Raw genomic sequence first — 49,082 nt, 5'->3', positions numbered from 1 at the left:
GTGGGATGCGACTGGCGTAACCTTGTCGAATTCGCCGTGATGGGTGAAGCCTTCGCCAAGGCTGTGCTTGGTCTGCCCGCTCCCACGATCGGTCTGCTGAATGTCGGGGCAGAAGAGCTGAAGGGCGACGAAAAGCTGCGTCAGGCTGCTGACGTGCTGAGAGACAGTCCGCTTGCCGGTCAGTTTCATGGTTTTGTCGAAGGGCATGACATCACGGCTGGCACGACGGACATTGTCGTGACGGACGGCTTCACGGGAAATGTGGCGCTGAAAACAGGTGAGGGCACCATGAAAATGGCGTCCGGTCTGTTCCGGCAGGTGTTTACCAGCAGTCTTGCCGGTCGTCTGGCCTATCTTCTTGTCCGCCCGGCTCTGGAGCGCATGAAGGACTGGCTTGATCCGCGCCGGTATAACGGGGCGGTCTTTGTCGGGCTGAACGGTGTGGTTGTGAAGTCACATGGCGGCACAGATGCGGAAGGCTTCGCATCTGCTGTTGATGTGGCGATGGATATGGTCACGCATCATTTCAATGAAGGCATTCGTGCCCGTCTGGGGAACATGTCCTCGCTGACGGCCAGTCGGTCTGTTGCTGATGCGGAACGTCAGCCTGTGGCATGACAGCAGGCTCAGTGGTCTGTGCTGATAGTTTTTCAGTAATTTTAACGTGGTTTCTGTGACTGAAGACAGCGGGCGAGGGTTGTTATTGCCCCCCGTGTCCTGAAGGTGTGCCGGATGACGATACGTTCCATGCTGGTTGGCGTTGGCAGTTATCTCCCTGAGAAAATTGTTACTAATGATGAGCTCTCCGAGCGCCTCGATACGTCGGATGAATGGATTCGCGGTCGCACTGGCATTGGTCAGCGACATATCGTCAACGGTCAGGAAAACGCGGTTTACATGGCGTCCCGTGCTGCCCAGCGGGCGCTGGATTTTGCCGGAATCGATCCGATTGATGTGGGCGCTGTCATTGTGGCGACATCCACACCCGATCAGGTTTTTCCGGCGACAGCCGTGCGTGTCCTCGCTGATCTTGGTGTGACCAACGGATTCGGATTCGATATTGCCGCTGCATGCAGCGGCTTCATCTATGCGCTGTCCACGGCCGATGCGTTCATCCGCGCCGGTAACGCGAAGTGCGTCGTCGTGATCGGCAGCGAAGTTTATTCCCGTATTCTCGACTGGTCTGATCGGGGGACGGCTGTGCTGTTCGGCGATGGTGCCGGAGCCGTTGTGCTTCAGGCGAGCGACGATCCCGGCGAGCGTGGCGTTCTCTCCACGCATCTGCACGCCGATGGCTCGACTGGCGACATTCTGTATGTTGACGGTGCTGTCGGACGGCCTGATCACACCGGTCATCTGCGCATGAACGGACGGGAAGTGTTCCGTCACGCCGTGGCGAAGCTGGCGTCGTCGGTGGATGAAGCGCTCGAAAGTGTGGGTCTTGATGCGTCTGATGTGTCCTGGCTGGTGCCGCATCAGGCCAATATCCGGATCATCGAAGGCGTTGCCCGCAAGCTGAAGATGCCGATGGAAAGGGTGGTGGTCACAGTGGATCGTCACGCCAATACCTCGGCGGCGTCCATTCCGCTGGCGCTGGATGAAGCGATGCGTGACGGACGGATCAAACGCGGCGATCTGGTGCTCATGGAAGCGCTGGGTGGTGGACTGACCTGGGGATCGGCGCTGGTCCGGATCTGAGGAAGATCGTCCTGTCCGTCAATTCAGTTGGCGGACGATTTTTCTCCTGCACGATATAATTGACGGCCCGTATCAGCATGTTACCCTGCAATCATGAGCACGGTAACGCGCGCCAGTCTGGCGGAACACATCTATACGGAAGTCGGCCTGTCCCGGAGTGAGTCCGTGGCGTTGCTGGAAGCCGTCCTTGAAACAATGGCGACTGCGCTTGAATCCGGGGAGTCGGTGAAGATCAGCGGCTTCGGCACTTTCATGGTGCGCCGGAAAGGTCAGCGCAGTGGTCGGAATCCAAAGACCGGAGTCGAGATTCCCATTCTCCCCCGGTCGGTGATTTCCTTCCGGCCCAGCCATATCCTGCGGGCAGCCGTTAACGGTGCATCTGAATGAATATTGAAGAAAGCCCGGAAACCGCGCCAGACCCGCAGGAAGCAGATGACGAGATTCGTGGACGCAAGGGGCCGCTGGCTTTCCGGACCATCAGCGAAGTCGCTGATGAGCTGAAGGTGCCGCAGCATGTGCTGCGCTTCTGGGAAACGCGATTTGAGCAGGTCCGTCCCCTGAAGCGGGGCGGCGGTCGTCGTTATTACCGACCGGAAGATGTCGATCTGCTTCGGCGGATTGCGACATTGCTCTACGTCAAGGGTTACACCATCAAAGGCGTCCAGCGCGTTCTCCGTGAAAAGGGACCGGAAGGGCTGGAAGAGGAAGTCAGCGGCAAGGCTGCTGAGGCCTCTGTGTCCGATACGGTTTCTGCGCCGGAAGTGTCCCAGCTGCAGGATGAGGTGCCACCAGTCACGCCCGTCGTGCAGCCGGAACCACAGATTGTTACGGTGACCGTGCGCGACGAGCAGCTCGAGAGTGAGCATGACCGGATGCGGAAAAGTCTTGAAGATATTCTGCATCGGCTGGCTGAGGTAAAGGCCAGTCTGACGGTCGATTAAAGCGGCAGAGTGCATTTGCCGGTCGGATGCTGTCGAACCTCTCTTGTGGAGGGTCGGCAAGCCTGCTAGAGAGTGGCCGTTCATTACTGACGGGCAGTAGCGCAGCCTGGTAGCGCATCAGTCTGGGGGACTGGGGGTCGTGGGTTCGAATCCCGCCTGCCCGATATTTACCTGCATCAGGTAAATCGTCAGTAAGAAAAACTGCCATACAATATAGATGAGATCTGATCATCAGTCATGGCCGCCGGATATCGGCGTGCCAGGCCGTCACTCCGCCTGTTCTAGTGGCGATGTTGGTCTGCTGTAATGAATTGTTTGACTGAAATCTGTGGAACCAACCCGATTTGCGGGGCGCATCCATCAGGGATTGCAGCTCTCTGGCTTCTTTTTTCGGATCGCAGGATTTCAAACGACAGGCCTTTGAGGAACGCAGGATGTGTTCCGGCAATTCCTTTCGGCAAAGCTGTCCGGCGGTAATACCGCTGGTCTGACCTTGCTCTTCAGCCGTCTGAAGGGTAGAAGCCCGCCTTTGATCCCCAGTGTTTCCTTCTTCAGGGATAAATTATGAAACAGCAGGCAAACCTGATCCGCGCGGGCCAGGTCATTGAGCATGACGGCCGTCGCTGGACGGTTCTCAAGCAGCAGATCATCACGCCAGGCAAGGGCGGCGCGTTCATTCAGGTTGAAATGCGTGACCTGAAGACGGGCAACAAGACCAATGAGCGCTGGCGTACGGCTGATACGGTCGAGCGTCTGATCACCGAGGACAAGGAATACAACTATTCCTACACCGACGGTGAAACGCTGGTTCTGATGGACCCGGAAACATTCGAACAGTTCATGATTCCGGTCGAACTGCTGGGTGATCAGGCGCCGTTCCTGCAGGACAACATGGTGCTGAACCTGAATCTCGTCGAAGGCGACCCGGTTGCCGTGACGCTGCCGCCGCAGGTGACGCTCGAGATCATCGAGGCTGATCCGGTTGTGAAAGGCCAGACGGCCAGCTCGTCCTACAAGCCTGCCAAGCTGTCCAATGGTGTAAAGACCATGGTGCCACCGTTCATTGAGGCGGGAGAGCGCATCGTGGTCCGCACGGATGACGCCAGCTATGTGGAGCGTGCGAAATCCTGAGGGATTTCGTCCGACACTGACCATCGCCGGGTGCGTTTTCCAATCCCGGCGGTTCCAATTTCCGCTTTCCTACAGGATCAAATGTCGTGGCGATGCGTCTTTCTCCCGTAATGACCGTGATGCAGGCCGCCGCCGAAAAGGCAGCGAAGCGTCTTCTGCGTGACTTCAACGAGGTCGAGCAGCTTCAGGTCAGCATCAAGGGACCGGGTGACTTCGTGTCGCAGGCCGATCTGCGCGCCGAGCGCACTCTCAAGGAAGAGCTGGAGCGGACACGTCCCGGCTACGCCTTCCTGATGGAAGAGAGTGGCGAATCGGGTGGTGACAACTGGACATGGCGCTGGGTGGTTGATCCGCTCGATGGCACGACCAACTTCCTGCACGGCATTCCGCACTGGGCGATCTCTATCGGCCTGCAGCGTCGCCTTCCGGACGGCTCCATCGAGCTGGTCGCGGCTGTAGTCTACAACCCTGCGGCAGGTGAGATGTTCTGGGCGGAGAAGGGCGTAGGCGCTTATCTGAATGACCGACGCATCCGTGTCTCGGCGCGTCGCGAGATGCTGGAATCGCTGTTTGCGACCGGCATTCCTTTCGCCAAGGTGTCTCCGAAGCGTCGCCTTCCTTTTGCCCGCGTCATGGGCACGCTGATGCCGCAGGTGGCAGGCATCCGTCGTTTCGGTGCGGCGGCGTTGGATCTGGCATGGGTTGCTGCTGGCCGTTACGAAGGATACTGGGAATTCGGCATCAAGCCGTGGGATTGCGCCGCCGGTGCCCTGCTTGTGCGCGAGGCAGGTGGTCACTGCACCGATCCGGATGGCAACGACCTGAATGATCTGCCCGATGACGTGCTGATTGTGGCTGGCAACGGTCATATGCACGGCAAGCTGCGGGAAATTGTGGCGGATGGTCTGACCGCCGCCTGATCTTTCGTTTGCCACTTTTCGAGTCAATCCTCGAAGGCGGTTTTCCGTGATCCCGGGCTATGCAGTGTTTGCCGCAGGATCATCCGGTCCACGTTGTCCCGAGGCCTTTTTGCATGAGCGGTTTGAGAAAGTCTTTTCATAAGCCCGAAGGTCGTCGCCTGCTGGCGATGACCGGCGTGCTGGTGATTGCGGGACTGGCAGCGGCTGGCGGGGCTGATACGGCGCGCGCACAGATCACCACGGACACATCGGTGCTCGGTGCGCTGGGTGGGGCTGCGCCGGAAAAGTCGAAAGCCGAGACTGGACCAGCGAAAAAACCTGTCCACAGGCAGGCGACTCCCGCTCCGAAAGCCGGAAAATCTCCTGCTCCAACGAAACCGGAGGCGCAGAACGCGGCTCCCACTGCCTCAACGACCGGGGCCGCGCCTTCCGCAGCGAAACCCTCCAAACCACCACCGGCAGCAACGATTCCGGCGGCTCCGCCACCACCACCCGTGCTGACACCTATTGTGATCCCGGTTGAACTGCATCCTTTCCCGATTCCGCCTGATCCTCAGCCGTCAAAAGACGCCAAGGGTGATGTGCTGCCAATCAGCGGCGGGTTGCGGGTGACGTTCGGAGCGGATTCGGCCCAGCTCAATCCGGAAACGAAAAACGGCATTCTGGCGTTCGCCAAGATGCTGAAAGAGCATCCGGATGTGAGGGCGCTCGTCGATGTCACGGCCAGCGGTGTGCCCAACGATCTGTCGCGCCCGCGTCGTATGTCGCTGAGTCGTGGGCTGGTGATTCGTGCTGTTCTGATGAACGCAGGCATTCCGTCAACGCGGATTTATGTCCGTGTGATCGGTCTGCCAAACAAGACCGGGATCGAGACGCCTGCGGATCGGGCGGATATCCGCCGTTCCGATGAGGCTCCGGCAGAAAAATAGGAACATCTAGAGGTAGAAAGGCTCTCTGTTCTCTGAAAACAGCGAGCCTTTCTGCAAATGAGCTGAAGACCGGAGTTTTATTTATCCGTCTTCAGTCCTCTTCTGGTTCCCGCGTGCCATTTCCGCCCATCGCGGCCACCAGACTGGAAAGATGTCCGAGTTCCTGTAACTCCAGACCGGCGGGCGGTTTTGTGCGGGCGGCCCCTCGCGCCACACGCCGTGGCGAAACGGCGGTGGTGAAACCGAGTTTCTGGGCTTCTCGCAGACGCAGATCAGATTGCGGCACCTGTCTGATCTCGCCGGAAAGACCGATCTCGCCAAAAAAGACCGATCCCGCGCTGGTGGGCTGGCCTGTGGCGGCGGAGATGATGGCGGCGGCGGCGGCCAGATCGGCAGCCGGTTCCGTGACGCGCAGACCTCCGGCAAAATTCAGATAGACATCCATGCCCGCCAGTTTGAGCCCGCATCGGGCCTCAAGCACCGCCAGCAGCATCGACAGCCGACCGGTATCCCACCCAACCACGGCGCGGCGTGGACTGCCATCACCGGCCTTGGGAGACAGCAGCGCCTGCACTTCCAGCAGGACGGGGCGCGTGCCTTCCAGCCCGGCAAACACGGCAGAGCCTGCAATGTTGCCGTGCCGCTCGGCAAGAAACAGCGCGGAAGGATTCGGCACTTCCACAAGACCACGGTCAGTCATGGCGAAGACACCGATTTCATCGGTAGCGCCGAAACGGTTTTTCGCGGCGCGAAGGATACGGAACTGGTGTCCGCGATCGCCTTCGAAATACATCACGGCATCAACCATGTGCTCCATCACACGCGGGCCCGCCAGACCACCCTCTTTCGTCACATGGCCGACGAGAATCAGCGCAAACCCACGTTTTTTCGCCAGACGGATTAGCTCAAAGGCGCAGGCCCTGACCTGTGCGACGGAGCCGGGCGCGCTTTCGATCGTGTCGAGCCACATGGTCTGGATCGAATCGATGATGACCAGACCCGGCGGCGTGTCGGTTTCGAGGGTGGCCGCGATGTCGGAAACATTGATGGAAGCAGCCAGTTCCAGTGTCGGTGCGTGCAGTTCAAGCCGTCTGGCCCGCATTCTGATCTGCTCGACAGCCTCTTCGCCTGAAATATAGATCACTTTTTGCCCTGTGGCCGAAAGCCGACAGGCCGTCTGGAGCAGCAATGTTGATTTGCCGATACCAGGGTCACCCCCCACCAGAACCACCGATGCGGGGACGAGACCGCCTCCCAGTACGCGGTCGAGTTCGGCAATGCTGGTTCCGATCCGCGCCGGCGGCTCGGCGCTGCCTTCCAGACCTGAAAAGGTCAGGCGTCGCTTGGATTTGCTGGCTCGCGAGGCGGTCGGTTCGACCGTTTCCTCAACAATGGTGTTCCATTCATGACAGGCTTCGCACTTTCCGGACCATTTGGGATAGACAGCGCCACAGGACTGGCAGACGAAACGGTGGAGAGGTTGCTTGGCCAAGGAGCGTTACATTCCGAAATAAAGAAGAAGAGGTATAAAAAGTCACAGACCTATTTTTAACGCAATTCTCGTGTTCTGTTGCATTGTCATTCCTGACCAGATTGTTAAATTCCCGTCTTATTAGGCCGATTTACAGGCTTCGGTGAACCAAGGAGAAGAGTTCGTGGCACGAGCCAGTGTGATGAAGGCAGCGAAAGCAGGAAAAACACGGTCATCAGCAACGAAGTCCGCCACGACTTCGGGTAGAACGGCTGCACCGCGGAAAAGTCGGGCCCGTAAGGAAGATCTTCTTTCAGAGGTTGAAGTCGAAGAAGTGGAAGCGCCGGTAGAGGTCGTTGTTCCGGTCAAGGTTCCGCCCGTGCCGGAAGCCCTGTATTTCGACGCCCAGTGGTATCTTGAAACCTATCCGGATGTGGCTGGCGCAGGCATTGACCCGGCGACACACTATCAGACGAATGGTTTCCGTGAAGGTCGTAACCCGAACGCGGCGTTTGACGGCAAGGCCTATCTGGCCGCCAATCCCGACCTTGAAGGCTATTCCGAAGATCTCTTCGCGCATTACGTCTTTTTCGGTGCGTCCGAAGGACGTCGCATCAAACCCTGAGCAAACGAAGTGTGCTGACGGTGGAGTAGCACTGTCCGTCGGCATCTCTTGGCGACCAGCGTAAAAGCCTGCACATAGCGTGCGGGCTTTTTGTTTTTCAGGAGTAGCGAGCCGGTGAAGGGCGCACTGACCCGCTTGCAGACTCTGCTTCTCACGGAACGTCACAGACTGCCGTTGTGGCTGCCTGTTTTTATTGCCCTTGGTGTTCTCGCCTATTTTCAGCCTCTCACGGAGCCTATGGTCTGGTGGGCTCTGGGTAGCTGCCTTCTTGCCGTTCCTCTTCTCATAATGGGCTGGCATCGGTTGGAGGGACGTGTCTCCGGTTGCGTGCTGCTGTGCCTGAGTCTCGGCTTTCTGGCGGCGTGGAGCGAAAATCATCGCGCGCCGCCTATGCCCGAACTGCCCCGACGCGCCGTCATGCTGACTGGTCATGTTCAGGCGGTGGATATGCTGCCTGCTCGTGTTGAGGGTGCGCCGGGGGGACGACGTGTCACCCTGTCTCATGTGCGCTTCGAGACATGGCTTGATGAAGGCATGGCGCCGCTGAAACGGACGCTGCGTATCCGGCTGCGCGATGACGATTCGCTGGTTTTTGGACCGGGAAATGATCTGCGCATCCGTGCCTTGCTGGAAGCACCGCCTTTTCCTGTCATGCCCGGAGCGAGGGATCTGCAACGGGAGGCATGGTTCGCGAGAGAAGCGGGAACCGGTCGGGCTCTAGGGGCCGCGACACTGGTCGAGGATGGTGGAAAGGTCACGGCCACGACAACCCTCGAACGTCTGCGCGAGACGATTGCCGCCCGGATCGCTGTTGTGCTGCCCGGATCGGACGGCGCGATCGCCTCCACACTTCTAGTCGGCCTGTCGGGAGGTATTGCGCCGAAAGATCGGGAGGCGTTTTCGGTATCCGGCCTGTCGCATCTGCTGGCGGTTGCGGGGCTGCATCTGGGTATCGTGATGGGGGTGGTGGTCACGACTGTCCGCTACGGCCTTGCCTCCATTGAATGGACCGCGCTCCGCTGGCCGTGCAAGGAAATCGCGGTGATCTGCGGGCTGCTCGGCGGCATGGTCTATGTGTTGATGACCGGCATGCATCTGCCGGCCCTGCGCAGTCTGATCATGGCCTGTCTGGTCGTGCTGGCGCTTGTCACGGGACGAAATGCCGCCTCCATGCGCGGGCTGGCTGTTGCTGCGACGGTCCTGCTGCTGACCGGTCCGGCGGTGATTCTGGGCGTTCCATTCCAGATGTCCTTCGCGGCGGTGATGGCGCTGATTGCAGGCTATGAAGTGCTCAGGGTTCCGCTTCGGCGGCTACACGGTGAGGGAACGGTCAGTCGCCGTTTTCTCGTGCATGTCACGACGCTTGCTTTGACCAGTCTGTTGGCGGGCACGGCGACGCTTCCGGTCTCCATGGCGCATTTTGGCGAGATCCAGCCGTTCTTTGTGGTGGCGAACCTGCTCGCCGTCCCGATGACGGCGCTCTGGGTGATGCCGGCGGGACTACTCGCTGTTCTGCTGATGCCGGTCCACCTTGAACGCTGGGCGCTGGATGTCATGGGGTGGGGCGTGGATGGCATCATCTGGCTCGCCGATATGGTGGCTCATTGGCCCGCAGCCCGGATCGCCGTGCCGATGACGCCCGGCTGGGGACTGGCGCTGTTTCTTTTCGGCCTCTGCTGGCTGTGCCTGTGGAGCCGGACATGGCGACTGCTTGGCATTGCACCGATGCTTGTCGGGTTTCTCACACCGTTTTTCCATTCCCTGCCGGACGTGGTCATCACGCCTGATGGTGGACTCATTGCGGTGCGTGAGGGCGATCAGTTGCTGATGAGCGGTCAGTCCCGTGACGCCTGGTTTGAGCGAAGAGCGCTGGAGCAAGCGTTTGCTCGTCCGGTTGTCAGCCTGCCGCTGCATGGCGAGACGGCCAGTGGAGACCTCACCTGTGGTGAGGACGGAGCTGCGGGGGTGTGCGTTCTCACGCGTGGTAAACATTCCGTTCTGCTTCGCGTGGAAGATACGACGGATGGTCAGAGCATTCTGTCCTCAGAGGTCTGTCAGGGAATGGATCTCTTTGTGGCGGTGTCTCCGGCGCGCTCCTCTTGCCGGGATGTGCCGACCATCGACCGGTTTGCGGTCTGGCGGGAAGGGGCTGTGGCCGTTTGGATGACGGATTCGGGTGTAAAGACGTTGTCTGACCGGCAATGGAGCGGTGATCGTCTCTGGGTCATGCGGCCGGGACGCCACGGGGTGCCGAATCTGCCTCTGGCCAAAGAGGATGAGCGGTAAGCGTCCAGCTTTATGAGCCTCTCCTCTACCCGGATGATGCCCTATCACACCGTTTCAGCAGGGTTTTTCCTGAAAACAGAAATTTCCGTTGAGATCCGGCTGGGTTTTCAGAATGTCTGGCTGGACATTCGTATGCAGATTTTACCGGAAACCATGCGGTTTTTAATTGCAATTAAGAATGGTTCTCAATTAAAGAAGGTTCAGCAAGACAGGAGGCGGACCTTCCGGGTCCGAAGATGCCATGAACGCGACTTCCGATACTCTGACTGAACTTTCCGGTGACGAACGGGTAGCTGTGTGGATGCTGCGGTATCTCGCAGGCCCCGGTCGTCCGTGTTGCCGCCTTGGAACTGGCGGTTGGGGCGACATGTTCTTCCGACAGGATCTGGAGGCGCTGGGATCGGCGTTTCGGCATGCTTTGGACCGATGCTCCGGGTTCGGCATGAACCCGCTGGATGTGCGTATGCGGGAATGCGGGTCGGTCAGTCTGACAGAAATGAATCTCCTTGATGCAACAGCTCTCGCCCAGAAGGGAGATGAGCGCGGCATGAAGGCTGTGCTGAGGAAGGTATTTCCCCAGCATCATGTTGTGACATCCTTCGCAACGGCGATGGTGCAGCTTGGGGCCTGTCTGGCGTCGGCGGGCTTCTGGCTGTTGAGCAGGGTCTGCGTGCGGGATGATGTGACGTCGGACGGACAGGCGCGGCCCGGAAAAGCAAGGGTTGTGCAGAAGGCGCAGCCAGTCGCAGAAGCGGCCAGACCGGTCGCGGCGGCCTCTCTGGTGACGCTGTCCCGTTGGCGGAACAATGACATGGCGGTGGGGCAGGTGCTCTGGCCGGTCATGGAACGTCAGCCCGGTCTTCCGGCGGGTGCCTGAAAAGACGACAGGCCGGGAAGAAAGCTCTCCCCGGCCTGTCGGCGTATCGTCCCGCTCCTGCGAACAGGATGGCGTGAGTCTGTGTGCTACGCTCAGCCCTCGTTGGCGGGGCCGGAGTTGAGCTGGATGTAGTTCTCGATGCCAACCTGCTTGATCAGGTCGAACTGGCGGTCGATGAAGTCTTCATGCTCTTCCTCGTTGTCGAGGATCTTGAGCAGCAGGTCACGGGAAACGTAGTCGCGGACGCTCTCGCAGTAAGCGATGCCTTCACGCAGATCGCCGAGGGCCTTCTCTTCCAGCTTCAGATCGCATTCAAGGATTTCCTTGACGCTCTGGCCGATGAGAATGGTGTTGTAACGCTGCACATTCGGCAGGCCGCCGAGATACAGGATGCGCTCGATCAGCCAGTCGGCGTGGCGCATTTCCTCGATGGATTCGTCGTATTCCTTCTTGCCCAGCAGGGTCACGCCCCAGTGGTTCAGCGTGCGTGCGTGCAGGAAATACTGGTTGATGGCTGTCAGCTCGTTGGTGAGCTGAATGTTCAGGTGTTCGATAACCTTCGGGTCTTTAATGGCCATGAGTGCCTCATATCTGTGGGGATGTTGAATATGAGATGGCTTTACACCTGATTTTCATGCGCTGGCAAGAAAAAACCTTTATTTTTCAAGGTAATATAAGAAGTGACTTGCATTCTCATCTGACGTTTTGAGCTGTTTCTGACGGAAATGTCCATGTTTTCAAGGAAGTGGCTGCAAGAGAAAGCCACTTCATTCACTTGTTTTGTGGATATATGGCTTTCAGGAATCCGAGAGCTGAAAAAGAGCGGGACGCTTCTGCCGACCATGAATCGTGGGGGCTGCGTCCCTGTGTTCTACTCTCCTGTGCCTTTCCGGGGATGCACAGGAGAGTCTCTATCGCCTCAGCGGGGTAACGTAACCAGTCGGTCCAGCCCGCTCGCATCGCCCAGAGCCGCGGCCTTTTCCTTGGGGGTCAGCGCCGTTTCCGCATCGGTCAGCGACCGTGCTTCCTGAAGCTTCAGCAGTCCGACAAGCCGGTCGGCGTCGATTGGATCACCCGGTTTGCGTGGTGGTGGCAGCATGGCGCGATGAGCTGCCAGCAGTGTCGGATCAGAATACAGCGCTTCCAGAGCGTCTTCGGGACAGTTCGGAGCTGGCATCTGCATGGCGTCCGCAGCTTTCAGCAGCACATCCGGCGTCTGCGTTTCTTCCGGAACCAGAAGCAGTCCCGCCCGACGCAGGGCCTGTCCGGCGTCACGGCTGGCGGTGAGCGCTGCGAGTGGAATGGCCAGAACCAGGCCAAGCAGCACCGGCGTCATCCAGAGGAACAGGGAAATGGAGACAGCCCACGCCGCCGTGCCAAGGATCAGACCAAATAGGGTGTAGCGCCAGTAGCCTTTGACGATGACGCTGAACGGCACGCCGCCATCGTCACGACGCTGTGCGTTCCAGCCGGAATCCTGTCCGCTGAGAATGGAGATCACGCCGCCTGTCTGGATCAGCATGGCGATCGGGGCGATCAGGCCGCCGATCAGCGTCTCCACCACAATGGAGCACGCCGTCCGGATCGCGCCGCCACAACCTTTCAACGTGGTCCTGTTGAAGAACAGAGCGATATAGGCGAACAGTTTCGGCGCGAGCAGAATGGCCATCGTGGCGATGAACACATATTTCGCGCGGACCGGATCGACCTGCGGCCAGTGCGGGTAAAGCGTTTTGGTGTCGCCGAAATATTCCGGACGCACAAAGCGCGCCTGAAGTGAAATCAGGATACCGACGAGCAGGAAGACCAGCCACAGCGGAGACGTCACGTAGGCTCCGATGCCGATCATCATGTGCATCCGGCTCAGCCAGTGCAGCCCCTTGGTCGGGATGACCTTGTAGTGCTGGAGATTGCCCTGACACCAGCGACGGTCGCGGATAGCGACATCTGTCAGCGACGGCGGGCTTTCCTCGTAGGAGCCGAGCAGGGCCGGAACCATGTGAATGGCCCAGCCGCCGCGTCGCATCAGGGCGGCTTCCACGAAGTCATGGCTGAGGATGTGTCCACCGAAGGGCTTGCGGCCCGGTAGATGCGGCAGTCCGGCCTGTTCGGCGAAGGCCTGCGTGCGAATGATGGCGTTGTGGCCCCAGTAGTTGCTGGCCGCGCCATGCCACCAGGCAATGCCGTGGGCGATTAGCGGGCCATAGACGCGTCCGGCGAACTGCTGCATCCGGGCGAAGAGGGTCGTGCCGCCTGCGATGATCGGCAGTGTCTGGATCAGGCCGACCTGCGGGTTGCGTTCCATCGCGGCGGCGATTTGCACCAGTGTACGACCGTCCATGACGGAGTCCGCGTCCAGCGTGACCATGAGCGGATAAGCGCCACCGAAGCGACGCACCCATTCGCCGACATTGCCCGCCTTGCGTTCGATGTTCTTGGCGCGGCGACGGTAGAAAATGTGTCTGTCGTCCCCCGTATCCCGACGCAGGGCGAGGAAGGCGGCTTCCTCAGTCACCCACACATCCGGGTTGGTGGTGTCGGAGAGAATGAAGATGTCGAACGCATCCGCACGTCCGGTTTCCTGAAGACTGGCGTAAATGGCACGGAGACCGGCCATCACGCGGTGCGGGTCTTCATTGTAGGTCGGCATCAACAGCGCGACGCGGGTGTTCAGCGCAGGAAGCGGGCCATCCGCGTGGATGCCGAGCCCCAGACCGCCTTTCGTCAGCAGGGACCAAAAGCCCGCGACAGAAGAGGTGAAGGCCAGCGCAATCCATGTGAAGAGCAGGATGAACAGCACTTCCATGATGACGCCGAGCACCGAGAACCCATTGGCGTCGAGCACGAGATGGGTCTGGTAAGCACCGTAAAGCGTCAGCGCGAGGGCCGAACCAATGACGGCCAGTCGCCGCAGCCAGACAAGCGGAGGCTCGGTCGGGGAGACCGGCTCACGCCCATGCAGATCGGGTGCGGCATGGAGATCCTGTGTCTCCATGGGCATGGGCGCTTCGGGAGGAAGTGCATGGAACCCGGCGGCGGAGATAACGCCGGGAGCGTCGGTCATGGCGTCCAACGATATACCCACTGTTCTGAGACAGGCCCCTGATCATTGGCGAGAACGACATTCATTTCAGCGAGCTTTGCATCGCCGGGATAGAATTCGAACGTGGTGCGCCAGCCATTGGTGTTGGGATTGGGCTCGACGACCACGTTCTTGATCGTTCCCGCGGATGTTTGCGGAATGAGATGGAATTTCGCGTCCGGGGCAGTGTTCGCAACGGGGCCGCCGGTAAAGTCGATGGCGAAGAACCGGGCTTCCTTGTGGTCGGTCACAGCACCGACACGGGTCGCGCCGATCCGCGCAAGCTCCGTCGGGAACGGCTCATCCCAGCCCCAGTACATGCGATAGGTGTAGGCATATTCATGCCCCGCCTGCATCGGTTCCTTGGGACGCCAGAAGGAGACGATGTTGTCATTGACCTCGTTAGGGGTCGGAATTTCAACCAGATCGATAAAACCCGCGCCCCAGTCACCGATCGGTTCGATCCACAAAGACGGGCGCTTCTCGTAGTTGAGCGCAAGGTCCTCGAAATCATGGAAGGAGCGACGGCGCTGCATCAGCCCGAAGCCGCGCGGGGAGATGTCGCTGAACGCCGAGAACTGGAGGTCCAGCGGATTGCGCAGCGGTCGATAAAGCTGCTGGTCCGATCCGGTCCAGATCTGCAACGCCTCGCTGTCATGCGCGGCGGGACGCCAGTCATCGACATGGGTGCGATCATTGGTGTCGAAATAGAACATGCCGGTAAAGGCGGCGATGCCGGACTGCTCGATCTTCACACGCGGGAAGAAGGTGGACTGCACATCAAAGATGGTGGTCTCACCGGGGCGGATGGTGAAGCGGAAGGCGCCGGTCACGGACGGGCTGTCGAGCAGCGCGTGAATGACGACCGAGTCCACACCTGCCTGCGGTTTTTCCAGCCAGAAGGCGCGGAAGAGGGCGAATTCCTCACCCTTCGGGTCGCCGGTGCCGTCTGCGAAACCACGGGCGGAAAGACCGTAATTCTGGCCTTTGGCGACGGCGCGGAAATAGGAGGCTCCGAGGAACACGGCGCACTCTTCCATTACGCCGGGCGTGTTGATGGCGTAGCGCAGACGCAGACCGGCAAAGCCGAGATTATCGGTCACCCGCAGCATCGGGTCACCATAACGGAACATGTCAGGGCTATACGGAACCGGGGCGGACTTTCCGTCTACGACCTCATGCATCTCGATACGCTGGGGATAGAGAAAGCCACGCGGGAAGAATTCAACGTCGAAGGCCAGATTGTCGTTGTGCCAGAGCGCCTGATCAGGCTGGAACTCGATAGAACGGAACTGGTCGAACGTCAGGTTCGTCAGAGGCTTCGGAAGAGACTGTTCCGGCGCGCTGTAAGGCTTGGCGGCCAGACGACGGGCGATCTGTGTAACAGTGCTGTTGTCAAACGGCGTGGGAGCCGGGGGTGCGGGAGGGGCATCAGCGGCGTGGGCCGGTCTGCCGAGGAAGTCTGTTGTCAGGGCGGCCAATGCGACGCCGCTGCCTGCACGGAGCAGATCGCGGCGGAAGACGGAGGATGACACTCTTCTTATTCTCCCGGTTATTAGAGACAGACCTGATGCTCTGTCAGCTATTGTACCAGTCTGTTTCGATTGTCACGAACGTGAGGCTTTTTGAGGGCGGCGGACCATGCCGGCGAGCTCATCGAGCGCTGCTTTCGCCCCTGCTGCCGCATCCTGTTCCGCTGCGCGATAGCAGCGGACGACGGTCTGCCCTGCTTCCGTGAGATGGGCACCGCCGCCGCCGCCGGGTTTGGTGGCCACCAGTGGGGCGCTGAACTGCTTGTTCAGGGCGTCGATCAGCAGCCATGCGCGGCGATAGGACATGCCCATCGCGCGTCCCGCCGCCGAAATCGAGCCGGTTTCTTCCAGATGTTCCAGAAGGCGGATCTTGCCGTGTCCGAGTGCAGGATGACCATCCACATCCACCCTCAGCGTCAGGCGTAGCTCAGTCACAATGTCAGATCCTCAATAGCGTTTGCAGAAATCGCCGGATGGATAACGCCGGACGGATAACGGAAAACCGATCATACGCACCAAAATCCCTGACCGGAAGGCTGTCAGGGAGGAAATGGCGTCTGTCGTCCTCCATCCGCTGGCCTATCTCCCGCTCAGTGAGCGCCGTCCAGCGGGAATGGCACCCAGCGCAGTCCGTCCATGTCATGAACCAGTAGCAGAACGGAGTGGCGCTGTTCCTTCTGTGCCGTCTCGATCCCCTTGCGCAGATCAGCCACCGAATTCACCCCGACCTGCTGAACCTCGGTGATGACGTCGCCTTCCTTGAGGCCCCGATCAGCCGCAGCGCCGCCATCCGTGACGCTGGTGATCACCACACCCTTCTGGTCTTCGGGAAGACGGTATTTCTTTCGGTTCGTTTCCGTCAGGCCAGAAACCTTCAGGCCAAATCCGCTGAAATCGGCGGATTTGTCGGCAGGGTGGTTTCCGGCTTTCTCCGGATGATCCGGATGCGTGGCCTCTTTCGGCTCGGGCAGGGTGCCGATGGTCACGGCAAGATCCTGCATCTTTCCATGACGCCAGACCGAAAGGGTGGCCTGTGAATCGACGGGCAGATCGGCGATCAGACGCGGCAGGGCATGGCCCTCTATCGGCTTGCCGTTCAGGGCCTGAATGACGTCGCCAGTTTCAAGCTTTGCCTTCGCCGCCGGTCCCTTGGCGTCCACGCCCGCAATGAGAGCGCCGCGCGCCGGTTTCAGCCCGAGACCGTCAGCGATCTCCTGCGTCACATCCTGAATCCGCACGCCGATCCAGCCGCGTGAAACATGGCCTGTCTTGCGTAACTGCTCGATGATGCCCCGCGCTTCATTGGATGGAATGGAGAAACCGATACCCACCGAACCGCCGGAGGGGGAGTAGATGGCGGTGTTCACACCGATGACCGCACCGTGCATGTCAAAGAGCGGTCCACCGGAGTTGCCCTTGTTGATGGGGGCGTCGGTCTGGATGAAGTTGTCGTACGGCCCCTGCTCGATATTGCGGCCACGGGAGGAGACGATGCCCGCCGTCACCGTGCCGGACAGCCCAAATGGATTGCCGATGGCCAGCACCCAGTTGCCGACGCGGGCAGTGTCACTGTCGCCAAACGACACGAAGGGTAGCGGATGTGGTGACGTGACCTTCAGCAGCGCGAGATCGGTGCGGTCGTCATGACCGATCACCTTCGCCGGAAGGACGGTGTTATCCTGTAGGGTGACCGTCACGCGGTCGGCCTTGCGGATGACGTGGTTGTTGGTCACCACATAGCCCGTCGGATCAATGATGAAGCCGGAGCCGAGCGCCTGCATCTTGCGCGGTGGCGCGTTGGGGGCGTTCTGGCGGTTCATGAAGTCGTGGAAGAACTTCTCGAACGGCGAGCCGCGGGGGAACTGGGGAATCTGCGGACCTTCCTCGTCCCCTTCATCGTCGTCGTCCGAATCGCCTTTCATGGTCTGCGTGGTCGAGACATTGACCACGGCGGGAAGCAGACGGTCCGCGAGATCCGCGAAACTGCCCGGCACGCCGTGGGCGTCGGTCGTAACCTGCGGCATGGGAGCGGGCGCGGAGTCTGCGTGAGCCGGCGCACTCAAGGAGCACAGGGCAGTTGAGCAGACCGAAACAGACAGGCCGAAGGAGAGCAGAAAGGAACGGGCGGGACCGGAAAAGGGCATGAAAGGTGCGTTCTTTGTCTGGAAAAAAAACGAAACAGGCTCCTTCCATAACGCAGCGTGAGGCAATGTGACAGTGTTACGAGATGTCGCGCCTGCGTGATTTGAATTGACCGGAAGCCGCTCTGTTCATAGCTTCCCGCACCATGTCTGACCAAAACGTAAATCCTGCTGGCCATTCCCTCCTGCCGAACGGGGCTGTTCCCAAAGCCTGGCCGTTTCAGGAGGCGCAGAAAATCGCCGATCATGTCACAAACAGAGGCGGCGATCGTCCGGCGCTGTTCGAGACGGGCTATGGTCCCTCCGGCCTGCCGCATATCGGCACGTTCGGCGAAGTGGCCCGCACAAGCTGGGTGCGTCAGGCCTATACGGCGCTGACAGGCAAGCCTTCCCACCTGCTTGCGTTTTCCGATGACATGGACGCGCTGCGCAAGGTTCCGGACAATGTGCCGAACCGCGAGATGCTGGCCGAATATATCGGCAAGCCGCTGACCCGCGTGCCCGATCCGTTCGGCACGCACGATTCCTTCGCGGCCCACAATAACGCCCGCCTGCGGTCCTTTCTCGACGGGTTCGGGTTCGATTACGAATTCGCGTCCTCGACCGAATATTATACGTCCGGCCGCTTCGACGCCGCGCTGAAGCGCGTGCTGGAAGTGCATGACGAGATCTGCGCTGTGATCCTGCCGACGCTGGGCGAGGAACGCCGCGCGACCTATTCGCCGGTTCTGCCGATCCATCCGAAGACCGGCAATGTCATGCAGGTGCATATCGACAAGGTCGATCCGGCGGCGGGCACGGTCTTCTGGACCGACGAGAACGGCGAGCGTTTCGAGACGCCCGTGACCGGTGGCGCCGCCAAGATGCAGTGGAAGGCCGACTGGGCCATGCGCTGGTATGCGCTCGGCGTCGATTATGAAATGTCAGGCAAGGATCTGATCGACAGCGTGCGTCTGTCCGGTCGCATCTGCCGTATTCTCGGATCAGCGCCGCCCGCCGGTCTGACCTACGAGCTGTTCCTCGACGAGCACGGTCAGAAGATTTCCAAGTCGAAGGGCAATGGTCTCTCCGTTGAGGAATGGCTGCGTTACGCGCCGCCGGAGAGCCTCGGGCAGTACATGTTCAATCAGCCGCAGCGGGCGAAGCGTCTGTTCTTCGACGTGATCCCCAAGGCTGCTGACGAATATCTCTCCCATGTCGATAAAGCCTCGGCTCTTCAGAAAAATATTGCGGAAGGCTCGGAAAGCGAGACGCAGGATGCTGATCGTCTGGCGCTCTACGCCAATCCGGCCTGGTTCCTGCATGCCGGTCATATTCCGGATCATGCGGGCAGCCCGCTGTCCTTCGGCATGCTGCTGAATCTCGCTAGCGTGGCGAATGCCGAGACGCCGGACGTGATGTGGGGCTTCATCAAGCGTTACGATGCGAACGTCTCTCCCGAGACCCATCCGATGCTGGCCACGCTGGTTGAGCGCGCCATCGTGTTCTACGCCGACTTTGTCCGACCGGCGAAGAGCTATCGCCTGCCGAATGAACAGGAGCACGCGGCTCTGGCCGATCTGGCGGAGGCTCTCAAGGTTTATGAGGGCGAAGAGGTATCCGCCGATGTGTTGCAGAATCTGGTGTTCGAGGTCGGCAAACGTCATGCGTTCGAGCCGCTGAGAAGCTGGTTCACCTGCCTTTACGAGGTTCTGCTGGGGCAGAGTGAAGGACCGCGCTTTGGCGGTTTCATCGCGCTTTACGGTGTTCGGGGCACCATTGCGCTGATTGAAGCGGCGCTGGTGCGGAGCGCGGAAGCCTGAGGGCCTCGCCATGCCGCTGACCCGTAATCCCGGAGAGAAACCGCCTCATTTCTCTCCGGAAGACGAAGAAGCCATGGTCTCCCGTGTGGAAGCCATGGCGCAGGACACGCCAGCGCTTCAGGACAAGCCGAAAAGCTGGAAGCGCTGGCTGAAACATCTGCCGCACCTGCTTGGGCTGCTTCTGATGGTCGCCGCCATTCTGGTGGTCCGCAAGGAAGTGCAGTCGCTCAGCATGGCCGACATCCGGGCAGCGCTCAGCGGTATTCCGCACAGCGCGCTGATGGCGGGCGTGGGCTGCACCTTCCTGTCTTACTTCATTCTGTCCTTCTATGACCGGCTGGCGGTCATTCAGGTCGGACACAAGGAAGTCTCCTTCCTCAGAACCGCCTTCGCCGCGTTCTGTTCCTATGTGCTGTCCCATAATCTGGGCTTCTCGGCGGTGTCGGGGGCTGCGGTCCGCTTTCGGCTCTACCGTAACTGGGGCCTGCCACCGTTTGCGATCGCGCACATCATTGCGTTCTGCTCTGTCACCTACCTGCTGGGCGCAGGCGTTCTGATCGGCAGCGTGCTGCTGTTGGAGCCGGGCGCCGTGCCGGGGCTGGGTGGCCGTATCCCCGCACCGGTGACGGCCGGGATCGGCGTGCTGTGCTGGCTGGGCGTGCTCGCCTACATTCTGGCCGGGCTGAAATGGCGGAAAATCACTTTCCGGGGCAAGGAAATCGACCTGCCATCCACGCCGATGGCGATCGCTCAGACGGTTGTGGCCGCAGCCGATATGGCGGCGACCGCCGGTATCGCGTGGGTGCTGCTGCCTCCGGGAACGATCGACTACACATCCTTTCTGGCCATCTACATCGCTTCCTACACGGCAGGTCTGGTGGCGAGTGTGCCGGGTGGTCTCGGCGTGTTCGACAGCGCCATGCTGCTGGCGCTTGGCCCGTATATGTCCAAACCGGACATCATCGGGGTCATCCTCGTCTTCCGGCTGTTCTACTACATCATCCCACTGTTTCTGGCGGGCGGCATGTTCGCGGCGCACGAACTGTTCCTGCGTGGCGATGCCGCTCTGGCGCGCAAGAAGGGCCGGGAAGACAGTGATTCTCCGGCAAAGCCCCGTCGCCCAAGTCAGGCGGTGCGGGAAAGCGAGGCTGATTTCTCCGTGGCGGTCGCCACCGGTGTGGTCGCCATGTGCGGCGTGCTGCTGATGATCCTGCCGGTCATCAATCCGGTGCATCATGCCGTCGGTTCGAAGATCATCATGTTCGTCTCGCGGCAGGTTGGCGGTTATGCCCTGACACTGGCGGGGGCGACCCTGATCGCGCTGGCGGTCGGGCTGTCACAGCGTGTGACGCTGGCGTGGGGCGCGACGCTCTTCGTACTGGTGCTGGCCGCAGCGGCGACATTCCTGCGTGGCAATGCGCCTGCGGTCTCGATCGTGCTTGGCTTCTCGGCGTTCCTCGTCGCCCCATTCCGCCGCTGCTATTATCGTCATGCCCGACTGTTGAGTGAGCCTCTGTCTTTCACCACGATCCTCTCGCTCATTCTGCTGATTGGCTGCGCGCTGCTTATTGGTACGCACCGTGAGGCGACGGACAGCTGGTGGCAGCTGTTTGTGCCGGAGGGCAGTCACGCCCGCTGGATCGTGACGGTGGCCGGGGCGCTCGCCTTGCTGGTCATCGCCAGTCTGGCGCGTCCGGGTCGCGTGATCGTGCGGTCCTGGAACGAGAAGAACGCCGAATGGTATTACAGTCTGGACCACGCCATCCCGGCTGTGCCTGGTGGGGTCGTGCACGGCATGGTGGCCGGTGAGACCGGAACTGCGGCCATCCCGTTCCGTCGGCGCGGCAATTTCGTGATCGGGTTGGGTGATCCGGCGGGTGATGACGCCGATGCGCCATCGGTGATCTGGCGTCTGCGCGATCTGGCATTGCAGGAAGGGCTTCAGCCCGTTTTCTGGGGAACCGGTGAAGTCTTCCTGCCGATCTATGATGATATCGGTCTGGTCAGCTGGCCGCTTGAGGGCATGCCCGGCCTGTATGTCAGCTGTCCTTCCGAACAGATCGGGCTGGTCAGGGCGCTTCTGACCGGACGCAAGGGCGGGGGCAGGGCCGTCCGGTCGGCCAGCTGAGTCTTCGGTCGATCGTTTCTTTTCCGGACTGACGGTTTGCACTCTGTGTCAGGGATGTGACAGTGTGCGGCATCATGAGTGTTCAGAACGACACACCGAAGAGACTGCCGGTCCCACCCGGCATGAGCAGGCGGCATTTTCTCATGGCCCTCGCCGGGACCGCCGCTTTCTGGACAGCAGACGAATTTGCTGACTGGCGGCAGGCCATCGCTGCGGAAGCGGCGCAGACCTACACGCCGCGTTATTTCACGCCTGATGAGTGGCGCTTTCTGGAAGCCGCTACCGAGCAGCTCTTTCCGGAAGACGAGACCGGGCCCGGAGCGAAGGCTCTTGGCGTCGTCGGTTTCATCGACCGCCAGATGGACACCTCTTACGGTCACGGCGGTCTCTGGTTCATGAGTGGACCTTTTCAGAGCGGTCCGGCCAACCTCGGTTATCAGCTTCCTTACGCCCCCCGCGAAATCTACCGGATCGGGATTGCAGGTGCTGACCAGTATTGTCGCGATCATTATGGTCACGCTTTCGCGGATCTGGATCATCCCACCCAGATCGAGGCGCTGACGGCGTTCGAGAAGCTGCCGATCCAGTTCGGCGAGACCCTGGCGGCGGGTATTTTCTTCGAGCAGTTGCGAACCAACACGATGGAAGGCGCGTTCTCTGACCCGATCCATGGCGGCAATCGTCATCTGGGCGGCTGGGTGATGCTTGGCTTTCCCGGTGCCCGTGCGGATTTCATGGACTGGGTGGACCAGTATGGTCCGGCCTATCCGCTGGGCAGCGTGTCGATCAGTGGCGAAACTGCCTGATCCGTGCCGCTACGTTCCTTTTTCCTCGCCTGTCCCCTGCCTGACAAAACGGAGCCCGTTGCCGCATGACTACGAAGAACGCCGACGCCATTGTGGTCGGCGCGGGGTGGGCTGGATCGATTCTGGCCAAGGAGCTGACGGAAGCGGGACTGAAAGTCGTCATGCTGGAACGCGGCCCGGACCGTGCGACGGCGGTCGAGGGAGCCTATCCGGACTCCATCGACGAACTGCGCGGCGCAATCCGTCATAGGCTGTTTCAGGATCTGTCGCGTACGACCGTCACCATTCGCAACAAAATCGGTCAGACGGCGCTGCCGTACCGTCAGCTATCGGCATTTCTGCCGGGTGAGGGTGTGGGCGGCGCGGGACTGCACTGGTCCGGCGTGCATTTTCGTGCGGCTCCCGATGATCTTGCGCTGCGCAGCAATGTCATTGCCCGCTATGGCCAGAAATTCATTCCGGAAGGCATGAATCTTCAGGATTACGGCGTCACTTATGACGAACTGGAGCCGTTTTTCGATAAGGCCGAAAAAGTCTTCGGCACGTCCGGTGAGGCTTACAAGATCAACGGCAAGGTCGTAGGCAATGGCAACGTGTTCGCGCCGTCACGCTCCGACGATTTTCCACTACCGCCACTGAAAGACGTTTATACGGCCAACCTTTTTCGCAAGGCGGCCAGTGATGCGGGGTATCACCCCTATTCGCTGCCTGCTGCCAATGCTTCGCGGCAGTATACCAATCCGTATGGCGCGCAGATGGGGCCGTGCAACTTCTGCGGTTATTGCAGCGGTTATGACTGCTACATGTATTCCAAGGCCTCGCCGAACGTGAATATTCTTCCCGTTCTAAGGAAAGATCCGAATTTCACGCTGATCACACGAGCGCATGTCATGCGGGTCGATCTCGACAGCACGAAGACGCGGGCGACGGGCGTGACCTACCTTGATCTTGATTCGAACAAGGAAGTGACGATCACGGCGGATCTAGTCGTGCTCGGGGCTTTTCAGTTCCACAATGTGCATCTGATGCTGTTGTCGGGTATCGGTAAACCCTATGACGCACAAAAGAACGAGGGCGTGGTCGGGCGCAATTTCGTCTATCAGACCATCACCACGTCCCGCGCTTGGCTGCCGGAAAACCAGTTTACCAACCAGTTCATCGGCACGGGTGGCGGCGGAGTCGCCATCGACGATTTCAACAGCATGAATTTTGATCACGGGCCGCATGGCTTTGTCGGTGGTTCGCCAGTCTGGGTCAATCAGGCGGGCGTCAAACCGATTGCAGCGTCCACGATCGGTGGCGGCAAGGATGCGCCGCGCTGGGGCGCGGGCTACAAGAAGGCGTTGGTCAACACTTACCGGCACGCGATGGCGATCGACGCACATGGCAGCAACATGGCCTATCGCGATGTGTTCCTCGATCTCGATCCGACATGGAAGAACACCTACGGCCAGCCGCTTCTGCGCATGACGTTCGACTGGCAGGATAACGATATCCGCATGAACCGCTACGTGGTCAGCCAGATCGAGCCGATCATGAAGGCGCTCGGAGCCACCAAATACGAACTCGGCATGCTGGAACCCGGCAAGCCGTTCGACACACGTCTGTATCAGACGACCCATCTGGGTGGCGGCGCGGTGATGGGAGATGATCCCAATACCAGCGCGATCAACCGCTATCTCCAGAGTTGGGACGTGCCGAATGTGTTCGTCATTGGCTCCAACGCCTTTCCACAGGGAATGGGCTACAACCCGACCGGAATGGTCGCAGCGCTTGCCTACTGGTCGGCGCATCATATCCGCACGACCTATCTGAAATCGCCCGGCCCGCTGGTGCGGGTATGAGAGGGATCCGTTTTGCACTCTGTCTGGCTGTCTTTCCACTCGTTGCGTCAGCCCATGCTGCAACGCCGTCCGAAGACCTGATCCGGCAGGGTGAATATGTCGCCCGTGCGGCGGATTGTGCGGCTTGTCACTCTGTCAGAGGGCAGCCTCCGTTTTCGGGTGGCGTGCCGTTTGATCTGCCGATGGGCCGTATCTACAGCCCCAACATCACGCCTGATCCCGATCATGGCATTGGCAGTGACACGGAAGAGCAGTTTGCTCGCGCCATCCGTGAGGGCGTGCGGAAGGATGGGGCGTCGATGTATCCGGCCATGCCGTTTCCGTCCTACGCCCGCCTGACGGATGCGGATGTCCATGCGCTGTTCGTCTATTTTCGCTATGGCGTGAAGCCAGTAGCCACGACGCCGCCCGCCAGCACAATTGTCTGGCCGCTGTCCATGCGCTGGCCGCTGACCATGTGGCGTGGGATGTTCGCGCCCACGCCCCGTCAGGCCGCGGCGAAGACAACACAGCGCTCCTTCCCCGACCCGGTGCTTGCTCGTGGAGCGTATCTTGTGGAGGGAGCAGGGCATTGTGGCGCGTGTCACACGCCGCGCGCGCTGAGCTTGCAGGAAAAAGCTCTCACCGCAGCGGATGGCGACCTCTACCTGTCGGGTGGTGGCTCGGTGGATGGCTGGCATCCGCCCTCGCTGCGTCAGGAAAACCGGACCGGTCTGGGGCGGTGGTCTGAGGATGACATCGTCGCCTTCCTGCGTGGTGCTCGGGCTTCCGAAGGATCGGCTTTTGGGGGCATGGCGGACGCCGTCCAGCATGGCACGCAGTATCTGACCGATGACGATCTGCACGCCATCGCCCGTTATCTGCGTTCATTGCCTGCGCGGAAAACTCCTGATCTTGTATGGAAGTATGATCCGACTACGGAAACCGCGCTGCGGCGCGGGGATGTCAGTGCTCGCGGAGCGCGGGTGTATGTCGATCACTGTGCCGCCTGTCATCGTGATGATGGACGCGGCTACCCTGCTGTTTTCCCGCCGCTTGCCGGAAATCCGGTGGTGATGGATGAGCAGCCGGACTCCCTGATCACGCTTCTCTTCAAGGGGGCGATCGTTCCTGCCTCACATAACGCGCCTTCGGCGTTCGTAATGCCGCCCTTTGCGCATGTGTTGTCCGAGCAGCAGATGGCGGATGTGCTGAGCTTTATTCGTGGTGCTTGGGGGAATGATGCGGCGGCAGTGGATGTGGAGGTCGTGCGGAAGCTGACGCCGAAGGAAAGTGGAGCGGGTGGAGTGAAGATGCCTCTTAATTGAGGGGGCAATAGGAGTCAGATTGGCTTAGAAGAAGACGTGTCGCATCGTGTTGCGACACGTCTTCTTTACTTGAGGCGTCGGAACACGATCTCGAACCGGTGGTGTCACTTATATTTTCTCTTGTCGGGTCTAACGAGTTTCTCGCGCAATTTTTGGCCAAGAATTCAGGACTTTATTCCCATCTCATCCAGGGCATCGCAGAACCAGTCGGCGTCACAAACCTTATCGGTGGTGAAGGTCTCGGGATCATCCGCTAGCCTGATCTGCGCTCCTTTTTTATAGGCTTCCGCGTTGTAGGGTATCTGGAGCGAACTGACGCTGAGCAGCTTTTATCAGGCTGGGTTCACAGGACTGGCAAGGGTCACGCGACCACCACCTGCTCTTTTACTTACATACATGGCTTGGTCCGCTTCTTTCAGAATGCAGGAGGTGCTTTTATAACGCGAGGACCAAAAGGCAAGGCCAATGCTGGCGGTCGAGATCAAAGAATGGTTTTCTATTTCTAAAGGTCGCCGAAAGACGTCGCACACATTTTCTGTCGCGGCTATGACCTCATGAGGTGATGTTTTGCCGTAAAAGAGGATTACGAATTCATCGCCGCCCAGACGGGCCACCATATGCGCAGGATGGTCCGCGAGCGTGTGCTTCAGACGTTGGGCCGTCTGACAAAGCACCTGGTCACCGACCAGATGGCCAGCCGTATCATTGATGTGCTTGAAATGATCGAGATCCATGAGACAGACCGCCGGTGGCGTGTCGGTGGTTTTCCATGTCGCCAGAATATCGGTGAGTGTTTGAATGAAGAGTGTACGGTTAGGTAAGTTGGTCAGGGCGTCATGAGTCGCGTCATACCGAAGCTTACGCTCGGCTTTTTCCCGTTCAATCACGCGGGCGATATGGCCGCCGATATTCATGCATAGGCCGACGATTGGTTCTTCCGCTTTCACTTCCTTGCATGAAAAAAACAGGATGAGGACATCGACGCACCCATCCGCAATGACAGGCAGACCCAACCCATAATGCAGGCCGGCCCCGATTGCATGATCGTGCGAGTCGATTTTCCAGCTTACGATTTTCTGCTGACGTTTGATCTGGAAGGCCAGTCCGTCCGCTTCGAACAGTCGCGAAGCCCGGCAGGCGTCAAGCAGTGCCTGACGTGAGGAAAGCGTATCCGGGAAACACAAAGTAGGGTTTACCCGGTCATAATTCCCATCTTCGCGTCGGATAAACGCTACGCCGCCCGAGAACCCCATGCGACGACAGGATTCCTCCAGCGTAACTTCAAGCACACGCGTGGCGGAGGAGGTCGTATTGGCGCAGCTGACGATCATCTCCAGCAGTTTCTGCTGGTTGTTCAGACTATAGAGTTCACGCAGGCCGCGTTCGGCAATCTGTTCCGCCTCGCGACGGATACGCTTCTCCCTCTCGAAGCGTTTGCGCAATTGGAGGTAGAGCGTCTTGTAGTCGGTGTCTGTTTCATCTGCTGTCGGGTGGTTCATGGGCCCTGCCAGCGGATGGTCATGTCATTCTCTTTTGCGGAACCGGGTGGGTAACGCTCCACTGAGACCTTTTCATGCCAGATGTCGGCTGCTCCGAGAATGAAGCCATGTGCGAGATCAAGAAGGTGACGGGAGGACTGGTAGCGCATTTCCAGCGCCCCGTCCGGCAGTTCCGTGAAATGGAAATATGGACAGTGAGCTCCGGAATAGAGCTTCCTCACTTCAGGATGGATGATTGTGTTGACGGATAGGATGAACGCCCGCGCAGAGGGAAACTGCTCGAACAGTTCGGGATAGGTTTTCTTGAGAAGAGGCATCGCCTGCTCACCAAACCAGCGCAACACCTCGCCTTCAGAGATCTTCAGATGATGTGCCGCCGCGCTCACGAGCGCCAGCATATCTTCGTCCGGATAGTTGCCCAGAGAACTATACACACCATCCACCTTGGCCTTTTCCAAAAGGAAATCCCAGGTTTCGGTGCCGAATTGTTCGCTGACCACGTCCTCCAGAAGATTGAAGACTATGCCTTTCATGATGCTTCCGATCTGACCGCGATGATAATTTACAATGTGGGTAATCCCATTGTCTTCACAAGCCGTTAAGCGGACCGATCTTCCCGGCATTCTTTCCTCACATCGGCAGATAACCGGCGTTCCGCAGAGTTGCGTCGAAGCGCTTGACAGAATTTGAATTGCACCGATCTGTGTCAGACGCTCACGAAGCAGTCAGATCGTTTTGGGATCAGGCACACGGTCCGGCAGCCTAGGATCGCGACAACACATGAAAGACAGGCGCTCGTCGCTCAGATATTCCGTCTGTTCGTCGGAGAGACTGTTCAGCGTCTGGTGCATCAGAAGTGTGAACATCAACTCCGGATCAAGGAGTGGGCGACTGCCTTTGTCCTATCCACATGGACCAGAGGCTTGTCCAGATCAGGACGGGAAGCCTCAAAATCCACAATCCGGAAAAATGCTGTGGACCAGTTCTCAAATCAGCCCATAACGCTCCAGCAGATCATCAACTTCCGTCCCATCCGTCAGATGACGCAGCAGGCCGGAGGCGGGCACCTTCTTTCCATCCCGCAATTCTGCCGCCGCCTGTAGAAGCATTCGAATATCGTAGACGCTGCCGAAAACTTCCGGAACGGCACGATCAACATTGAGTAGCGTATAGACCGCCTCCATCGCCGTGCGGACGGAGTATTCCGTAGTGAACACCGTGTCGCGTGGCGTTTCGGCAAACTGACCGAGAAAGGCGAGGTTGACGCTGCCATCCGGCACCACTTTCGGGCGATCTCCGGGTGAGCGCGGCATGAACTGCGCGGTGATGAAGGGCATCATGCAGGGATGCGTGATCGCGCCCTTCGCCGCCATGTCGCCAATCTGGTCGATCGGCACGCCCATATGGAACAGCCACTCCTGCGTGATCTCTTCGCCGGTGCAGTCCTGCATCGGTTTCTTGACGTAATCACCGGGCACATCACTGAACAGTCCGTAAAGCCAAGCCACCATCAGGCCTTTTGGTTGATCCTTGAAATGCGGTTGACGGCTGACGACCCAGCTCATCAGCCACGCGGAATCCTGAATGGTGATCGGGCCGCCGGTGACCGTGCGTCCGGAGAACGGATCGCGACCTGTCACCTTGTGGACGAGGTCGGGAATGCGTGCATCCTGTGTTGTGACACTTGCTGACAGCCAGCGGGATTTTTTGGTGTCTCCACAGAATACATCCGGGCGTCCGAACGCCGGATCCTGCATGGCAATGTTGCGCCACAACTGCCAGATGCTACCATCCTTGATGGTTGTATCGATCGGTGCAGGGGTATGGTGGTCGCCCCAACTGGAATTTTCCACCATCGAGCCATTGGTGACAAAAACCAGTTCATTCGGACCAAGATCGACGCCAGCTTCCGTGCCGCTTTCCAGCCAGTCGATATGGGTTGCGACTTTCTTTCCCCCCGAAGTATCGACGGCGACATTCGTCACCTGCACCCCATGGCGAAACACCACACCTTGGTCGGCAAGCCATGTCGCCAGTGGTTTGCTCAGCGATTCCTGCTGATTGTATTTGGTGAATTTCAGAGTGTGCAGATCCTTTAGTCCAAGGATCTGATGCACGAAACGGGCGAGATAGCGCTTCATCTCGATCGCGCTGTGCCATGGCTCGAAAGCGAACATCGAGCGCCAGAACAGCCAGAAATTCGATTTCATGAAATCGGCGGACAACATGTCGGTGATGGTCTTGCCCGCAAGTTTCTCCTCATCTGCGAGGATGAGCGCAATGATCTCCCGCCGCGCCTTTCCGGTCAGCGTCAGGCTGTCCCGATCCGGCAGAGGCTGGCCCTTTCCGCACATCGCCCGCACCGGACTGCTGCTGGGATCGACGCGGTTGAGATGGTAGAACTCATCGAGAACAGAAGCATCCGGCACTTCCAGCGAAGGAATCGAACGATACAGATCCCACAGGCACTGGAACTGTTCCTCCATCTCCCGACCGCCACGGATCAGCCAGCCGGTTTCCGCATTGCCTGCGCCGTCCAATGCTCCGCCGTCGGCGTCCGATGCTTCAAGAATGGTGATCTTTGAGGGCGTCATCTGGGCGTCGCGGATCAGGAACGCCGCCGCCGCCATGCCGCCCAGTCCGCCGCCGATGATCCACGCGGATCGGTTTTCCACGCCTTCCGGCTTTACGGGGCGGGCGAAGGCTTCGAAATTGCTGTGGGCGTATCTCATGGCGTGCTGTGTCTTTCAGAGCCGATTGCGGCCCGATCGAGTAGGGCGAAGAGAGTGTTCCTGTGATTATACGCTGCTCCCTCAAGATAGATGTCTTTGATATGCGTCAAATATCACGCAGATACGATCACGGATGATTACAGAAGGACGTGCTTTTTCAGGAACGTTTCCGTTGTGCTCTCGATCGCCAGAAATCTTCGCCTGTAGACTCGGTTGCACGCTCTGGAATTCTGTTCGTGCGCATCACAAGAGGCTGGTGGCGATCAACGGATAATCCTTCATGAGGATAACCAGTCTTTGCTGATCATCCTCATGAAGCTGCTTGGTTCGGAATGTTTTAAGCGTTTTGGAAAGATCCCGATATTCTCAGTATTTTCCCCAATAATAAAATCAGTTTTGTCGAAATATTCGGCTTACAGCATCCGGCGCACAGCCCGCACAATATCCTGACGGGCCCGCTCGGCAAGAGCGGACGGCAGCAGATCGAAGCCATGTACGGCGTTGGTATAGACGACCAGCTCGGTCGGGACGCTCGCCTGCCACAGGCGATGGGCGTAGGTCACGTCTTCATCACGAAACAGGTCGAGTGCGCCAGTAAGAATGAAGGTTGCCGGTAGTCCGGACAGGTCATTCATGAAAGCCGGTGACAGATAGCCAAATCTCGGATCGTCAGTCGCCAGATATCCACGCACGGCAGCCCATGCATGGCGGTTCTGGGCGCGTGTCCAGAGGAATTCGCCTGTTTTGGGGTCATCGGAAGGAGCGTCTGGTCCACCAGTGCGCAGATCAAGCATTGGATAGATCAGGAGTTGCGCACGCAGTTTGATCCTGCCCCGATCACGCGCCAGAAGCGCTGTGGCCGCGGCAAGACAGCCACCCCCGCTGTCTCCCATGATCATGATGCGATCAGGATCGACGCCCAGTTCGTTCGGATGGTCATGCAGCCACACCAAAGCGGCGTAGACATCTTCCAGACCTCCCGGAAAGGGCGTTTCTGGCGCCAGTCGGTAATCGACGGAGACGATCAAAGCGCCTGTTTCCGATGCCCGCTGGCTCAGCAGTCCCGCCTGCATGTCAGGTGTGCCAGCGATCATCCCACCGCCATGAATATAGAGGATGGCAGGCGTTGTTCCGCTGGTTTTGGGCGGGTGAAACAGGATGACACGAACCTCGGGCGCATCTTTTGGACCGGGGATAGACCGTTCCTCAAAATCGACCGATGCGGATTGCAGGAGAGCTGTTGTTCCTTCGACCAGATCGCGACGGAAATCCCTCAGATCACCCTGCGTAGGATCAAAGGAGGGAAACGAAGCCACCGTTTCGCGTTGCTGTGCGTCGACCAGATCCAAAGTAGTCATCAGGAGAGCTCTCCGTTTCTCTTGCAGATTGGCAGGAGCATAAGGAGCTGGCAGGCCGGGTAACAGTACCCCTACAACAAGTTGAATTTTCCCGATTTTTTAAAATTGAATGCTGTACGATGGTCTACTCTCTGTTGCGAGAGAGCCTTTTGACCCGAATTAAATCTGAAAAATCCCCAAGAAGCTTTTGGTAAAGCTTTTTTCAAAAATCTTTAAGAATCAATCACTTTTTAGAAAAAGGAAACAGCCTGAAGCCGCCAATAACTTTCAGGATTGCGAGCGTTCGGCGGCTCGCCAGTGCATTATGGCAGCAGAGATTTACTGGCTGTCACGTCGGTTCTGCAGAAGCAGGCGGGCCTGCTCCGTATCGCTGGCGATCTGCTGCTTCAGTGCGTCCAGACTTTCAAACTTCTTTTCCGGGCGAAGTAGGCCGTGGAGTGCGACGGAAATCGTCTGGCCGTACAGGTCTTCCGAGAAATCGAAAATATGGACTTCCATCCGGCTTTCGCTGCCGTCGGCGATGGTCGGGCGTCGACCGATGTTCGCCACTCCGTCGCAGGTGCGGCCATCCGGCAGCCTCACGGTCGTGGTGTAAACGCCACGCGCCGGTTCAAGATGTCGGCCAAGGCGGACATTGGCGGTAGGAAAGCCCAGAAGGCGGCCCCGCTTGTCGCCATGGCACACTTCACCACGAATCGACCAGGGACGCCCCAGTTCCGCTGCCGCCCGCTCAGGGTAGCCATCCTGCAGAAGACGACGGATGCGGGTTGAGGAGTAAGGGCCGTCGGCATCGGCCAGAGCGGGCACAAGGTTGACGCCGATCCCCAGCTCGCTGGCACGCTCCGCCAGAAAACTGGTGGTACCGCCGCGGCGGTATCCAAAGGCGAAGTCATGCCCGCACGCAATATGCTTCACGCCGAGTGCGTCATGCAGCACGTCATCGATGAAACGCTCTGCGGGCATTCGGGAGAAGGCTTTGTCGAACGCAATCTGGAAGACATGCTGCACGCCAAGCGCCGCCAGTGCTGCGAAACGTTCATCCGCCAGCGTCAGACGGAATGGGGGATCTTCCGGTCTGAACAGTTCCCGGGGATGCGGTTCAAACGTCACGACGGCAAGGGGTACATCCGGCTGACTCAGATGCAGAGTGTGCACCAGATGAGCATGTCCCAGATGCACGCCGTCGAAATTGCCAAGAGCGGCCGCTGCGCCCCGCGCCTCGGAAGGAATGGAGCGCCAGTCCGTGTAGAGATGAGCCCGCATTACTGTGCCTTGCCGACAGGTTCCGGAAGGCTGAACAGGCCTGCGACCTCCTTCATGGAATGGGCGACCGGATGAACCGTGCCGGCGACGGTGCCATCTTCCGGACGCACCATCTGACAGGTGCGGAGACCCGCAGCGGTGGCTGCATCCAGTTCAGCGACCACATCCGATACGAACAGAACGTCCGAAGCCTTCCAGCCCATCTTCGAGAGAATGCGACGGTAACTTTCCGCATCCTTCTTGCCGCCCATTTCCAGATCCAGAAAGGCGCTGAAGAGCGATGTCAGATCGCCATCGGTCGTATGGGTGTAAATAAGGCGCTGGGCGGGGGCCGAGCCGGATGAGTAGACGGCCAGTGTCAGGCCTGCATCTGACCATGTTCGCAGGGCAGGCGGTACATCCGGAAAGAGATCAGCGATGAGTGCGCCGGAGGCATAGCCATCCGCCCATGCGATGCCTTGCAGAGCCTTGAGAGGTCCGACTTTTGCGTCCTCATCCATCCACGCCATCAGCTGGGCGAGCGGTTCACGATCCGGCGACAGTCTTTTCGTTTCCGCCAGCGCCGCAATAACAGCGGGATCATTCGCCCTGTCCCGGATCAGATCAGGGAGCGCCTTGCGAGCATAGGGAAACAGGACCTTGTGCACGAAAGAGACGGGAAGGGTGGTGCCTTCAATATCGAGCAGGATGACGGATGGTGTCGGAATGCTGTTCATACGATCTTATTACGCGATCTGGGCCGGAAAGCGGAGAGCGATGTCGTCGCCGGTATAATCCGCGATCCATCCTTCCTTGTGAGTGAAGATACGGAGCGCCACGACATCCGGCGTTTCCCCGGCGTCGAACCAGTGCGGAATCCCTGTTGGAACGGAGATCAGGTCGCCCTGAGTGCAGCCGACATCATAGACCTTGCCGTCAACATGCAGGACGAAGTGACCCTGTCCATGCACGAAAAACCGTACTTCGTCTTCCGAATGGATATGCTCGGACAGAAATTTCTCGCGCAGGGCCGTGCGGTTTGGAGTGTTCACGTCGATACTGATGACATCGGCCGAACCAGCCCCGGTTTCGCCCATCAGCCTGTCGAGATAGGGACGATAGACACCCAGCACCGTGTCCTGATCGGCATCACGAGCGGGAGGTTCGACATCGGTCCAGCGCTCAAAGCGCACGTTGATGGGGCTCAGCCGGGCGGCGATCGCCTCTGCGTCATGGCTGGAAAATTCCGGCTGGCCGGGGCGGGTGTCATCATAGACCGTGAGACTGCTCATGATCAGGCTTCCTGAACCGCAGCGCGAAGTTTCGCCTGTTCCAGCTCGCAGGCGAGAAGGAATTCCAGCCCTTCCAGACGGGCGAGCGCGGTGTCCATATCCGGACCCCAGACATACACGCCATGACCACGGATGATGTATCCGGCCTTCATGTCATTGAGGAACAGGGCCACGCTCCGCGAAAGGCGTGCAATATCCTGATCGTTCGGAAAGACGGGCACAGCAAGGCGCGTCTCGTGCGTGGTCTGCCCCTCGAAAACCTTCAGGACTTCGTAATCTGCCAGATAAAGTTCCGAGTCAGTGCTCGCCATGGACAGCACCGTCGAGGCGACGGAATGTCCATGCAGCACAGCGCCGGCGTCGGGGAAGTGCGCATAGATCTGGCAGTGCAGAAGCGTCTCGGCGCTTGGACGGTCTTCCGGACGGATGGAGGTGCCATCCAGCCCGACCTCGATGACGCCCTGTCTGGTCAGAAAGCCCTTATGGCCGCCTGAGCGGGTGACGGCGATCCGACCATCGGCAAGCCGGACACTGAGATTGCCGGCTGTTGCAGGCACCCATCCACGCTGGTCCATACGACGACCCGCATGGATGATCTGCTCGACAGCCTTGTCCCACGCGATGTCGGACGGACCAGAGGGTGTGCGTGTGTGTTCTGTATCAGTGACGAAACTCATCGTGTGACGAATCCCTGAAGCGGACCGCCGCCCAAGGCGACCGGATGTCAGTGGGTGTTGGGGCCGCTGGACGTCGTGGGACGCTGTTCCGTGGAGAAATTCGCCGGATTGGCTGGCGGCGGCGAGATACGGCCGTCCTGCGTTGATGCAGGATGTTCCATGGACTCGTCATCATCAAGATTCTTCTTGAAGGATTTGATGCCCTTGGCGAAATCACCCATCAGCGTGCTGATCTTCCCGCTTCCGCCAAAGACGATCAGGACCACAGCCAGAACGATCAGCCAGTGCCAGATGCTGAAGCTACCCATTGTGTCGACTCCTCAACCTGAAGAAACCGCCGGGCAAGAGAGAAGCGCGTGCGGGTAAAGTTTCAGTTGGTGTTGCATGGACTTCAGGGGAATAACCGCCTGAAACGCGTATAGAAGCGTTAATAGCATTATTACACGCCCCTGAGCCGGAAAGCCACTGGGGTTTCATGTCTATTTCCTTACGAAATCCACCCGCCGGGCCGGGCGGGAAGAATGAAGCCATAGGTTGGATAGACTGTGCGCCCCATGCTCCCTGTCGGACTCCACCATACCCGCACCCGTGTCCAGTCATTGCGCGGAGAGACATCGACGATAGGGACTGCATGGTCGACCCGCCCGGGATTCCAGTTCGCCTGATCGACGAGAATGGCGCGTGTGCCCCGCACGGAACGCACTACGGAAACATGGCCGTCCGGCAGGCGGGACGATGAACGGAAGACAAGCACGGCGCCCGGTGCTGGACGTGGGCCGCGTGCATATTGGCCGTCCGCACTGCGCCACCATGACGCGGCTGCTCCTCGTAGCGCGATGGATGAATGTTCACGCGCCCAAGGAGCGCATTGGAGACGCCCCTGCCAGCTTCTGCCGGTCCCACCGCCGCCACATCCCGCAAGGAGCAGGGCAGGCAGGCAGCAGAGGATCTTTTTGAAGAGGCGTTTGCGAGGGGAGTGGGGACGGGTGGCAGGCGGCATCACAAACTGGCTTTCAGGGTCAGAATGCGGGTTTCGGCTTCGTCCGGGTCCATCCCGAGCGCTCTGTCAGCAATATCGCGGGAAAAACCTGCGCGAGCGAACGCGCCGTAAAGCCGGGCTTTCTTTTCGGCATGCTCATCGCCTGTATCATCAGGGGACTCTTCCCGCTGAAAGGGTCCAGCCCTGCGTTTGCGGGCAAAAATGAGCGCTGCGGCGATCTCTGCGTCACGGGCGGCTTCATCCTGTCCAAGCGTGTCATCAAGCGCCTGTTCGCTGGTGGACGAATCGATGCCTTTGGCGGCAAGCTGCGCCTGTACGGCGCGCCGCGAACGGCCGCTACGGGTGAGGCGGGCTGCGCGGGATTTGGCAAAGCCATGATCGTTGACCGCGCCCAGTGCAACCATGTCCTGCGCGATGGCTGTCGCCAGCGGGAGAAGGCCGTTCACCGTTTCCGTGACGGTGGACGACTCCTGTCCATCCTCGACAGCTCGGCGGCCCCAGCGGGTGATCCGGCGTTCCAGAACGAGGGCGAGTCCTCTTTCCGTGGCTGCAAACCGGGCCAGATGGGCGAGAGCAGCTTCCCGAAGGGAACTCCGGTCGGGAGGCGGAGGGAGAGGGCGTGGCGCGCCGATGTCCGGACGTCGTGACATGAAACCTACTCTATCATGACGGTAAGCCGGATGTAACTTGCCGCGCCACATGACCCCGATTCTCTGTCACGCATACTTGACGGCAAGGGCAAGCAGGCGTATGGCCCCGGCTCTTACGAAACGCGGGAGAGTTGTCCGTGCGCCCTTGGGCGTCGGAGGATTTCGCCAGAACCGCGGTTCGGGTTCAATATAAAGGAGTCCCGGATATGGCCAAAAAAATCGTTGGCTACATCAAGCTTCAGATTCCGGCAGGCAAGGCGAATCCGTCTCCGCCGGTTGGTCCCGCTCTCGGTCAGCGTGGCCTGAACATTATGGAATTCTGCAAGGCGTTCAACGCCAAGACGCAGGGCATGGAGCCCGGCATGCCGATTCCGGTGGTCATCACCGCGTATGCCGACCGTACGTTCAGCTTCATCACCAAGACGCCGCCGAACACCTACTTCCTGCTGAAGGCCGCCAAGGTCTCCAAGGGTAGCCAGACGGTCGGCAAGTCCGCCGCTGTCGGCAAGGTGACGATTGCGCAGCTGCGCGAGATTGCCGAGACGAAGCAGAAAGACATGAACGCCAACGACATCGACGGCGCCGTGCGTATGCTCATGGGTTCCGCCCGTTCGATGGGCCTGCAGGTTGTGGAGGGCTGAGATCATGGCAAAGAACAAGCGTCTGACCGCTGCCCGCGCGACTGTTGACAGCACGAAGCAGTATGCTCTCGATGAAGCCCTTGCCCTCGTGAAGAGCAATGCGAAAGCAAAGTTCGACGAGACGGTTGAGATCTCCCTGAACCTCGGCATTGACCCGCGTCATGCTGACCAGATGGTCCGTGGCCTGCTCTCCCTGCCGAATGGCACGGGCAAGACCCTGCGCGTCGGTGTGTTCGCCCGTGGTCCGAAGGCTGAGGAAGCCAAGGCTGCTGGTGCCGATGTGATCGGTGCGGAAGACCTGATGGAGAAGGTGCAGGCTGGCGAAATCAACTTCGACCGCTGCATTGCAACCCCTGACATGATGGGCCTCGTCGGTCGTCTCGGTAAGGTGCTTGGCCCGCGCGGCCTGATGCCGAACCCGAAGCTCGGCACCGTGACCATGGACGTCAAGGGTGCTGTCGAGGCTGCGAAGTCTGGTCAGGTTGAGTATCGCGCCGAGAAGGCCGGTATCATCCATGCTGGTATCGGCAAGGCTTCTTTCGACGCTGACAAGCTGGCTGAAAACATCCGCGCATTCGTGGATGCCGTTCAGAAGGCTCGTCCGACCGGTGCGAAGGGAACCTACCTGAAGAAGGTGGCGCTCTCCTCCACAATGGGTCCGGGTGTGAGTGTTGAAGTCTCCGCTTTCGGCGGCTGACATAAAGAATGATCGCCGGGAGGTTCTGCTTCCCGGCTTTCCAGGGTGGCGCTTTCGCGTCATCTGATCCTGTCCAAGACCGGATGTGGCTTTAGCCTTAATGCCCTTGTGGCGCGACCGGGAGACGAGGGTGCTGGTTTGTGGATTTCGATCTGCTCTCCGTGCGTATCGTGACATGGACAGGCGAACCGGATTGTCAGCTCCGCTGATAATCCTTGGGTAACCGGCTCATCCTCCCTGAGTGGATGGGCTAACACGGAGACGGGAAGTGAACCGTACGGAGAAGCGCGAATTTGTCGCCTCGCTCGCTACCGTGTTCGCAGAGACGTCCATGGTGGTTGTCACCCGTAATGACGGGCTGACAGTTGCTGATGTGACTGACCTGCGTCGCAAGGTGCGTGCAGCGGGAGCGACTTACAAGGTCGCGAAGAACCGGCTGGCCACTCTCGCCCTGGATGGGACCCGATTCGATGGCATTGCGCCGCTGCTGAAGGGACCGACCGCCTTGTCGTGGTCGGCTGATCCTGTGGCAGTGACGAAAGTGCTCGTCGAGTTCGCCAAGACCAATGAGAAACTGGTGCTGCTTGGTGGCGCCCTTGGAACCCAGGCGCTTGACGTCAACGGGCTCAAGGCGCTTGCCGAGCTGCCGTCTCTGGACGCACTTCGTGCGCAGCTCGTGGGGCTCATCTCCACGCCGGCTACGCGTATCGCGGGTGTTCTCCAGGCGCCGGCAGGCCAGCTGGCTCGGGTCTTTGGTGCCTATGCCAAGACGGGCGAGGCGGACGCAGCCTGATGCGTCTCCCCTTGCGGGGAGAGAGAAAATGCGCATGACCCGTTTCTTTCGGGTTGTGCATCCTGAACTAGTATCTATATTAGGAAGACCATATCATGGCCGATCTGAACAAGCTTGTTGACGAGCTTTCCGCTCTTACAGTTCTCGAAGCTGCTGAGCTGTCCAAGCTCCTTGAAGAGAAGTGGGGCGTTTCCGCTGCTGCTCCGGTTGCTGTTGCAGCCGCTGCTGCTCCGGGTGCTGCTGCTCCGGCTGAAGAGAAGACCGAATTTGACGTGATCCTTGCCAGCGCAGGCGACAAGAAGATCAACGTGATCAAGGAAATCCGCACGATCACCGGTCTGGGTCTGAAGGAAGCCAAGGACCTTGTCGAAGGCGCTCCGAAGACCATCAAGGAAGGTGCCAGCAAGGAAGAAGCCGAGAAGATCAAGAAGACTCTCGAAGACAACGGCGCTAAGGTTGAGATTAAATAATTATCTCGATCTTCTGGCGGCACCTTCGCGTGCCGTCACTGTTTTGAGTTGGTTCTGGGCGGAGGCTGTCTACGGTCTCCGCCTGTTCGTCTGTAGTGACTCCCTGTAAAGGGTAGATGCTAAGGCGATTTACGAACCAGACGACTGCACCGGATTACGGCGTGGGTCGTGTGAAGTGTGCATTACAGGCCGGACCGTCTGGCCCTCTCCTTTCCTTTTCGGAAACGGGGTGGCCGGATGGTCCGACGGCAGGGACGAGGCAGATAGACATGAACGCAATCACCAAATCGTTCACGGGGCGTAAAAGGATCCGCAAAAGTTTCGGGCGGATTCCCGAAGTTGCGCCGATGCCTAACCTCATCGATGTTCAGCGCGCCTCCTATGAGGCATTCCTTCAGGCGAACGTATCGCCTGATGCGCGGACGCAGACGGGGCTTCAGGAAGTTTTCCGTTCCGTTTTTCCGATCAACGATTTCGCAGGACGTGGTCGTCTTGAGTTCGTTCAGTACGAATTCGAAGACCCGAAATATGACGTTGAAGAATGCATCCAGCGTGGTCTGACTTATGCCGCGCCGCTGAAGGTCATTCTCCGTCTGATCGTCTGGGACGTTGATGAGGATACGGGTTCCCGCTCGATCCGCGATATCAAGGAACAGCCGGTTTACATGGGCGACATGCCCCTGATGACCGATAACGGTACCTTTATCGTCAACGGCACCGAGCGCGTGATCGTCAGCCAGATGCACCGTTCACCGGGCGTCTTCTTCGATCATGACAAGGGCAAGACCCACTCTTCGGGCAAGTATCTCTTCTCGGCCCGCGTCATCCCGTATCGCGGTTCCTGGCTCGACTTCGAATTCGACGCCAAGGACCTGATCTATGTCCGTATCGACCGGAAGCGCAAGCTGCCGGCCACGACGCTGCTTTATGCGCTCGAAGGCGCCAATTCCGAGGCTGCGCGCAAGAAGAAGGCGGAAGAGGGCGGCGACGTCGCTTCCATGGACATCGGCGGCATGGATTCCGATGAGATCCTTGACTACTTCTATGGCAAGGTCATCTTCCAGAAGACCGCCAAGGGCTGGGCGCGCGCTTTCGATCCGGAAGCTTTCAAAGGCCAGAAGCTTCTCTCCGACCTGATCGACGCAGATAGCGGCGAGGTCGTTGCTGAAGCCGATACAAAGCTGACCGCTCGTGCCGTCCGCAAGATCGCCGAGACCACGAAGGAAGTGCTGGTCACGGAAGCGGACCTGCTCGGACGTTTCATCGCCCATGATATCGTCAACCCGAACACGGGTGAGATCTATGGTGAGGGCGGCGAAGAACTGACTGAAGCCCGTCTGCTGGCGCTGGAAGAAGCCGGGATCACTGAGCTGCCGACCCTTGCGGTTGATCAGGCCAACGGTCCGTGGATCCGCAACACCATGACGGTGGACAAGAACAACTCCCGTGATGAGGCGCTGATCGACATCTATCGCGTCATGCGTCCGGGTGAGCCGCCGACGGCTGAGACGGCGGAAGCGATGTTCCGCAGCCTGTTCTTCGATCCTGACCGCTATGACCTGTCGTCTGTCGGTCGTGTGAAGATGAACATGCGTCTGGGTCTTGAATGCCCTGACACGGTGCGTGTTCTCCGCAAGGAAGACATCCTGCGCACCATGAAAGTCATGTGCGATCTGAAGGATGGTCGCGGCCAGATCGACGACATTGATAACCTCGGTAACCGTCGTGTTCGCTCTGTCGGCGAACTGATGGAAAACCAGTATCGCATCGGCCTGCTCCGCATGGAGCGTGCCATTCGCGAGCGTATGGGTTCCGTTGATATCGACACGGTCATGCCGCATGACCTGATCAACGCGAAGCCGGCCGCTGCTGCCGTGCGTGAGTTCTTCGGTTCCTCGCAGCTTTCACAGTTCATGGATCAGACGAACCCGCTTTCGGAAGTCACGCACAAGCGTCGTCTTTCGGCGCTTGGCCCGGGCGGTCTGACCCGTGAGCGCGCAGGCTTTGAAGTCCGTGACGTTCACCCGACCCATTACGGCCGTATCTGCCCGATTGAGACGCCGGAAGGCCCGAACATCGGTCTGATCAACTCACTGGCGACTTACGCCAAGGTGAACAAGTACGGCTTCATCGAGACGCCTTATCGTCTCGTGAAGGATGGCAAGCTTCAGGACGGCTGGAAGTATCTTTCCGCCATGGAGGAGGAGCGTCTTGTCGTTGCTCAGGCCGACGCCAAGCAGGACAAGGATGGCACCCTGACCGGTGACCTCGTTTCGGTTCGCCGGAACGGTGACTTCCGTCAGGTTCTCCCGACTGACGTGACGGCCTGTGACGTTTCTCCGAAGCAGCTCGTTTCCGTCGCCGCGGCGCTGATTCCGTTCCTTGAGAACGATGACGCCAACCGTGCGCTCATGGGATCGAACATGCAGCGTCAGGCTGTTCCGCTGGTGCGCTCCGATGCGCCGCTGGTCGGAACAGGCATGGAAGCCGCTGTTGCTCATGACTCGGGTGCAACCATCGTTGCCCGCCGCAGCGGTGTTGTCGATCAGATCGACGGTGCCCGCATCGTGGTGCGCGTAACGGACTCAACCGGTGCGACGCAGGGTGTTGATACCTATCGTCTGCGGAAATACTCCCGTTCCAACCAGTCCACCTGCATCAACCAGCGTCCGCTGGTTCGCGTGGGCGATCAGGTTGCTGCTGGTGACATCATCGCCGACGGTCCGTCCACGGAACTGGGTGAGCTGGCTCTGGGCCGTAACGTGCTCGTCGCGTTTATGCCCTGGAACGGTTACAACTTCGAAGATTCCATCCTGATCTCCGAGCGTATCGCGCGTGACGACGTCTTCACCTCGATCCATATCGAGGAATTCGAAGTCATGGCGCGTGACACGAAACTTGGTCAGGAAGAAATCACCCGCGACATCCCGAATGTCGGTGAAGAAGCCCTTCGCAACCTCGACGAAGCAGGCATCGTGTATGTCGGCGCCGAGGTGAACCCGGGCGACATCCTGATCGGCAAGGTCACACCGAAGGGCGAAAGCCCGATGACGCCGGAAGAGAAGCTCCTCCGCGCCATCTTCGGTGAAAAGGCTTCCGACGTTCGTGATACGTCCCTGCGTCTGCCGCCTGGCACGACTGGTACGATCGTTGACGTCCGCGTCTTCTCCCGTCGCGGCGTTGACAAGGACGAGCGTGCGATGGCGATCGAGCGCGCCGAGATCGAGCGTCTGGCGAAGGACCGTGATGACGAGCGCGCCATTCAGGAGCGTTCCTTCTACAATCGTCTGCGTGAGCGTCTTATCGGTGAAACAGCAGGAACAGGCTTTAAAGGTCTGAAGTCCGGCACGCCGATCACGGAAGAGGTTCTGACCGAGATTCCGCGTGGCGCATGGCGCAACGTGAGCGTCGCGTCCGACTCCGTTACGGCCGAACTGGAAACCCTGCGTCGTGAATTCGACGCGGCTATCCAGAAGATTCAGGCTCGCTTCGACAGCAAGGTCGAAAAGCTGCAGCGCGGTGACGAACTGCCGCCGGGCGTGATGAAGATGGTCAAGGTCTTCGTTGCCGTGAAGCGTAAGCTTCAGCCAGGTGACAAGATGGCTGGTCGTCACGGAAACAAGGGTGTTGTTTCCCGCGTGGTGCCGGTCGAAGACATGCCGTTCCTGGAGGATGGCACGTCTGTTGACATCGTGCTGAACCCGCTCGGTGTGCCGTCACGAATGAACGTCGGACAGATCCTTGAGACCCATCTGGGCTGGGCCTGCGCCAACATCGGCCGCCGCATTGGCAACATGGTCGATGAATATCAGCGGGACGGTGAAAAGAAGCAGGTGCTTCTGGATGAACTGAAGGATGTTTACGGGGATGAGGTCTTCAAGGCCGACATCGCTGAAATGTCCCACGATCAGCTCGTTGAACTGTCGAACAATCTGCGCAAGGGCGTGCCGATTGCAACGCCGGTGTTCGATGGCGCCTCGATCCCCGATATCGAGAACATGCTTGAGAAGGCGGGTGTCGATCGTTCCGGTCAGTCCCAGCTCATCGACGGTCGCACAGGCGAGCCGTTCGAGCGCAAGACGACGGTCGGTTACATCTACATGCTCAAGCTGCATCACCTTGTCGACGACAAGATCCATGCACGTTCGATCGGTCCATACTCGCTCGTCACGCAGCAGCCGCTGGGTGGTAAGGCGCAGTTCGGTGGCCAGCGCTTTGGTGAGATGGAAGTCTGGGCACTTGAGGCGTATGGCGCAGCCTATACGCTGCAGGAAATGCTTACGGTCAAGTCCGATGACGTCTCCGGTCGTACCAAGGTTTACGAATCGATCGTTCGTGAGCAGGACGACTTCGAGGCCGGTATCCCTGAGAGCTTCAACGTTCTCATCAAGGAACTGAAGTCGCTTGGTCTGAATGTGGATCTGGAAAACAGTGGTGACTGATTTTCCCTTTAATCTTGTCGAGGGGCTTCGGTCTCTCGACGCCGACCTGTTTTCAATGAAACGGAGCGCGGGGCAGAACGCCCGGCGTGACGCGGAGCGCGGCCGCGTGACACCCGTCCTGGAGGTTTTCGGCGCATGAATGAACTCATGAAAATCCTTGGCCAGACTGGTCAGGCAGCCACCTTCGATCAGATCAAGATCCAGCTCGCATCCAGCGAGCAGATCCGGTCCTGGTCGTTTGGCGAGATCAAGAAGCCGGAGACGATCAACTATCGTACGTTCAAGCCGGAACGTGATGGTCTGTTCTGCGCGCGTATCTTTGGCCCGATCAAGGACTACGAGTGCCTGTGCGGCAAATACAAGCGCATGAAATTCCGCGGCATCGTCTGCGAGAAGTGCGGTGTTGAAGTCACGCTGGCGAAGGTCCGCCGTGAGCGGATGGGTCACATCCAGCTCGCAAGCCCGGTCGCGCACATCTGGTTCCTGAAGTCCCTGCCAAGTCGTATCGGCCTGATGGTCGACATGACGCTGAAAGATCTGGAAAAGGTGCTCTACTTCGAGAGCTATCTGGTTCTGGAGCCGGGCACATCTCCTCTGAAGCAGTTCAGCCTTCTGACGGAAGAGCAGTATCTTGACGTGCTCGATGAGCATGCCGAAGACGGTATCGAAGTCGGTATCGGCGCTGAAGCCATCAAGAAGCTGCTCGAGCGCATCGACTGCGACGCCGAGAAGGTCAATCTCCGTCAGGAACTGAAGGAGACGACGTCCGAGGCCAAGCGTAAGAAGCTGGTCAAGCGTCTGAAGCTGATCGAAGCGTTCGCCGAGAGTGGCTGCAAGCCGGAATGGATGATCCTGGACATCGTGCCGGTGATCCCGCCCGAGCTGCGTCCTCTGGTTCCGCTCGATGGCGGTCGTTTCGCAACGTCGGATCTGAACGATCTGTACCGTCGCGTCATCAACCGTAACAACCGTCTGAAGCGGCTCATGGAGCTGCGTGCGCCGGACATCATCGTCCGTAACGAAAAGCGCATGCTGCAGGAGTCCGTGGACGCCCTGTTCGACAACGGTCGTCGTGGACGCGCCATCACAGGCGCCAACAAGCGTCCGCTGAAGTCGCTGTCCGACATGCTGAAAGGCAAGCAGGGACGTTTCCGTCAGAACCTGCTCGGCAAGCGCGTCGATTACTCCGGTCGTTCGGTCATCGTGGTCGGACCTGAGCTGAAACTGCATCAGTGCGGTCTTCCCAAGAAGATGGCGCTGGAGCTGTTCAAGCCGTTCATCTACTCGAAGCTCGAGAAATATGGTCACGCCACCACCATCAAGGCTGCAAAGCGCATGGTGGAAAAGGAGCGTCCGGAAGTCTGGGATATCCTCGAAGAGGTGATCCGCGAGCATCCCGTGATGCTGAACCGTGCCCCGACGTTGCATCGTCTCGGCATTCAGGCGTTCGAGCCGATCCTTGTCGAAGGTAAGGCGATCCAGCTTCACCCGCTGGTCTGCACCGCCTTCAACGCGGACTTTGACGGTGACCAGATGGCCGTTCACGTGCCATTGTCGCTTGAAGCTCAGCTTGAAGCCCGCGTGCTGATGATGTCGACCAACAACATCCTCAGCCCCGCGAACGGCAAGCCGATCATCGTGCCGTCACAGGATATCGTTCTTGGGCTCTACTATCTCAGCCTTGAGACGCCTGAGTTCGCTGCGACACCGGATCGTAACGAATATGATGACAAGACCGGCGAAATTCTGACGAAGGGTGCGCCGTCTTTCGGTTCTATCAACGAAGTCGAATATGCCCTGTCGACAGGCGCTCTGAAGCTCCACGACAAGATTCGTATGCGTCTTGAGATGACCCGTGAAGACGGCAGTTCTTACGCTGAGAATGTTGTCACGACACCGGGTCGTGTCCTGATCGCCCAGATCCTGCCGAAAAGCAGCTCGGTGCCGTTCTCCCTGATCAACAAGCAGCTGACCAAGAAGAACGTGTCCGACGTGATCGACGCGGTCTACCGTCACTGTGGTCAGAAAGAAGCGGTGATCTTCTGTGATCGTATGATGTCGCTTGGTTTCCGCCACGCTGCGAAAGCCGGTATCTCCTTCGGAAAGGATGACATGATCATCCCGCACGAGAAGAAAGAGCTGGTTGACCGCACGTCCGCAGAGGTCAAGGAGTTCGAGCAGCAGTATCAGGACGGTCTGATCACTGCTGGCGAGCGCTACAACAAGGTGGTTGACGCCTGGTCGCGCTGCACGGACGAAGTACAGGCTGCGATGACCAAGGAACTGTCGAAAGCCGAGATCGGCAAGCCGATCAACTCGGTCTGGATGATGAGCCACTCCGGTGCGCGTGGGTCGCCAGCACAGATGAAGCAGCTTGCCGGTATGCGTGGTCTGATGGCCAAGCCGTCGGGTGAGATCATCGAGCAGCCGATCATCGCCAACTTTAAGGAAGGCCTGTCGGTTCTCGATTACTTCACCTCGACCCACGGTGCCCGTAAGGGACTTGCCGATACCGCGCTGAAGACGGCCAACTCGGGTTACCTGACGCGTCGTCTGGTTGACGTGGCGCAGGATTGCATCATCGTCGAGAACGATTGCGGTACCGAGCGTGGTCTGACCATTCGTGCGGTGATGGATGGTGGTGAGGTTGTTTCCTCGCTTTCCGAGCGAATCCTGGGACGTACGCTGGCAGCTGATGTCGTTAACCCGACCACGGGTGAAGTCATCTTCAAGCGTAACCATCTTGTTGAGGAGGCTGATGCCGAAATCATCGAGAAGGCCGCTGTCGAGACGGTTCTGATCCGCTCTGTGCTGACCTGTGACAGCCGCGTCGGCGTTTGCGGTCACTGCTACGGCCGTGATCTTGCCCGCGGCACGCCGGTCAACATCGGTGAAGCTGTTGGTGTTATCGCCGCACAGTCCATCGGTGAGCCCGGAACGCAGCTTACGATGCGTACCTTCCATATCGGTGGTGCCGCCCAGCGTGGTGCCGAGCAGTCGATGGTTGAAGCATCCCGTGACGGCAAGGTGACCATCCGCAACCGTAACGTGGTGCAGAACTCGCAGAACGTGCCGATTGTCATGGCCCGTAACTGTGAAATCATCCTTGCTGACGAGAACGGTACGGAGCGTGCGCGCTATCGTGTGCCTTACGGTGCACGACTTCTGGTAGAAGACGGTCAGGCCGTTACCCGTAACCAGAAGATGGCCGAGTGGGACCCGTACACCCTGCCGATCATCACCGAGAAGGCAGGCACGGTCGAATATCTCGACCTGATCGACTCCATCACGCTTGTCGAGCGTATGGACGAAGTGACGGGTCTGACTTCGAAAGTGGTCGTGGATTACAAGCAGGCCTCCAAGGGTGTCGACCTGCGTCCGCGTCTGCAGCTGAAGGACAGCAACAACAACGTCATCAAGCTGGATAACGGCAATGACGCCCGTTACTTCCTGTCGCCTGACTCGCTCCTTTCAGTGGAGAACGGTGCTCAGGTCCATGCGGGTGACGTGCTGGCGCGTATTCCGCGTGAAGGTTCCAAGACGCGTGACATTACCGGTGGTCTGCCGCGTGTTGCCGAACTGTTCGAAGCGCGTCGTCCGAAGGATCACGCGATCATCGCCGAGAATGAAGGCCGCGTTGAGTTCGGTAAGGATTACAAGTCGAAGCGCCGTGTTATCGTCAAGAACGACGAGACAGGTGAAGAGACCGAATATCTGGTGCCGAAGGGCAAGCACGTTTCCGTTCAGGAAGGTGACTTTGTCCAGAAGGGCGATCCGCTGGTCGACGGTCCGCGCGTGCCGCATGACATCCTGAAGGTCATGGGTGTCGAGGCTCTGTCCGATTATCTCGTGAACGAGATTCAGGACGTGTATCGACTGCAGGGCGTGAAGATCAACGACAAGCACATCGAGGTGATCGTTCGCCAGATGCTGCAGAAGGTTGAAGTTCTGGAGCCGGGTGACACGACGTATCTCGTGGGCGAGACGGTGGATCGCATCGAGTTCGAAGGCGAGAACACCAAGCGCATGAATGCTGGAGATCGTCCGGCGGTGGCCATGCCGGTGCTTCAGGGCATCACGAAGGCCTCGCTGCAGACGCAGTCCTTCATCTCGGCCGCCTCCTTCCAGGAAACGACACGTGTGCTCACCGAGGCTGCTACAGCAGGTAAGGTGGATACGCTCAACGGCCTGAAGGAAAACGTCATCGTTGGCCGTCTGATCCCTGCGGGAACAGGTAGCGTGATGAACAAGCTGCGTGCTGTTGCTGCGCGTCAGGATCGTCAGCGTCTTGAGCATGGAAATGAGGCTGCTGAGTAATCAGCAGACTTCAAATCCTGTGGTTATGGAGAGGCCGGGTTTTGTCCCGGCCTTTCTTTTTTTCTAGGACAAGCATCAGACGCACTGGATGCGGATAACGCATATCACGATGGATTCTTTTCCCTATCGTGATGCCCGTTTTCACTGGCCAAATGGCCAATTTCGGGTTAAGAGGCGCGCAATTCGTTGCATAACGACGCCAAAAGACCGGTTCCAACGGAATGTTAGTGTCAGAAGGTGCGGAAACCAACCCGAATCGCGTGAGTTTTCTTGACTCACATGGTTCCGGGGCTTAGGGTCCGCCGCCTCAGCTTCATGCATTCCGGCTCACTGTCCGGGCAGGTTGTTGTCAAAGCAATTACAGCATGCGGTTCCATGTGCTCCTTGGAGAGTGCGTTAAGGCCGGATGTAAACATAGGCTTTCCGGATGCTGTATCCGGGGGGTGATTTTGGATGACAGTCGGCAACCGAAGTGAGGGTTCGCCGGCCGAACTGTGTAAGGATCGGGAAAGGCGCATGCCGACCATCAACCAGCTGATCGCCAAGGGGCGCGAGCCTGCGGCAAAGCGCAACAAGGTGCCTGCCCTTCAGGGCTGCCCGCAGAAGCGCGGCGTTTGCACTCGCGTTTATACAACCACTCCAAAGAAGCCGAACTCCGCGCTCCGTAAGGTCGCGAAGGTGCGTCTGACGAACGGTCACGAGGTGGTGAGCTATATTCCGGGTGAGGGTCATAACCTTCAGGAGCATAGCGTCGTCCTGATCCGTGGTGGTCGTGTGAAGGATCTTCCGGGTGTCCGTTACCACATCCTCCGCGGTGTGCTTGATACCCAGGGTATCGCAAAGCGCCGTCAGCGTCGTTCGCTCTATGGCGCTAAGCGTCCTAAGTAAGGGAATATCGAGGCATGAGTCGCCGTCACCGCGCTGTAAAGCGTGAGATCCTACCGGATCCGAAATTTGGAGACATCGTCATTACGCGCTTCATGAATGCGCTGATGTATGATGGCAAGAAGTCCACTGCAGAAGGCATCGTCTACGGTGCTCTCGATGTTCTGCATCGTCGCGGTGGCGCTTCCGCTGATCCCGTCGCCATGTTCCATGCGGCGCTGGATAATGTGAAGCCGGCCGTTGAGGTTCGTTCCCGTCGTGTTGGCGGTGCAACGTATCAGGTGCCTGTGGAAGTGCGTGCTGACCGTCGTCAGGCTCTGGCAATCCGCTGGCTGATCGACGCGTCGCGCAAGCGTGGTGAAAGCACGATGCAGGATCGTCTTTCCAATGAGCTGATGGATGCCGTGAATAATCGTGGCGCCGCGGTCAAGAAACGCGAAGATACGCACCGTATGGCTGAGGCCAACAAGGCTTTCAGTCACTACCGCTGGTAACGAGCGCTTTTTTATGTGTGTTGCGGTGTTCCGGGTTGGGTGCCGCAGCAGAAATTGCTAACAACCGCATCCCGTCTGTAGATGGGTAACGGAGAGAAACGATGGCAAAGGCTAAATTCGAGCGTAATAAGCCGCATTGTAATATCGGCACCATTGGTCACGTTGACCATGGCAAGACATCGCTCACCGCTGCGATCACGAAGACCCTGGCCAAGGCCGGTGGTGCTGAGTTCAAGGCATACGATATGATCGACGCAGCTCCTGAAGAGCGCGCTCGTGGTATCACCATCTCCACGGCTCACGTTGAGTACGAGACCGCTAAGCGTCATTATGCTCACGTCGACTGCCCGGGTCACGCTGACTATGTGAAGAA

The 49,082-nt window shown here is 59.1% G+C and carries 42 protein-coding genes, 1 tRNA gene and 1 pseudogene; 26 read left to right on the top strand and 18 right to left on the bottom strand.

Annotated elements, in window-relative coordinates; all coding sequences use genetic code 11:
• The 8 genes from B3759_RS14630 to B3759_RS14595 all read left to right on the top strand — a co-directional run.
• Positions 1-618: phosphate acyltransferase (locus tag B3759_RS14630; protein ID WP_408736499.1), on the top strand; the 618-nt coding region annotated here is incomplete at its 5' end.
• 114 nt (positions 619-732) lie between these two features.
• Positions 733-1,698: a beta-ketoacyl-ACP synthase III gene (locus B3759_RS14625; RefSeq protein ID WP_291367030.1), complete on the top strand. Its 966-nt coding sequence runs from the start codon at positions 733-735 to the stop codon at positions 1,696-1,698.
• Positions 1,699-1,791: 93 nt separating this feature from the next.
• A complete protein-coding gene (locus tag B3759_RS14620; RefSeq protein WP_099348530.1) occupies positions 1,792-2,085 on the top strand; it encodes an integration host factor subunit alpha in 294 nt (97 codons plus the stop codon).
• A complete protein-coding gene (locus tag B3759_RS14615) occupies positions 2,082-2,639 on the top strand; it encodes a MerR family transcriptional regulator (RefSeq protein ID WP_291367027.1) in 558 nt (185 codons plus the stop codon). Before B3759_RS14620 ends, B3759_RS14615 begins: the two co-directional genes overlap by 4 nt.
• Before the next feature lie 90 nt (positions 2,640-2,729).
• Positions 2,730-2,803: transfer RNA gene (locus B3759_RS14610), tRNA-Pro, on the top strand.
• A 400-nt stretch (positions 2,804-3,203) separates the two neighbouring features.
• The gene (gene efp / locus B3759_RS14605) at positions 3,204-3,770 is read left to right on the top strand and encodes an elongation factor P (protein WP_010666201.1); all 567 of its coding nucleotides are present in this window, start codon (positions 3,204-3,206) and stop codon (positions 3,768-3,770) included.
• Positions 3,771-3,862: 92 nt separating this feature from the next.
• On the top strand, positions 3,863-4,690 hold the full coding sequence (locus tag B3759_RS14600) for an inositol monophosphatase family protein (protein ID WP_291367065.1): 828 nt from the start codon (positions 3,863-3,865) through the stop codon (positions 4,688-4,690).
• Between the two features lie 113 nt (positions 4,691-4,803).
• Positions 4,804-5,619: a hypothetical protein gene (locus tag B3759_RS14595; protein ID WP_291367025.1), complete on the top strand. Its 816-nt coding sequence runs from the start codon at positions 4,804-4,806 to the stop codon at positions 5,617-5,619.
• A gap of 91 nt (positions 5,620-5,710) precedes the next feature.
• Here B3759_RS14595 and radA read toward each other — a convergent pair whose 3' ends face one another.
• The gene (radA, locus tag B3759_RS14590) at positions 5,711-7,111 is read right to left on the bottom strand and encodes a DNA repair protein RadA (protein WP_291367023.1); all 1,401 of its coding nucleotides are present in this window, start codon (positions 7,109-7,111) and stop codon (positions 5,711-5,713) included.
• Between the two features lie 163 nt (positions 7,112-7,274).
• On the opposite strand from radA, the gene B3759_RS14585 reads away from it, so the two are divergent.
• The 3 genes from B3759_RS14585 (at position 7,275) to B3759_RS14575 (ending at position 10,878) form a co-directional block, all read left to right on the top strand.
• On the top strand, positions 7,275-7,715 hold the full coding sequence (locus tag B3759_RS14585) for a hypothetical protein (protein ID WP_291367021.1): 441 nt from the start codon (positions 7,275-7,277) through the stop codon (positions 7,713-7,715).
• 114 nt (positions 7,716-7,829) lie between these two features.
• Entirely contained in the window at positions 7,830-10,001 is a 2,172-nt protein-coding gene (locus tag B3759_RS14580) for a ComEC/Rec2 family competence protein (RefSeq protein ID WP_291367019.1), read from the top strand.
• Between the two features lie 241 nt (positions 10,002-10,242).
• Complete coding sequence (locus tag B3759_RS14575; protein ID WP_291367017.1) at positions 10,243-10,878, top strand: hypothetical protein; 636 nt, start codon at positions 10,243-10,245, stop codon at positions 10,876-10,878.
• Positions 10,879-10,970: 92 nt separating this feature from the next.
• On the opposite strand, the gene bfr is transcribed toward B3759_RS14575, so the two are convergent.
• The 5 genes from bfr to B3759_RS14550 all read right to left on the bottom strand — a co-directional run bounded on the left by bfr (position 10,971) and on the right by B3759_RS14550 (position 17,636).
• The gene (bfr, locus tag B3759_RS14570; protein ID WP_291367015.1) at positions 10,971-11,456 is read right to left on the bottom strand and encodes a bacterioferritin; all 486 of its coding nucleotides are present in this window, start codon (positions 11,454-11,456) and stop codon (positions 10,971-10,973) included.
• Between the two features lie 341 nt (positions 11,457-11,797).
• Entirely contained in the window at positions 11,798-13,942 is a 2,145-nt protein-coding gene (mdoH, locus tag B3759_RS14565) for a glucans biosynthesis glucosyltransferase MdoH (protein ID WP_291367013.1), read from the bottom strand.
• Positions 13,939-15,495, bottom strand: a complete 1,557-nt coding sequence (locus B3759_RS14560; protein WP_291367011.1) for a glucan biosynthesis protein — start codon at positions 15,493-15,495, stop codon at positions 13,939-13,941. Before B3759_RS14560 ends, mdoH begins: the two co-directional genes overlap by 4 nt.
• A gap of 72 nt (positions 15,496-15,567) precedes the next feature.
• The gene (locus B3759_RS14555; protein WP_291367063.1) at positions 15,568-15,930 is read right to left on the bottom strand and encodes a winged helix-turn-helix domain-containing protein; all 363 of its coding nucleotides are present in this window, start codon (positions 15,928-15,930) and stop codon (positions 15,568-15,570) included.
• Between the two features lie 152 nt (positions 15,931-16,082).
• A complete protein-coding gene (locus B3759_RS14550; protein ID WP_291367009.1) occupies positions 16,083-17,636 on the bottom strand; it encodes a DegQ family serine endoprotease in 1,554 nt (517 codons plus the stop codon).
• A gap of 143 nt (positions 17,637-17,779) precedes the next feature.
• Here B3759_RS14550 and B3759_RS14545 point away from each other — a divergent pair, with 143 nt between their 5' ends.
• From B3759_RS14545 to B3759_RS14525, 5 genes are all read left to right on the top strand, one after another.
• Positions 17,780-19,435 (top strand): lysine--tRNA ligase, encoded by a 1,656-nt coding sequence (locus B3759_RS14545; protein ID WP_291367008.1) that lies wholly within the window; start codon positions 17,780-17,782, stop codon positions 19,433-19,435.
• Positions 19,436-19,529: 94 nt separating this feature from the next.
• Entirely contained in the window at positions 19,530-21,563 is a 2,034-nt protein-coding gene (locus B3759_RS14540) for a lysylphosphatidylglycerol synthase domain-containing protein (protein ID WP_408736500.1), read from the top strand.
• Positions 21,564-21,637: 74 nt separating this feature from the next.
• Positions 21,638-22,369, top strand: a complete 732-nt coding sequence (locus B3759_RS14535) for a gluconate 2-dehydrogenase subunit 3 family protein (protein ID WP_291367004.1) — start codon at positions 21,638-21,640, stop codon at positions 22,367-22,369.
• A gap of 65 nt (positions 22,370-22,434) precedes the next feature.
• The gene (locus tag B3759_RS14530) at positions 22,435-24,213 is read left to right on the top strand and encodes a GMC family oxidoreductase (protein ID WP_291367003.1); all 1,779 of its coding nucleotides are present in this window, start codon (positions 22,435-22,437) and stop codon (positions 24,211-24,213) included.
• A complete protein-coding gene (locus B3759_RS14525; RefSeq protein WP_291367001.1) occupies positions 24,210-25,520 on the top strand; it encodes a c-type cytochrome in 1,311 nt (436 codons plus the stop codon). Before B3759_RS14530 ends, B3759_RS14525 begins: the two co-directional genes overlap by 4 nt.
• A 332-nt stretch (positions 25,521-25,852) precedes the next feature.
• Here the strand turns inward: B3759_RS14525 and B3759_RS14520 are convergent, their stop codons facing one another.
• The 12 genes and pseudogenes from B3759_RS14520 to B3759_RS14465 all read right to left on the bottom strand — a co-directional run bounded on the left by B3759_RS14520 (position 25,853) and on the right by B3759_RS14465 (position 35,970).
• Positions 25,853-27,019, bottom strand: a complete 1,167-nt coding sequence (locus B3759_RS14520) for a GGDEF domain-containing protein (RefSeq protein ID WP_291366999.1) — start codon at positions 27,017-27,019, stop codon at positions 25,853-25,855.
• Entirely contained in the window at positions 27,016-27,552 is a 537-nt protein-coding gene (locus B3759_RS14515; RefSeq protein WP_291366997.1) for a heme NO-binding domain-containing protein, read from the bottom strand. The genes B3759_RS14520 and B3759_RS14515 overlap by 4 nt, the downstream gene beginning before the upstream one ends.
• A gap of 100 nt (positions 27,553-27,652) precedes the next feature.
• A pseudogene (locus tag B3759_RS14510) lies at positions 27,653-27,992 on the bottom strand (transposase); the annotation flags it as partial.
• Positions 27,993-28,005: 13 nt separating this feature from the next.
• Positions 28,006-29,751, bottom strand: coding sequence for an oleate hydratase (locus B3759_RS14505; RefSeq protein WP_291366995.1), 1,746 nt, complete (start codon positions 29,749-29,751; stop codon positions 28,006-28,008).
• A 413-nt stretch (positions 29,752-30,164) separates the two neighbouring features.
• Positions 30,165-31,109 (bottom strand): alpha/beta hydrolase, encoded by a 945-nt coding sequence (locus B3759_RS14500; RefSeq protein WP_291366993.1) that lies wholly within the window; start codon positions 31,107-31,109, stop codon positions 30,165-30,167.
• Positions 31,110-31,427: 318 nt separating this feature from the next.
• Positions 31,428-32,372, bottom strand: a complete 945-nt coding sequence (locus tag B3759_RS14495) for a bifunctional riboflavin kinase/FAD synthetase (protein WP_291366991.1) — start codon at positions 32,370-32,372, stop codon at positions 31,428-31,430.
• A complete protein-coding gene (gene mtnC, locus B3759_RS14490) occupies positions 32,372-33,088 on the bottom strand; it encodes an acireductone synthase (RefSeq protein ID WP_291366989.1) in 717 nt (238 codons plus the stop codon). The genes B3759_RS14495 and mtnC overlap by 1 nt, the downstream gene beginning before the upstream one ends.
• A gap of 9 nt (positions 33,089-33,097) precedes the next feature.
• Positions 33,098-33,643: a 1,2-dihydroxy-3-keto-5-methylthiopentene dioxygenase gene (locus B3759_RS14485; protein ID WP_291366987.1), complete on the bottom strand. Its 546-nt coding sequence runs from the start codon at positions 33,641-33,643 to the stop codon at positions 33,098-33,100.
• Positions 33,644-33,645: 2 nt separating this feature from the next.
• Complete coding sequence (locus B3759_RS14480; RefSeq protein ID WP_291366985.1) at positions 33,646-34,320, bottom strand: methylthioribulose 1-phosphate dehydratase; 675 nt, start codon at positions 34,318-34,320, stop codon at positions 33,646-33,648.
• A gap of 47 nt (positions 34,321-34,367) precedes the next feature.
• Positions 34,368-34,628 (bottom strand): twin-arginine translocase TatA/TatE family subunit, encoded by a 261-nt coding sequence (locus B3759_RS14475; protein WP_010666622.1) that lies wholly within the window; start codon positions 34,626-34,628, stop codon positions 34,368-34,370.
• A 179-nt stretch (positions 34,629-34,807) separates the two neighbouring features.
• Positions 34,808-35,320, bottom strand: a complete 513-nt coding sequence (locus tag B3759_RS14470) for a CHAP domain-containing protein (protein ID WP_291366983.1) — start codon at positions 35,318-35,320, stop codon at positions 34,808-34,810.
• A complete protein-coding gene (locus B3759_RS14465) occupies positions 35,320-35,970 on the bottom strand; it encodes a regulatory protein RecX (protein WP_291366981.1) in 651 nt (216 codons plus the stop codon). The genes B3759_RS14470 and B3759_RS14465 overlap by 1 nt, the downstream gene beginning before the upstream one ends.
• A gap of 206 nt (positions 35,971-36,176) precedes the next feature.
• Between B3759_RS14465 and rplK the strand changes: the two genes are divergently transcribed.
• The 10 genes from rplK to B3759_RS14415 all read left to right on the top strand — a co-directional run.
• Positions 36,177-36,611 (top strand): 50S ribosomal protein L11, encoded by a 435-nt coding sequence (gene rplK / locus B3759_RS14460; protein ID WP_173573622.1) that lies wholly within the window; start codon positions 36,177-36,179, stop codon positions 36,609-36,611.
• A gap of 4 nt (positions 36,612-36,615) precedes the next feature.
• Positions 36,616-37,308, top strand: coding sequence for a 50S ribosomal protein L1 (gene rplA / locus B3759_RS14455; RefSeq protein ID WP_173573623.1), 693 nt, complete (start codon positions 36,616-36,618; stop codon positions 37,306-37,308).
• A 268-nt stretch (positions 37,309-37,576) separates the two neighbouring features.
• Positions 37,577-38,101, top strand: coding sequence for a 50S ribosomal protein L10 (gene rplJ, locus B3759_RS14450; RefSeq protein WP_010666617.1), 525 nt, complete (start codon positions 37,577-37,579; stop codon positions 38,099-38,101).
• Positions 38,102-38,196: 95 nt separating this feature from the next.
• The gene (rplL, locus tag B3759_RS14445; RefSeq protein ID WP_291366977.1) at positions 38,197-38,571 is read left to right on the top strand and encodes a 50S ribosomal protein L7/L12; all 375 of its coding nucleotides are present in this window, start codon (positions 38,197-38,199) and stop codon (positions 38,569-38,571) included.
• Between the two features lie 269 nt (positions 38,572-38,840).
• A complete protein-coding gene (rpoB, locus tag B3759_RS14440) occupies positions 38,841-43,013 on the top strand; it encodes a DNA-directed RNA polymerase subunit beta (RefSeq protein ID WP_291366975.1) in 4,173 nt (1,390 codons plus the stop codon).
• Complete coding sequence (locus B3759_RS14435; protein ID WP_180952762.1) at positions 43,006-43,152, top strand: hypothetical protein; 147 nt, start codon at positions 43,006-43,008, stop codon at positions 43,150-43,152. Before rpoB ends, B3759_RS14435 begins: the two co-directional genes overlap by 8 nt.
• Positions 43,149-47,330, top strand: coding sequence for a DNA-directed RNA polymerase subunit beta' (rpoC, locus tag B3759_RS14430; RefSeq protein ID WP_291366972.1), 4,182 nt, complete (start codon positions 43,149-43,151; stop codon positions 47,328-47,330). Before B3759_RS14435 ends, rpoC begins: the two co-directional genes overlap by 4 nt.
• Before the next feature lie 516 nt (positions 47,331-47,846).
• The gene (gene rpsL / locus B3759_RS14425) at positions 47,847-48,218 is read left to right on the top strand and encodes a 30S ribosomal protein S12 (RefSeq protein ID WP_010666058.1); all 372 of its coding nucleotides are present in this window, start codon (positions 47,847-47,849) and stop codon (positions 48,216-48,218) included.
• Between the two features lie 14 nt (positions 48,219-48,232).
• Positions 48,233-48,709 carry a 30S ribosomal protein S7 gene (gene rpsG / locus B3759_RS14420; protein ID WP_010666057.1) on the top strand — a complete coding sequence of 159 codons (477 nt, stop codon included), beginning with the start codon at positions 48,233-48,235 and terminating at the stop codon, positions 48,707-48,709.
• A 101-nt stretch (positions 48,710-48,810) separates the two neighbouring features.
• On the top strand, positions 48,811-49,082 hold a 272-nt coding region (locus B3759_RS14415), incomplete at its 3' end, for a GTP-binding protein (RefSeq protein WP_291366970.1).

Origin of the sequence: Acetobacter sp. UBA5411 (genome assembly GCF_002409645.1) — a bacterium.
Lineage (GTDB): Bacteria > Pseudomonadota > Alphaproteobacteria > Acetobacterales > Acetobacteraceae > Acetobacter.
The sequence above is the reverse complement of the archived record's forward strand: the minus strand, read 5'-3'. Positions and strand labels throughout refer to the sequence as shown.

Coding starts and splice junctions, on each gene's coding strand:
- B3759_RS14625 (WP_291367030.1), top strand. CDS start 733: ATGACGATACGTTCCATGCTGGTTGGCGTTGGCAGTTATCTCCCTGAG.
- B3759_RS14620 (WP_099348530.1), top strand. CDS start 1,792: ATGAGCACGGTAACGCGCGCCAGTCTGGCGGAACACATCTATACGGAA.
- B3759_RS14615 (WP_291367027.1), top strand. CDS start 2,082: ATGAATATTGAAGAAAGCCCGGAAACCGCGCCAGACCCGCAGGAAGCA.
- efp (WP_010666201.1), top strand. CDS start 3,204: ATGAAACAGCAGGCAAACCTGATCCGCGCGGGCCAGGTCATTGAGCAT.
- B3759_RS14600 (WP_291367065.1), top strand. CDS start 3,863: ATGCGTCTTTCTCCCGTAATGACCGTGATGCAGGCCGCCGCCGAAAAG.
- B3759_RS14595 (WP_291367025.1), top strand. CDS start 4,804: ATGAGCGGTTTGAGAAAGTCTTTTCATAAGCCCGAAGGTCGTCGCCTG.
- B3759_RS14575 (WP_291367017.1), top strand. CDS start 10,243: ATGAACGCGACTTCCGATACTCTGACTGAACTTTCCGGTGACGAACGG.
- bfr (WP_291367015.1), bottom strand. CDS start 11,456: ATGGCCATTAAAGACCCGAAGGTTATCGAACACCTGAACATTCAGCTC.
- mdoH (WP_291367013.1), bottom strand. CDS start 13,942: ATGACCGACGCTCCCGGCGTTATCTCCGCCGCCGGGTTCCATGCACTT.
- B3759_RS14550 (WP_291367009.1), bottom strand. CDS start 17,636: ATGCCCTTTTCCGGTCCCGCCCGTTCCTTTCTGCTCTCCTTCGGCCTG.
- B3759_RS14545 (WP_291367008.1), top strand. CDS start 17,780: ATGTCTGACCAAAACGTAAATCCTGCTGGCCATTCCCTCCTGCCGAAC.
- B3759_RS14540 (WP_408736500.1), top strand. CDS start 19,530: ATGGCGCAGGACACGCCAGCGCTTCAGGACAAGCCGAAAAGCTGGAAG.
- B3759_RS14535 (WP_291367004.1), top strand. CDS start 21,638: ATGAGTGTTCAGAACGACACACCGAAGAGACTGCCGGTCCCACCCGGC.
- B3759_RS14530 (WP_291367003.1), top strand. CDS start 22,435: ATGACTACGAAGAACGCCGACGCCATTGTGGTCGGCGCGGGGTGGGCT.
- B3759_RS14525 (WP_291367001.1), top strand. CDS start 24,210: ATGAGAGGGATCCGTTTTGCACTCTGTCTGGCTGTCTTTCCACTCGTT.
- B3759_RS14520 (WP_291366999.1), bottom strand. CDS start 27,019: ATGAACCACCCGACAGCAGATGAAACAGACACCGACTACAAGACGCTC.
- B3759_RS14515 (WP_291366997.1), bottom strand. CDS start 27,552: ATGAAAGGCATAGTCTTCAATCTTCTGGAGGACGTGGTCAGCGAACAA.
- B3759_RS14505 (WP_291366995.1), bottom strand. CDS start 29,751: ATGAGATACGCCCACAGCAATTTCGAAGCCTTCGCCCGCCCCGTAAAG.
- B3759_RS14500 (WP_291366993.1), bottom strand. CDS start 31,109: ATGACTACTTTGGATCTGGTCGACGCACAGCAACGCGAAACGGTGGCT.
- B3759_RS14495 (WP_291366991.1), bottom strand. CDS start 32,372: ATGCGGGCTCATCTCTACACGGACTGGCGCTCCATTCCTTCCGAGGCG.
- mtnC (WP_291366989.1), bottom strand. CDS start 33,088: ATGAACAGCATTCCGACACCATCCGTCATCCTGCTCGATATTGAAGGC.
- B3759_RS14485 (WP_291366987.1), bottom strand. CDS start 33,643: ATGAGCAGTCTCACGGTCTATGATGACACCCGCCCCGGCCAGCCGGAA.
- B3759_RS14480 (WP_291366985.1), bottom strand. CDS start 34,320: ATGAGTTTCGTCACTGATACAGAACACACACGCACACCCTCTGGTCCG.
- B3759_RS14475 (WP_010666622.1), bottom strand. CDS start 34,628: ATGGGTAGCTTCAGCATCTGGCACTGGCTGATCGTTCTGGCTGTGGTC.
- B3759_RS14470 (WP_291366983.1), bottom strand. CDS start 35,320: ATGCCGCCTGCCACCCGTCCCCACTCCCCTCGCAAACGCCTCTTCAAA.
- B3759_RS14465 (WP_291366981.1), bottom strand. CDS start 35,970: ATGTCACGACGTCCGGACATCGGCGCGCCACGCCCTCTCCCTCCGCCT.
- rplK (WP_173573622.1), top strand. CDS start 36,177: ATGGCCAAAAAAATCGTTGGCTACATCAAGCTTCAGATTCCGGCAGGC.
- rplA (WP_173573623.1), top strand. CDS start 36,616: ATGGCAAAGAACAAGCGTCTGACCGCTGCCCGCGCGACTGTTGACAGC.
- rplL (WP_291366977.1), top strand. CDS start 38,197: ATGGCCGATCTGAACAAGCTTGTTGACGAGCTTTCCGCTCTTACAGTT.
- rpoB (WP_291366975.1), top strand. CDS start 38,841: ATGAACGCAATCACCAAATCGTTCACGGGGCGTAAAAGGATCCGCAAA.
- rpoC (WP_291366972.1), top strand. CDS start 43,149: ATGAATGAACTCATGAAAATCCTTGGCCAGACTGGTCAGGCAGCCACC.
- rpsL (WP_010666058.1), top strand. CDS start 47,847: ATGCCGACCATCAACCAGCTGATCGCCAAGGGGCGCGAGCCTGCGGCA.
- rpsG (WP_010666057.1), top strand. CDS start 48,233: ATGAGTCGCCGTCACCGCGCTGTAAAGCGTGAGATCCTACCGGATCCG.